The organism is Pseudoflavonifractor phocaeensis, from assembly GCF_021531815.1.
Classification (GTDB): domain Bacteria; phylum Bacillota; class Clostridia; order Oscillospirales; family Oscillospiraceae; genus Lawsonibacter; species Lawsonibacter phocaeensis_A.
The window spans coordinates 171,620-217,190 of sequence record NZ_JADYUM010000002.1 but is presented as its reverse complement, the minus strand read 5'-3'; the positions used below and the strand labels follow the sequence as shown (position 1 = coordinate 217,190).

The following is a 45,571-nucleotide window of genomic DNA, read 5'->3' as shown; positions in this document are numbered from 1 at the left end:
CCGAGGCCGGCCTGGCCGTCCCCCGGCCATCTTTTGGTGACTTTTGGATGGCTCCAAAAGTCACTCGCCGCCGTAGCGGCGAAATCTCCTACCCCTATAAACTAAAATTTACCGCAATAAAACTAATTCGAGGTAATGCTTTATGTACCGCATCAAAACCATGAACAAAATCTCCTCTGCCGGTCTGGCCCATCTGGACCCGACCCGTTTTCAGGTGGGGAGCGAGGTAGAGAACGAGGACGGCATCCTGGTCCGTTCCGCCCCCATGCACGACTATGAGTTCCCCGACGGTCTGCGGGCCATCGCCCGGGCCGGTGCCGGCACCAATAACATCCCCATTGACCGCTGTTCCGAGCACGGCATCGTGGTCTTCAACACCCCCGGCGCCAACGCCAACGCGGTGAAGGAGCTGGTCATCGCCGCCATGCTCATCGCCTCCCGTGACATTCTGGGCGGGGCCGACTGGGTCCAGGAGCAGGCCCACACCCCCAACGTAGACGTGGCCTCCGCCGTGGAGAAGGGCAAGTCCGCCTTCGTGGGACCCGAACTGTTCCACAAGACCCTGGGCGTCATCGGCCTGGGGGCCATCGGCGCCCTGGTGGCCAACGTGGCCCTGGACCTGGGGATGGATGTGTACGGCTACGACCCCTTCCTGTCCGTGGACGCCGCCCTCCGGCTGGACCGCCACGTCCATGTGGTGAAGAGCCTGGATGAGTTGTACAAGGTCTCCGACTATATCACCATCCATGTCCCCTACAGCAGCGCCACCAAAGACACCATCAACGCCGAGGCCATCTCCAAGATGAAGGGCCAGGTCCGCATCCTGAACCTGGCCCGGGGCGGACTGGTCAACGACGATGACATGATCGCCGCCCTGGAGTCCGGCCGGGTGGCCAAGTATGTCACCGACTTCCCCGATGACAAGATCGCCACGGTCAAAAACGTCATCGCTCTGCCCCACCTGGGCGCTTCCACGCCGGAGGGCGAGGAAAACTGCGCCGTTATGGCGGTGCGCCAGCTCCAGGACTACCTGCTCAACGGCAACATCACCAACTCCGTGAACCTGCCCAACGTGTCCCAGGATTGGAGCGGCATCGCCCGCATCTGCCTGATCCACAAAAACGTGCCCGCCATGCTGACCCAGATCATGTCTGTTCTGTCCGGCGACGGCATCAACGTGGAGAACATGACCAACAAGTCCAAGAAGGACTACGCCTACACCATGGTGGACGTGAACACCCGCATTAGTGCGGAAGCCGCCGACGAACTGCGAGCCATTCCCGGCGTCATCCGGGTCCGGGTACTCAACCACTGATGCGCCTGCGGGTACAGTACAACTCCCCGGTCGTCCTCACCTTTGCCCTTCTGTCCCTGGGGGCGCTGGTATTAGGGGCTCTCACCGGCGGCTGGACCACCTCGCTGCTGTTCTGTGTCTACCGCGCTCCCCTGTCCGACCCACTGACCTATGTGCGCATGGTATGCCATGTGCTGGGGCATGAGGGATACGCCCACTATATGGGCAACATGACCCTCCTGTTGGTGGTGGGACCGCCTTTAGAGGAGAAGTACGGCTCCAAAAAGCTGCTGTTCTGCATTTTTGTCACCGCCCTGGTTTCCGGGCTGGTGCAGTTCTGCTTCTTCCCCGGTACCGCCCTGCTGGGGGCCAGCGGCATCGTTTTCATGATGATCGTCCTGTCCTCCCTGGCCGGAATGAAGGAGGGGACCATCCCCCTGACCCTGATTCTGGTGGCGGTGATCTACCTGGGCGGAGAAGTGGTGGACGCCTTCACCGCCCAGGACAACGTGTCTCAGCTGACCCACATCATCGGGGGGATCTGCGGCGCGGCGCTGGGATTTAAAATGAATAAACGTTAAAAAGAGAAGGACTGCGGTGCAGTCCTTCTCTTTTTGTATGGAATCTGATCAGCGGCCAAATCCGCCCCCGCGGCTCCCGCCGAAGCCGCCGCCCCGGCCTCCGCCGGAGAAGCCGCCGCTGCTGAAGCCGCCGCCCCGGAACCCGCCGCTGCTGGGTCTGGAGGAGGAGCCGCCCGGCCGGGAAGAGGAACCGCCCGGCCGTGGTCCGCTGCAGAAGCCGCCAAATCCGCCGTCAAAACCGCCCGGACCGCCAGGGCCCTTAGATCCGCCGGGCGGGGGCTGCCGCCAGCGTCGCCGGTACCAGCTGGAGCCAGGGCCGTGCCAGAACAGGATCGGGCGGAACACCACCGGAGGATTGAGAACGCCGTAATACCGCTGCCGGTAGGTAGCGTAGCGCAGATTATCCACAATGGTGGCAATGACCAGGAGGATGACCAACAGCATCACCCATCCCATGATGCTGGAACCCACGCCGGACTGGGGCCGCGCCACAGTGGCGGAACCGTCGCCGTAATTGTCCAGGTAATACTGGTTCAGGGCGGAGAACAGGGTCAGCACACCCTTGCCGTACTCCCCGGAGGCCACACTGTCATAGAGATACTGGCTGAGGTAGACTCCCACCTGGCTGTCTGACAGGGGATAATCCATCCCCACAGCGAAATAAGCGTCACCGTTTTGCGGGTTGATGGTCAAGTAACCATCATAGGCCCCCAATTCAAATTCCTCAGCCCGGTTGTAGGTGTACTCCTCCAGGCTGACATTGGGCGTATCGGCCAGGGTCTCCACCACGATGATGCTGCCGTACCGCTGGTCCCAGTTGGCGTTGTACAGGCAGATCTGTTTCTCCTGCTCGTCGGTAAGCACGCCGGCGAAGTCCCCGATCCACTGCTCATAGGCTCCCGTGGACAGGGAGGTGTCCAGCCCGGAGGGAGCGGGGGCAGAGCTGCCGCTCCCCTTGCTCAGTCCGATCCCCACGGCACAGGCGATCATGGCGGCGGTAACGAGCCAGGCCACCCAGGTTTTTTGGAAAACTTTCATAGCATACCTCAATACTCATTGGAAAAATACACGGACTATTTGCAGGCAGGAGCGGCCCGATGAGGGCATCGGGCCCTACTGTTTTCTAAGTGACCGAAGGCCGCTCCGGTCTTATCTCCCCTGCTCGGGAATCCGGCGCTTCTGGTCAGCCACGCAGTTCCAACAGCTTTTGTTTCAGCTCGCCCTCGATCCGTCCCAGTTCCGCTTCCGCTTCCTTCCGCTTCTGGGCGCCCTCGGTCTGGATCTTCATGACCTCGTCCAGGGTGGAAATGAGCTGCTGGTTGGTGTGCTGGAGAGTCTCGATGGAGACCACGCTGCGCTCGGCCTCCTTGGCCGTCTCGATGGTGCCCATCTTCAGCATATCGGCGTTCTTTTTCAGCAGGTCGTTGGTCATGTCGGTGACGGCGGCCTGGGCGGCGGTGGCCTGACGACCATGCTCCAGTCCCAGGGCCAGCACCATCTGGCTCTTCCACAGGGGGATGGTGTTCACCAGGGAGGACTGGATCTTCTCCAGCATCTGGGTGTCGTTGTTCTGGAGCAGACGGGTCTGGGGACCCATCTGGATGGAGATCATCCTCGTCAGCTCCAAGTCGTGGAGCTTCTTCTCGAAGCGGGTGCACAGGTTGGCAAAGTCGTTGTAGGCCTGGGCGTCCTCCTGGGCGCCGGTGGTTTCCGCCTTCTTCCGCAGGTCCTCCAGATCGTGGGTGCGCAGATACTCCAGCCGCTTCTTACCGGCGATGATATACATGGTCAGCTCTTTATAGTACTTGGTGTTCAGATCATACATCTGGTCGAACATGGCGATGTCCTTCATCAGGACCACCTGATGGTTCTCCAGCACTTTGACGATCTTGTCCACGTTGGTTTCCGCCTTGGAGTAGCTGGCCTTCATGGCCTCCAACTCGTTTTTCTTTTTCTGGAACAGCCCTGCGATCCCCTTTTTCTCCGGCTGGCCGAAGTTTTTCAGCTCCACCACCAGGGAGGACAGGGCTTCGCCCACCTCACCCAGATCCTTGGTCTTCACGTTGTTCAAGGCGTTCTCAGAGAAGGCCGCCACGTTCTTCTGGGCGGCGGCGCCGTACTGGAGCACCAGATTGGAGTCGGTGATGTCGATCTTCTGGGAGAACTCGTCCACCATCTTCCGCTCCGCCTCGGTGAGCATGGACTCGTCCACCTTGACGGCGTTGGCCTCCCGCTCCTTTTGAGCGGCCTCAGCGGCGGCCTGGGCGCTGCTGCCGGCGGCATCCAGGGTCAGGGAGGGGGCCGCGGGGGCCTGGGCAGTAGCGGTCTCAGGGCTCAGGGTCAGCTCCGGGGTCAGGTTCAACTCATCGCTCATATTTGTTTCCTCCTAATATATATCGTCAGATTGATTGTTTTTCTTATTACACACAAGACAGCGGTACCGGCAGTCAGGAGCGGTGCCCAAATGAACCGCCAACAACCGTCGCCAAAAATGTCCAGCGGTGCAGGGCTCGCGTTCCCGTTTCATACCGGTCTTCTCTGCCTCCGGTCACTCCTTCTTGTTCTCTTCGTCCTTCTTTCCGGCCAAAGCGCCACGGAGGCTCAGCACTCCCAAGGCCAGCCAGAACAGGGCCATCAAGCCCTGGCCCAGCAGGGAACCGTGGTCCGGCTGGGCCAATTTCACCGCCAGCTGTCCCCCGTTGATGAGCACCATCAGGGCGCACAGCAGGGGCAGCAGCCACTTTTTCCAGGTCATGGTCCCACCTCACAGTTCCAGCTTGATGCCGTCGCCGCCGGACTCCTTGGTGTCCTTGGCGCTGTTGTTGATGTTCATGCTGCCGAAGCCCTCCCGGGCCAGCAGGTTCTCCATCACAGTGATGTCGGTGGAGATGTCCAGCGCCTCCTCCCCGAATAGAGCGTCCAGCTGCTTGTCATAGGCCTGGGTGATGGTGTCCATCATGGACTCCACCTTGGCCTTGGTGGCGTCGATGTTCTCCCCGGAGATGCCGGTGGAGCCCATCCGGTCATAGACGTTCAGAATTTTCAGGGTGGTGGGCAGGTAGTAGTCCATAAAGCGGCGGATCTGGGGCAGCTTCTTGGGGTTGGCCGCCACGTGGTCTATGATTTTCCGGGTGACCTCCTCCAGATGGTCGATCTGGGCGGAGATCTTTTCATCCGGGATGTTCTCATTGAGCCGGCGCATCTCAGACAGGGCCCGGTCCCGCTCCTTGATCAGGGCGTCGATCTCCGGGTTCCCGGTGGACTTGGGTTCTGCCTTCTTTTCTTCCTTGGGCGCGGCCTTCTTCTCCGGTTCACCGGGAATCTCATAGGCCTTGTCCGGGAAAACGGCCTTGGCCACCACAAACACCACCAGGGACACCACAGCGCAGGTAATGAACTGCACCGCCGTATGCAGAGAGAACAGCAGGGCATAGACCAGCCAGGTCACGCCGATAAGATAGATGGGGATGACAGAACGTTTTACATGCTTGGCCATATTTTTTCCTCCGTTGCCCTCCGGGCCGCTGAACACAAAGTGATTTTATTTATTGTACCTCCGGAGCATCAGGAGTGTCAAGAAATTTGGCCCTGTGCGGGTCCTTTGCATTGACTTCTGGGAAAAGATTGAGTATGATTTTGTCAGAACTTTTTTCAACTAAAGGAGTGCCCCAATGATGCTGACCCTTGAACAATTCAAAAACGCCCGGAGCGTGCTCCAGGGTGTCCTGCGGCCCACACCGCTGATCCACTCTCCCTATCTCTCTAAAAGTTGCGGCAACAACGTCTATCTGAAGCCGGAAAACATGCAGGTCACCGGAGCCTATAAGATCCGGGGCGCCTATTTCAAGATCAGTACCCTCACCGAGGAGGAAAAAGCCCGTGGGCTGGTCACCGCCTCCGCCGGCAACCACGCCCAGGGCGTGGCTTACGCCGCCCAGGCCGCCGGAGTGGCCGCCACCATCGTCATGCCCACTACCACCCCCCTGGTGAAGGTGAACAACACCAAGGACTACGGGGCCAACGTGGTCCTCCACGGCGAGGTCTTTGACGACGCCGCCGAGCTGGCCGCAAAGCTGTCCGAAGAGCAGGGCCTGACCTATGTACATCCCTTCAACGACCTGACCCTGGCCACCGGACAGGGCACCATCGCCTACGAGATCTTCCAGGACCTGCCCGACGTGGACATCATTCTGGTGCCCATCGGCGGCGGCGGCCTGGCCGCCGGCGTGTCCACCCTGGCCAAGCTCCTCAACCCCAACGTGGAGGTCATCGGCGTGGAGCCCACCGGGGCCGCCTCTATGACCGCCAGTCTGAAGGCCGGCCATGTGGTCACCCTGCCCACCGCCACCACCATCGCCGACGGCGTCGCCGTCAAGACCCCCGGCGACAAGGTCTTCCCCTATGTACAGAAGAACGTGGACCGGATGCTGACCCTGGAGGACGGGGAGCTGGTGGAGGCCTTCCTGGACGTGATGGAGCGGCACAAGATGGTGGTGGAGAACGCCGGCCTGCTCACCGTGGCCGCCCTGCGCCATCTGGAATGCCAGGGGAAAAACGTGGTATCCGTCCTCTCCGGCGGCAATATGGACGTGATCACCATGGCCTCCCTGGTCCAGCACGGCCTGATCTGCCGGGGCCGGATCTTCACCTTTGCCGTCCAGCTGCCTGACCGCCCCGGCGAGCTGCTGCGGGTGGCCGAAGTGCTGGCCCGGAACAGCGGCAACATCATCAAGCTGGAGCACAACCAGTTCGTCAACATCAACCGCCAGTCCGGCGTGGAGCTCCGGGTCACCCTGGAGGCCTTCGGCCACGACCACAAGGAGCAGATCCTGGCCGCCATGCGGGACGCGGGCTACCAGGTATCCGAAACGGACACCGGCGATTTCTACACCTGAGCCCAGCCGTCTCACTGCCGTCCGCCGGCAGGGGACCCGCCGGCGGACGGCTATCGGAAAGCGGCGGACCGTCCGGGCTGCCGGGACAGGGTTCGGCCGTGGGCTGGGCCTGGAGCAGGTCCCGGTCCCGAGGCACCCGGGGAGCGGCATGCGCTCCCCTTCTCCGCCCTGTATCCTATGCGCGGCCGGAGCAAATTGTCCCCGGCCTGTCGCCGCCACATTCTTTGGAAAGTGAGGGACCTGTTATGGTCAAGATCGCCCCCTCGATCCTCTCCGCCGACTTCGTCAATCTGGAGCGGGATATTAAAAAGGTATCCACCGCCGACTACCTCCATGTGGATGTGATGGACGGCGCCTTTGTGCCCAACATCACCATCGGTATCCCGGTGGTCAAGTCCATCCGCAAGTGCACCGACATGTTTCTGGACGTCCACCTGATGGTGGACAAGCCGGTGCGGTATATCGAAGATTTCGCCAAGGCAGGGGCCGACCTGCTGTCCGTCCACCTGGAGGCCGACCACCCCACCCGCATCGCCCAGGCTCTGAAGATCATGGGGGAGTGCGGTGTGAAGAAGGCGGTGGCCCTGCGGCCCATCACCTCCGCCAACGCCATCCTGCCTTACATTGAGGAGCTGGACATGGTGCTGGTGATGACGGTGGAGCCCGGCTTCGGCGGTCAGGCCTTCATGGAGTCCCAGCTGGACACTATCCGTCAGGTCCGGGCCATCATTGAGAAGTACAACCCCGCCTGCGAGCTGGAGGTGGACGGTGGCATCGCCCCCAAGACCGCCCCCCTGGTGGTGGAGGCGGGTGCCAACGTACTGGTGGCCGGCTCCGCTGTCTACGGCGCGGCCGATATCCCCGCCGCCATCCAGGCCCTGCGTGTTTAAATCCGTTTGGTAGGGCGGGGGCTCGCCCCCGCCGCTCATAATATCCGCGCTGCCACGAACAGCGGGGTCAGGCCCCGCCCTGCGTGTCAGTGCATCCTTTGGAGGTCACCCCATGCAGTATTTCCCCCCCGCTCTGGAAAACCTGGTGGAGCATTTTGCCAAGCTGCCCGGCATCGGTCTGAAATCGGCCCAGCGGCTGGCCTTTTACGTCCTGTCCCTGTCCGAGGAGGAGGCCAACGCCTTTGCCCAGGCCATCGTGGACGCCAAGACCGCCATTCACTGCTGCCCCGTCTGCCAGAACCTCACCGAAGGAGACGGTCCCTGCGCCATCTGCTCCAGTCCCAAGCGGGACCACTCCCTGATCTGCGTGGTGGCCGACCCCAAAGACGTGGTAGCCATGGAGCGCTCCCGGGAGTACGGCGGACTGTACCATGTGCTCCACGGGGTCATCTCCCCCATGAACCACGTGGGGCCCGACGACCTGCACATCAAATCCCTGGTGGAGCGGGTGGCCGCCGGGGGCGTGGCCGAGGTCATCATGGCCACCAACCCGGACACCGAGGGGGAGGCCACCGCCATGTACCTGTCCCGGCTGCTCAAACCCTTCGCTGTCAAGGTGACCCGGCTGGCCTACGGCATCCCCGTGGGCAGCCACCTGGAGTACGCCGACGACGCCACCCTCATGCGTGCCCTGGAGGGCCGCCGGGAGATGTAACCGTCCGAACCTCCCATAGCTTAGAAAGGAGGCGTTTTTTTGTCTCCGCCCACTCCCATGGCCCGGCGCTACCTGCGGGATTTCGCCTTCCGGTTGGCCGTTTTTCTGCTGGTGGCCTGGGCTTATTGTTTCCGCACCCAATGGCTGGACTTCACCGCCGGAGGCCCCGGCGGCTGGCTGCGGGCGCTGCTGTGGCTGGGGGTCATCTCCTCCATGCTGGTCCAGCTCAATCCCAACAGTGGACTCACCACCGGCTGCCTCAAGCAGTATCCCTCCGGCTTTGACCCCCTACCGAACTATGACGCCGTCAAGCTGCGCGCGGCCCTGCGGCAGCAGGACCGGGGTGCGATCAAGGTGGCCGTGGTCTGGCTGGCGCTCAACCTGACCTTCGGACTGCTGTACCGCCGCGGTGTTTTGGACATCCCTGACCTTGCCCTGCTGTGCGCCCTGGCCTTTTTGTGCGACCTGGTGTGCGTGCTGTTCTTCTGCCCCTTCCAGACCTTTCTGATGAAGAACCGCTGCTGCGTCAACTGCCGCATTTTCGCCTGGGGCTCCTGGATGATGGCCGCCCCCCTCATGTGCGTCCCCCACTGGTACGCCCAGTCCCTGTTCTGGACGGGAGTCCTGGTGCTGGCTGTGTGGGAAGTCCGCCTCCGCCGCCACCCGGAGCGGTTTTGGTTCGGCTCCAACCGCCGCCTCCAGTGCGGCCAATGCACAGAGCAGCTGTGCCGCTACAAATTCCCCCGTTCCCCCCGTTTCCGGTAAACCAAAGGCCGCCTTCCGGCGGCCTTTTAAACTGCCAAGAAGCCCCGCCGCATACACGGCGGGGCCTCTTGACTAGAGAAAGAGGAAAGGAACGGACAACGACGTTAATCGTCGTCCTGGAGGGCATCGTAATCCATTTCACCGGTACGGACCTTGACCACGTTCTCCACATTGTAGAGGAAGATCTTGCCGTCGCCCTGGTCGCCGGTGCGCAGTACCTTCTCGGCCGCGGCTACCACCAGAGCCGGGTCCACCTTGGTGACCACAATATCGACCTGGATCTTGGGCCGGAGGTTGACGCTCATCTTGACGCCGCGGTACTGGCCGACCTTGCCCAGCTTGGTGCCGCAGCCCATCACGTTGGAGACAGTCATACCGGTGATGCCGATGGCAGCCATGGTATCCTTCAGGGCGGAGAAGCGCTCCTCCTTGCAGATAATGGTCACCTTGGTCATCTTGGTGCCCTCGGCCGCCAGAGCGGTGTTGGGCTTCAGAGGCACAGGGGCCAGATCGCTGATGTCCACGGGCTCGTAGCTGCCCTCGCCGCCGATGGCGCCGGGCGCGGAGGGGATGAAGTCGGCATAGGCGGAAGCCAGGTTGTGCTCGGTGATGTCCAGACCCATGATCTCCTCCTCGGCGGAGACCCGGAGGCCGATGGTGGCGTCAATGATCTTGAAGACGATAAACATAGCCACACAGGTATAGACCGCAATGGCGGCCACGCCCATGCACTGGACGCCCAGGTGATAGAAACCGCCGCCGTAGAACAGGCCGTCGGTGGTGTTGAACAGGCCGTCGGAGATGGTGCCCCAGATGCCGTTGGCACAGTGGACCGCCACAGCGCCCACAGGGTCATCGATGTGGAGCTTGAAGTCCATCACTTCCACTACGATCACCACCAGGATGCCGGCCACCGCGCCGATCACAATAGAGCCAAAGGCATCTACCGTGGCGCAGGGAGCGGTGATGGCCACCAGGCCAGCCAGGGAGGCGTTCAGACACATGGACACGTCAGGCTTTCCGCTCTTGAACCAGGTAAAGAGCATGCAGGCCACGGTGGCCACGGCAGGGGCGATGGTGGTGGTGCCCAGGATCTGGGCCATCTGGTCGGGGTCAGAGGCTGCGGCGCCGTTGAAGCCGTACCAGCAGAACCACAGGATGAAGCAGCCCAGAGCGCCCAGGGTCAGGGAGTGGCCGGGGATGGCGTTGACCTCCAGGGAACCGTCCTTCTTTTTGGTGTATTTGCCGATCCGGGGGCCCAGCATCCAGGCGCCGATGAGCGCGGACAGGCCGCCCACCATATGGATGACGGAGGAACCGGCGAAGTCCACATAGCCGAAGCTCACCAGCCAGCCCTGTCCGTTCCAGACCCAGCCGGCCTCAATGGGATAGACAATGGCGCTGATCACGCCGGAGTACACACAGTAGGCCGCAAACTTGGTCCGCTCCGCCATGGCGCCGGACACGATGGTAGCGGCGGTGGCACAGAAGACCAACTGGAAGAAGAAATTGGACCAATCAAATGCGTAGAAGTCAGTGAAAAGCTGATATTCGGGCATGCCGATCAGACCGAACAAGTAATTTTCTCCGTTCATGATCCCGTAGCCCAGGAACGTGAAGACCACTGTGCCGATACAGAAGTCCATCAGGTTCTTCATGATGATGTTGCCCGCGTTTTTCGCCCGGGTGAAGCCGGTCTCCACCATGGCGAAACCACACTGCATGAAGAACACCAAAACCGCGCCCACCAGGAACCATACTGACATATCCATACGCTCACTCTCCCTAAAAAAATTAGACGCGGGCCCCGCACACACTTCGGGGCACGCGTCTTTGCGTGAAAGAAACTCCCTCACTTTACCGGAAAGAAAGGAGGCGCTGCGGTCAACCTTGACCACAGCGCCCTTGCTTGTGCCGTAGTTTACGCCGCCAAGCCCCCCCTGTCAAGGGGGCAACGGCAACTTTGGAACATCCCATGAAATGCTCCCGGTACCCTCTCTGTCTCTTTTGTACATTTTTGCAGGAAATTTTTGTGTAAAATGCAAATACCAGCGGTGGCTCACCGCTTCCGTAGTTTCAGGATACCTCCGTGGATACAGTCAAAAACTGACAGCATCCTCCTGCTGCGGACCGTTTTCTCCATCACGCCGCTTCTCCCCCGTCCCTCCGGGGACATTTCGTTTTCAACCGATCCGTAAGGAGAAGCGCACAGCTTCTTCGCCCGCCTCAGAGCCTCACGGGGACGGGACTTTTTACCCGCAGGCTGTCCGGCGTCACATGGCACTCCAGGGCCAGCACCTCTACCCCGGCCGCCGCCGCCCGGCGCAGGGCGGCGCCGAACTCCAGATGGGTGGCGTCGTTGGGCTCCAGCCAGCGCATCCCCTCCATCTGGATGATGAAGCACACCGCCGCCTCGTAGCCCGCCGCCTTGGCCGCCGCCAGCTCTTCCAGGTGCTTGACGCCCCGCTGGGTGGGGGCGTCGGGAAAGCGGACCACTCCGTTCTCCTCCAAGGTGACCCCCTTCACCTCCACAAAGCCCCGCCGTTCCGGGGCCTCCCAGTAATAGTCAAACCGAGAATTCCCATAGGACGTCTCCGGACGCAGCAGCGTAAGCCCCGGGCGGAACTGTCCGGACGCGGCCCACTCCCCGAACACTTTGTTGGGTGCCTGGGAGTCCATGTTGATCAGCAGCGTCCCCGCCGGGACCTCCTTCTCCACCGCCACCAGGTCATACCGGGTCTTGCGGGCCGGATTCCCGCTCTCCACCAGATACACCCGGCAGCCGGGCACCAGCAGCTCCCGGCAGCGCCCGGTATTCTTCACATGGCACACCTCCGTCCTTCCCTCCACCTCCACATGGGCGATGAAGCGGTTGGGCCGGGCCAGGAACGTGCCGGAGCAAATATTTGGATAATACATCTTGTTTTTCCCTCTCGGTTTCTGGTATGATATAGGTCGTTGTATTGGTTCAGTATATTCGATTTCTGAAAATGAGGCAAGACGAATGGAGAAAAAAGCCTATCTGAAGATCATTCTCGCCGCCTCCCTGTGGGGCGGCATCGGTGTGTTTGTCAAAATTCTTTCCTCCCTGGGATTGACCTCCATGCAGGGCGTGGCCGCCCGGAATCTGGTGGCCTCCGCGGTCTTTTTCCTTTACCTGTTGTTTACGGACCGGCCCGCTTTGAAGATCGATCCCAGGCACTGGTACTATTTCTTCGGCTCCGGCGTGTGCGGCCTGCTGTTCTTCAACTGGTGCTATTTCAGCACCATCTCCGCCAGCTCCATGTCGGTGGCGGCGGTGCTGCTGTACACCTCCCCGGTGTTCGTGATGATCATGTCCGCCTTCCTTTTCAAAGAGCCTATCACCCCGGTGAAGGTGGCCGCTCTGGCCGTCACCTTTGTGGGCTGCATGCTGTCCACCGGGCTGCTCCCCCTGGGACAGACCGCCATCGCCCCCCTGACCCTGCTCAGCGGCCTGGGCGCCGGCTTCGGCTATGCCCTGTACTCCATTTTGAGCAAGGCCGCCCTCTCCAAATATCCCGCCTCCACCGTCTCCTTCTATACCATCCTGTTCTGCGCAGTCCTGGCCCTGCCCATCTCCGGGCTGTACCGCCGGACAGACCTGCTCGCCAACGGGACCTTCTGGATGGGCTCTCTGGGCATCGGCCTGCTCTGCTGCGCGGTCCCCTCCCTCCTGTACACCCAGGGCCTGCTCCACGCGGAGGCGGGCAAGGCCTCCATCATGGCCACCGCGGAGCTCCTGGTGGCCACCCTGCTGGGGATCCTCATCTATCATGAGGAGATCACCCCCTACAAGCTGCTGGGCATGGCCGCCATTTTCGGGGCCATCCTCCTGCTGAACCGGCCTGTCCGAACCAAAAATACCTGACCGATACTCATCCGCCCCGGGAGATCCCGCGGCGGATTTTTTGTGGAAATTTTATGCTTAACAAATTCGGACCCCGACGGTATAATGTCGCCAAAGTTGATAGGGAAAACCAATGAGGAAGAGTAGTAGTATCAGGCTCGGGACCTCACAGAGAGCCGCAGGCGGTGGGATTGCGGCAGGGAACGGCGGTATGAATGGACTTCCGAGGGCATAGCGAACGAGTCGGCGGCTTTAGTAGCGAGACGGGGACTCCACCCGTTATCAGGGGAGCATGTGCTGTTGGGCACGTGAAAGTGAGCGGGCGTATCGTATCAGCATACGTCAATCCGGGTGGCACCGCAGAGGCTGTATTCAGTCCTTTGTCCCAGAAATAAAATTTCGGGGACGAGGGGCTTTTTTGTTTGCCCTTCTCCCCAAAAGAAAAGGAGAAATCATGATGAGCAGCAACAAGAAGATCCCTCACCGCCTGTATTTGACCGAGGACCAGATGCCCAAACAGTGGTTCAACCTCCGTTCCGCCATGCCGGAACAGCCCGATCCCCTGATCCATCCCGGCACTCTCCAGCCCCTGAACGTGCCCGACCTGGCCCCCATCTTCTGCGAGGAGCTGGCCAAGCAGGAGCTGGACGGCACCACCCCCTATATCGACATTCCCGAGGAGGTGCTGGAGGTCTACAAGATGTACCGCCCTTCCCCCATCATCCGGGCCTATGAGCTGGAAAAAGCCCTGGGCACGCCGGACAAGATCTACTACAAGTTCGAGGGTAACAACACCTCCGGCTCCCACAAGCTCAACTCCGCCGTGGCCCAGGCCTACTACGCCAAGAAGCAGGGGCTGACCGGCGTCACCACCGAGACGGGCGCCGGACAGTGGGGCACCGCCCTGTCCGAGGCCTGCTCCTACTTCGGCCTGGACTGCGACGTCTACATGGTCAAGTGCTCCTATGAGCAAAAGCCCTTCCGTAAGGCGGTCATGGGCGTGTTCGACGCCTCCGCGACCCCCTCCCCCTCCAACACCACCGAGGCCGGCCGGAAGATTCTGGCCGAGACCCCTGACACCACCGGCAGCCTGGGCTGTGCCATCTCCGAGGCCGTGGAGGCCGCGGTGAAGAGCGGCGGCTCCAAGCGGTATGTGCTGGGCTCCGTGCTCAACCAGGTACTGCTTCACCAGTCCATCATCGGTCTGGAGAGCAAGATCGCCCTGGAGGAACTGGGTGAGTACCCCGACGTGGTGGTGGGCTGTGCCGGCGGCGGCTCCAACCTGGGCGGCCTCATCGCCCCCTTCATGGCTGACAAGCTGGCGGGCAAGAAGGATCTCCGCATCGTGGCGGTGGAGCCCGCCTCCTGCCCCTCCTTCATCCGGGGCAAGTACGCCTATGACTTCTGCGACACCGGCAAGGTGACCCCCCTGGCCCGGATGTACACCCTGGGCTCCGGCTTCATCCCCTCGGCCAACCACGCCGGTGGCCTGCGTTACCACGGCATGAGCTCCATTTTGTCCAAGCTGTGCCACGACGGCTACATGGAGGCCGTCAGCTACAAGCAGACCGACGTGTTCGAGGCAGCCGTTCTCTTCGCCAAGCGGGAGACCATCCTCCCCGCCCCCGAATCCGCCCACGCCATCAAGGGCGTCATTGACGAGGCTCTGAAATGCAAGGAGACCGGCGAGGAAAAGACCATCCTCTTCGGCCTGACCGGCACCGGCTACTTCGACATGACCGCCTACGAGGCCTACCTGTCCGGCGCCATGACCGACTATATCCCCACCGACGAGGACCTGCAAAAGGGCTTTGACTCCCTGCCCGATATTCCTCAGAACAAGGGCATTTAACCGTGATCCCTCAAAGGACGCGCCGTTTTGAAACGGCGCGTCCTTTTTTCTCCTCTCAACGGTCCGTTTGTTGTCCCAGCTTCCTTCTTCGTCTATGATGATGGTGACCCCTATTTCCACACCGAAAGGAGACGCATCCATGAACTTTACTCCCATCGACCTTGCGGCCTGGCCCCGGCGGGAGGTCTTTTATTACTTCTCCCGCATGGCCCCCACCGGCTACTCCCTCACCACGGAGCTGGATGTCACCGCCCTGCGCCGGACCTTGAAAGAGACCAATTTGAAATTCTTCCCCGCCTACCTGTGGCTGGTCACCCGGCGGCTCAACCAGCAGGAGGAATTCAAGCTGGCGGAGCAGGAGGGCGTCCTTGGTACTTACGATGTCCTCACGCCCCTGTACGCCGCCTTTCACTCTGATACCAAGACCTTCTCCCTGATGTGGACTCCTTTTCAGGAGGACTTTTCCGGCTTTTACCAGGCTTATCTGGAAAACCAGGCCGCATATGGGGACAACCACGGCATCCTGGCCCAGCCGCAAACGCCGCCGCCCCCCAACGCCTACACCGTCTCCTGCGTCCCCTGGGTCACCTTCTCCCATTTCGCCGTCCACAGCTATGAAAACAAGCCCTATTACTTCCCCTCAGTGGAGGCGGGGAAGATCTTCTCCCGGGACGGCGCGCAGCTTCTCCCCCTGTCCATCACCTGCCACCACGCCGCCACAGACGGCTACCACATCCACCGCTTTCTGGAGGGGCTCCAGGAAGATATGGATGGGTTCTCCCAGTTCCTGTAAACGAAAACGGCGGCCGCCTGTTGGGCGGCCGCCGTTTTTTAGAAACGCTTACAGCTTGACGAATTTGTCCTTGTTGGCGCGGCAGATGGGGCACTGGTACCCGTCAGGCAGCTCCGCCTTGTCGGCCACATAGCCGCAGATGGTGCACCGCCAGCCCTCGTTGCCCTCCAGAGTGCGGTAGACCGTAGCGGTGGCGGGGGTGGAGCCGCCGCCGTTCTTGTAGTCATCCACTGTCAGGGCGGGACCCTCGCCCAACACCTCAGCCTCAACGGCCTCGGCGATGTAGAGCATATAGCTGCCCAGGTCCAGCCGCTCCGTCACCTTGCAGGCGAAGCGGGCCAGGGCGTGGTCCTTGACAAAGGGATCGCCGTTGCCGTCCTGTTCCACATTGAGGCCCTCAAACTTGTTCACCACCCGGCCGGACTTGTAACCGAACAGGTCCACCAGGTCCTTGGGGGCGTCCTTGGCCAGGACAGTGGCGGCGAAGGTGCCCTTGGCCTCAATGGCCTTGAAGGTCTCGTTGCTCTTGTTCACCGTCAGGGAGAACTTGTAGGGGCGGCCGGAGGTCACCTGGTGCAGGGAGTTGACGATACAGCCCTGGGGCTGGCCCTCTCCGCCCACACCGACGATAAACAGGCCATAGTTGATACGGTTGAATGCTTTACGGTTCATAAAATACCCTCCTCATTTATTATTAATAGTAACAATTCTTATTTATGTTTTTACTATACTCCTGTACTCAAGAAAAGTCAAGAGAAATCTGGAGGTTTCCGCCGTAAAATTTCACCGCTGTGGCCCAAGTGCGAAGGGCTTCCGGCCGCGCTTTTCCCGCAGGTCCCCAAGAGGCGGCGAAGCGCCTGGAGACCGGCCGAGCCGGTTTCCAGACGCTTTGTCTGCTCTGTCTGTATTGATTGGCACACTCATTCCACCACGAGCTGCCCGTTCCGGCAGTCCACAGTGAGGACCGCGCCGGACTCCACCTGGTCGGCGATGATCTTCCGGCCGATGAGGGTCTCCACCGTGTGCTGGAGGTAACGGCGCAGGGGCCGGGCGCCATAGATGGGGTCGTAGGCCGCGTCGATGATCTCCTGCTTGGCGGCAGGGGTCAGCTCCACGGTGAGCTGCTTGTCTTCCAGCCGTTTGTTCAGGTCGGCCACCAGCAGGTCGATGATGTGGGTGACATTCTCCTTGGTCAGCGGCTTGTAGAACACGATCTCGTCCAGACGGTTCAGGAACTCGGGGCGGAAGGACCGCTTGAGCAGCTCGTTCACCTTGTCCCGCGCCTCCTGGCTGATCTCGCCGTTGTCCTGGATCCCGTCTAGCAGGAACTGGGAGCCCAGGTTGGAGGTCAGAATGATGATGGTGTTCTTAAAGTCCACCGTCCGGCCCTGGCTGTCGGTGATCCGGCCGTCATCCAGTACCTGGAGCAGCACGTTGAACACGTCGGGATGGGCTTTCTCCACCTCATCGAAGAGGATGACGGAGTAGGGCTTGCGCCGGACAGCCTCCGTGAGCTGGCCGCCCTCCTCATAGCCCACATATCCCGGAGGCGCTCCGATGAGCCGGGAGACGGAGAACTTCTCCATATATTCGGACATGTCGATCCGGACCATGTTCTTCTCGCTGTCGAACAGGGCCTCGGCCAGGGTCTTAGCCAGCTCCGTCTTGCCCACGCCGGTAGGACCCAGGAACAGGAAGGAGCCGATGGGCTTCCTGGGGTCGGCAATACCGGCCCGGCTTCTCAGGATGGCCTCGGAAACCAGCCGGACGGCCTCGTCCTGGCCCACCACCCGCTTGTGGAGGATGTCCTCCAGGTGGAGCAGCTTCTCCCGCTCCCCTTCCATGAGGCGGGCGACCGGGATACCGGTCCACCGCTCGATGATCCGGGCGATCTCCTCCTCGGTGACCTTATCCCGGAGGAGAGAGCGGGCCTTGCTGTCATTGGCGATCTGCTCCTCCGCCTCCAGGGCCTTTTTCAGCTCGGGGATCCGTCCATACTGGAGCTCCGCGGCCTTCTCCAGGTCGTACTCCCGCTGGGCACGCTCCAGGGCCGCGTTGGCCTCCTCCAGGTCGGCGCGAAGCTGCTGGACCTTGCCGATAGCCCCCTTCTCGTTGTCCCACTGGGCCTTCTTGGCCTTGAACTCCTCCCGCATGTCGGACAGTTCCTTCTGGATTTCGGCCAGGTGCTCCTGGGACAGCTTATCCGTCTCCTTCTTCAGGGCGGCCTCCTCGATCTCATGCTGGATGATCTTCCGCTGGATCACGTCCAGCTCCGTGGGCATGGAGTCCATCTCCGTGCGGATCATGGCGCAGGCCTCATCCACCAGGTCGATGGCCTTGTCGGGCAGGAAGCGGTCGGTGATATAGCGGTTGGACAGGGTGGCGGCGGCGATGATGGCGCCGTCGGTGATCTTGACGCCGTGGTAGACCTCATACCGCTCCTTCAGACCGCGAAGGATGGCAATGGCGTCCTCCACCGTGGGCTCGTTCACCATGACGGGCTGGAACCGCCGCTCCAGGGCGGCGTCCTTCTCGATATACTGGCGGTACTCGTTGAGGGTGGTGGCGCCGATGCAGTGGAGCTCCCCCCTTGCGAGCATGGGCTTGAGCAGGTTACCCGCGTCCATGGAGCCCTCAGTCTTGCCCGCGCCCACGATGGTGTGCAGCTCGTCGATAAACAGGATGATCTTGCCCTCGGACTTCTTCACCTCATTGAGGACGGCCTTCAGCCGCTCCTCAAACTCGCCCCGGTACTTGGCGCCCGCCACCAGGCTGCCCATGTCTAGGGAGAAGATGGTCTTGTCTTTCAGGGAGCCGGGCACATCCCCCTTGACGATCCGCTGGGCCAGACCCTCGGCGATGGCGGTCTTGCCCACGCCGGGCTCGCCGATGAGGACGGGGTTGTTTTTGGACTTTCGGGACAGGATGCGGATGACGTTGCGGATCTCATCGTCCCGGCCGATGACCGGGTCCAGCTTATTGGCCCGGGCACGCTCCACCAGGTCGGTACCGTACTTTTTCAGGGCATCATAGGTCTCCTCCGGGTTGTCGCTGGTGACCCGCTGGTTGCCCCGGACGGAGGCCAGAGCCTGCATCACTTTTTCCCGGGAAAGGTTATAGGCGCGGAACAGCTCCTTCAGGGCGCTGTTGGCGCTGTCCAGCAGGCCCAGGAAAATATGCTCCACCGAGATATATTCATCCTTCATGGACTGGGCGGTGGATTCGGCGGTTTTCAGCGCCCGGTCCACATCCTGGGCCACATAGATCTTGTCCGCCTCCCGGCCGGAGCCGGACACCTTGGGCAGCTTGTTGACCTCCGCCTTCACTGCCGCCTCAAAGCTGGGGACAGTCATGCCCATGGCGGTGAGCAGCTGGGGAATGAATCCCTCAGGGTCGGACACCAGGGCAAGGAGCAGATGCTGCTGCTCGATCTGCTGCTGGCCATACTCCTGGGCCAGGCTCTGGGCGCCCTGGATGGCGGCCAGGGATTTTTGCGTAAACTGATTCATATTCATAATGGATCAAACCCTCCTTTATGTGGGTTTTGTCTTCTTTTTTAGCACTCATTTAATTTAAGTGCTAAACTAAATATATACCATATCCATTCATTTTGCAAGGGGAAAACCGATTTTTTCTCCGCTCAAAAGAAAAGGACAGGCCTGACGGTCTGCCCTTCGGAAGTTCCCAAATCACTGAATGGCGATCTTGTGGCTCTGGGGGAGTATCTCCTGTTTCTTGGGCAGGTTCAGTTCCAGAACGCCATTGTTATAGGCGGCGGTGATGTTCTCCTCCTGGATCCCTTCCAGATTGAAGGAACGGGCAAAGCTGCCATAACGGCGCTCCTTGCAGACGTAGTTGCCGTTATTGTGGTCGTTTGTCTCCTGATGCTTGGCGGAAATGGTCAAAACCCCATCCTTCAGGTCCAGGTCGATGTCTTCCTTCTGGAAGCCGGGCAGTTCGGCCTGAAGCAGGTAGTGGTCGCCTTCGTCCTTGATGTCGGTGCTGAAAACGGGGGTGCGGCGGCCGTTCTCGCCGAACACGCTGCGCTCAAATTCATCAAACAGGTCCATCAGGCTGGCATTGCTGCGGTTTGTGTAGGGAATCATATACATAAGTCAAATCTCCTTTCGGACCCTTTGGGATACGGTCCTTTACTGTTCCCCGGGTCCTTCTTAACTTTGGCTTTAGTATAATCCCCAATTATGAACATTTCTTGCAAAGAGTGTGTCCAAATTGTAAATATTAGCACTCTTATATCTAGAGTGCTAATATTGCTCTGAGAACTTTTTGGTGACTTCCCCGTCCGTCCATGCTATAATGGTCACGAAATGAACCGTAAAGCGGTCTATCCGCACGGTAAGCGCGTTTACCTTCAGAAAAGGAGCATGTTCTATGAAAATTCTTGTATTTGGTCCTCAAGACCGCTACGCGGTGTACAAGCCCGATTTCGTGGCAGAGCTGCCCGTGGAGCTGGTGTTCCGCCGTCCCGACCAGACCTATATGGAGGCGGCCCGGGAAAACGCCGACGCCCGCGTCCTCTTTGTGGACGCCATTACCCCGGTGGGCGGCGACGTGATGGACCAACTGCCTCAACTGAAAATGATCCATTCGGAGGGCGTGGGTTACAACTGCATTGACTGTGACGCCGCCCGGGAGCGCGGCATCTATGTCTGCAACAACAAGGGCTGCAACGCCGCCTCGGTGGCGGAACACACCATTATGCTCACCCTCATGGCCCTGCGCTACGGCATCCCCGGCCACAACGCCGTCCTCCAGGACCGGCAGATCCAGATGAAACAGGAGGCCATCGCCGCCCGGAAGCCGGGCCTGTTCCAGTGTTCTTTCGGCCTGGTGGGTTTCGGCGACACTGCCCAGGCCACCGCCCGCCGCCTGGCACCCTTCGGCTGCAAGCTCTACTACTACACCGCCCACCGCCGTCCTCCCGAGGTGGAGGCCGACTTCGGCGTCACCTACCTCCCCCTGGAGGAGCTGGCCCGGACCTGCGACATTATCTCCCTCCACTGTGCCGTCACCGACGAGACCCGCGAAATGGTCAACGCCCAGTTTATCTCCAACATGAAGCCCGGCGCCATTCTGGTCAACTGCGCCCGGGGCGCCCTGGTGGATAACCAGGCCCTGCGCGCCGCCCTCATTGAAGGGCGCATCGCCGGAGCCGCCCTGGACACCATCGAGCCTGAACCCACCCCCGCCTCCCATCCCCTGGTGGACCTGCCTCCGGAAGCCCGGGACCGTGTGGTGTACAGCTCTCACCTGGGGGGCAGTTCTGGCGGCTCCTTCGCCGCCGCCCACCGCATCATGTGGGAAAATGCCCGGCGCGTGCTGGAGGACAGCCGTCCCGTCAACGTGGTAAACGGACTGTGAGCGCCTCCCTTACCTCATTTCTCTTTCCGGATCAGGAGTCAATTGATATGCTGTATGTTTAGAGGGAGGGCTGGAACCATGTTCCAGCCCTCCCTTGGCTGTTACACTGCCGAAAACGCGCCGAAAGGGGAACCCTTACTTCAGGCCGTTCTCGTAGGACTCGATCATCTTCTTGAACGTGTGTCCCGTACGACTTCTGAGATTGGTGAGGTATTTCTCGGTGGTTTCCCCGGTAAAGATCTTGATTTGGAGCCGCAGAGAGCCGTCCTCCTCCGGCGTGACAAAGATCCTGTCGATATACTTGTCCACAAATTCCTTACTGATGACGCCCTCCGCTGCGTCCCGCTCCGCCTCCCAGAGAACCCGGCGGATGGTGTCGATGTGCTTTTTGTAATCGGAAGCGGAGTCCCGCTGTTGGGTCAGCTCTATCAACTCTTTTTGCGCCACTTCGATCTCCTGGGCGCACTGCTTGTTCATGGAGAGGAAATCCTTGTCGGACAATTCTCCCAGGGCGTTGAAGGTCAGCAGCTTCTGCTTTTTCTTTTCCGCCGTTTCAATTGCCTGCTCCAGCGCGGCGATCCGCTTTGCCAGGTCTCCGCTCTGATCCAGGGATTTGTACATCTCCACGTATTCTTCAATCAGCGCTTCGGCGTCGGCTTCCGTCTCCCGGAATACTTCAAACAGGAGGGGTTTCAGCTCCTCCTCGTAAATGGCAAAGGAGGGGCAGGAGTCGGCGCCGTTTTTAATCTTTCCGGAGCACACCCATTTGCTGTTCTTTTTCCCGGTTTTGTCCACCGAGTCCCGGCGGTAGTAGGCCGCGCCGCAATGGGTGCAGCAGAGCTTTCCGGTCAGCAGGTTGGCATGGTTGCAGATGCCCTGGCGTCCTTTCACATCCTCGCTGCGCTTCTTCAGCACGGCGTTGGCCCGGTCCCACAGTTCTTCGCTGACGATGGCCGGGACGATCTCCCCCGTCTCGTCCTTGAACATCACCCATTCCTCCGGCGGGAGGAATTTTTGCTTTTTGGTGAACAGGTCAATGACCTTCACCTTGTTGCCCACATAGTAACCTTTGTACTTGGGGTTAGAGATCATCCCAGACATGGTGGTGTGGGCGATTTTTTTGCCGTTGTGGTTCCGGTAGCCCTTATTCCAGAACAGGGACTCAATCTGCTTCATGGAATACTCCCCGGTGGCGTACAGCTCGAACAGCTCCCGCACCATGGGGGCTTCGTTCTCGTCGATGACCAGCCGCCCGTCGTTCTTTCGGTAGCCGAAGATACGGCTGTTGCCCAGCACCACGCTGTTTTTAATGGCCTGCTGGTGGCCGAACTTCACACGGCTGCTGAGCTTGCGCAGCTCGTCCTGGGCGATGCCGGACATGATGGTCAGGCGCAGCTCCGAGTCCTCGTCCAGGGTGTTGATGTTGTCATTCTGGAAGAACACCCCCACTCCGGCGCCCAGCAATTCCCGGGTGTACTGGATGGAGTCCAGGGTATTACGGGCAAACCGGGTGATCTCCTTGGTGATGATGAGATCGAACAGTCCCGCCTTGCCGTCCTCCACCATGCGGTGGAAGTTCTCGCGTTTTTTGGTGGTGGCGGCGGACAGGCCCTCGTCGATGTAGCCGTCCACATAGGTCCAGTTGGCATTTCTGCGGATCAGGTCCCCATAGTACTGGATCTGGTTGCCCAGGGAGTTGAGCTGCTCATCGCTCTCACTGGACACACGGGCATAGAACGTCACCCGGAGCGGGAGGTCATAAATCGTCTTGGTCTTCAGCTGCTGTCGTACGGTATGGATGTCCATGGCGGTCCCTCAAAGTTTCGTTTTATCATGACCATTATAATCAAAAACCAAGCATATGACAACAACATTTTCTCCCAATGACGCAAGTGTCTCAGGCAGTGTTGTAAAATACCAAATTCAATGATAAAGTAATGATGTTCCCGTGTTCTATCCATGTTCCACATCGTTCTGAGCACATCAATTTGTCGCTGTACGGCTTATCCGAAAAGGAGATGTATCACATGATGACAACAAAAGCCCAAAAAGAGGGCAAGATCAAACTGTACTATTGGGTGTATGATGACCACTCACAGGGCTATGCCATCTGTGACACTTCAAAGTCCGGCAAGGACAGATGGATCGAGCAGGATATCCTTCCGGACAAGAAAACCAGAAAGAACACCTTATCGGAATTGCAAAAGCAGTATCAGGAGAAAGGGCGTCAGGTTACTCTTAAGAAATTGCCCATTCCTTCAGGCCTCTCCACCCTGACCAAAAAAGACGCTCCAAAACGCGACGCAAACGCCGGGGCAGACGGGGTGGATGAGCTGAAAAAGCTGATCTCATCATGTGGAGAGGACATAGATTCCAAAAAAGAACTGTTAACTTTGACCGCCACAATTCTTGCCGGCTACTGCGCCAGAGTATGTCTCCCAACATACTCCGACTATATTGCGGTTCCGGATTCGCGAGCCCCTGTTATTACAGTCAGCTATGCTGATAATGCCTATCATGTGCTGGAGTACATAGCCCGCTCCCTCTGCGTTTCTACGATCACCTCCGGAAAACTGAAAGTAAACTACCAACCCATCTTTCCATCCAAGCAAAAGAGTCGAAATCTCATTGACGAAGCCTACCTGAAGCTCCCCAACTCGTCCACCCGATTACCCCCTCAATACCGTGACACTGCTTTTCTGGTACACAGCCGGTTCTTTTCCTCCTCAGATCTGAAAGACCTCCAGCATAAAAATCCGTGGGTCTGTCCAATTCTATTTGATTGTTCCGCAAAAAAGGTGCTTTCCACACCAGTTTCCATTAAAGGGCAAAAGCTGATAAATTCGGATTGCCTGTGGGATTGCCAGCAGATATCCTTTGTTGTCGCCCGATATATTTACTATGTTGCCAGACATTCCGAAAACAAAAAGAAATGGAGAGAAAAAATGTCCCGCTACTTTGAAGATGCGGAAGAACTGATCGCAGCTTACAATCAGCAGCCGGATGTCAAGCCGGTGAAACGTCCCCAAAAGTTCCATTTGGAACTGCAAATGCTGGCATTACGGCTTTTCGTCAAATCCTGCAAGGAGGACGATTCCCTTTCCTCCGAAGAAGGCAACGCTCTTCTGTCGGAGTGGTACAACATTCTGCTCCCCGGCAGCTGCAGCATTGCACAGGACTCTGATTACGAGGAGGAAGATGACAGTTCCACTTCTATCCAGACGAGATTTGAACACACCCTGTGCCGAATACTGGAAGAAGGATATCCTCAGCACTTTTTATATGTCCCGCCGAAAGGCACCTTTTCACTGGCCGATTCAAACGATCCCAACATTCATTATTGGGGATATCTCAGAAACTATAGCCCCAAGAAGAAAAAAGGTTCCCCAAAAGAAGCGCCTTTTGCCTCTCTACAGTTTCGTAGGGATCGTCTGGAATCTTTGCTATCAAACTATAGTGACAACTATGATGGAGCTGACCTATATAGCGACTTTTGTGAGTTGGACACAGACTACCGATACGATACAAAGAAGGCGCGTTTGCCCGTCGCTGAAAAGGATAGCAAAACAGTGGACGCAATGATCCTGAACATTCGAAAGATGACGTTTCTTCCGCAAGACATTCGAGATCAACTGCTGAACCAATTCCCAGAATCAGAGGAAACTCTGCTTTAACTGTCAAAAAAGCATGTTCCGATGTTCCAATGTTTTTTGTTCCCAGCCATGATTTAAAACTTTTCCGAAAACCAGACCATCAGCGGTCACAGTTGTATTCTACCAATCCGACTTACTATTTTTGACGGACACCGTTCGGCAAGTTCCACTGACTTTTTCAACCGACGTTCCGTCTCCACAAAAGAGACGCCCAGGAAAGATGCTTTCCCTGGGTGTCTCTTATTATATCTGGATTTCTTGCCCAGTTCATAACACTGTTTTTACCGGGAACCCTCAAGACAGGCACGAAAACGGAAATTTTCAGGTCTAAAAATGTGAAAGTTTTTGCTATGGCCAGACAGCACTTTTGAAAATTGATGCGCCGTCGAACACATTCATAATTCTGATGAAAAGGAGTCAAAATTATGAAAACGTCGATTCGTCTGACCAGCGAAGGCTATGGCTACCACACCCTTGAACTGGGATATCATCCCTCTCACGAACAGTTTCGGAAACATTGCAGGGATCTGAACAGCAGATCAAGCAGCAAGGAATACTACCCTCTGAAGAAATTTGAAGATACCAGCTGCCACTTCTGCGGTCTGCTCTGCAAAAACGGAACTCGGATCTATCTGACGGAATCAGAGTGCAAGTATAATGTGTGCAATGTCAAGTTGATTGTAAATCCACGGCGCCTCATAAATCCGGAGGCATCTTATCTTGGGATCATGCCGTCTGACCCGGATGACCGCGATCAATTTGAGCAGTCGTTTACCGACTGTATGCGCAAAGTGGACCTACCCGAGTTTATAGACGAATGGGCTTTGAAACGGCTGGATCTGTGTGTCAATATCCTGTGGGACAAGAAAAAAGGGCCTCATAAATTGCTCAAGCTCTTACACAAAGAGCCCGTACCGAAAGGATACGAAAAAAACCTCTTTGAGCAAAGCGACGCAGGGAAACGACGCAAGGGTATCAAAAATAAGCACATTATTAAATTCAGCAACGACTCGGTAGCTTTTGTTGTATATGACAAAGGTTACCAACTCAAAAAAGAAAACTTAGCATTGCCGGAGGAATTCATCACCAAGGGAATCCTTCGGGTTGAATTGCAGCTTAAGAAGCCGTGGCTCGAAAAATACGCAGATAAACGACATATTACAGACACCGGTGATCTGATTGCCACGCTGGCAAGCGAAAGCCGGATGTGGATTTGTCAGTACGCGGAAAAGCTGTTCAACGGTGGGACTCACTGTAAATTGGAAAAAATGGAGCAGGAACTCCGTAATACAGAAAACATCCGAGGGACGGTCCGAAAAAGAATGCTGAAAATCGCAGAACATCTGCGAGATTCCTCTGATATTCAGTGCATTATGGAGGAACTGGAGCTGTCCGAGAAGCAAGTCCGCACCTGCTTCCAGCACTTCAAGCAGTTAAACCTTCACCCAGTGGCCTTACCGGACGATTTTCCCATTGACCGCCTTCCGTCTTTGGTGGATATTCTGCAGGACTTGGAGGATGACGAAACGGAACTTCGGTTGGACGGTAAGCGAAAGAAGTAGTACGCAGAGATGTAAATGTATCTTTTGAAACATCTCCGGACAAGATAATAAGAAAGCGGAACTGTTATATTTCCCCTTCAAAAATCCGTTTTCAGACGTTTTTCAGCTACATATTATAACTAGAAGATATAGGAGTGCTGATCATGTCTGCTTCTTGTACGAAAGAATTCGCATTTCAACAAGGGATGCTGTACTACTTCAATCGGGTCTTGCTGGAACAAGGGATCATTACCGAGCGGGAATATCGGGCCATGAAACAGAAGATACAATCAAGAGAAAAACATGGAAGGTAAGTGCTTATTCATTACCCGCGCATAAAACGGGGGCCTCGTCAGAGAGGCCCCCCCAAATAGAAGATGGAGTTTTGTGATGGAGAGAACTACAATTCCTAAATATCACCACATCTTTAAGTTCTCGGGACAATAGTTTGCTTGTTTGACAAGATTAAATTCCTCGTGACCGTCACGACCGAACTCTGCACTCGACTTACCAAAAAAATCATAGCATATCCGGCCGTTATAAGCAGTATCATCCCAGCAAACATCGAAATTATACCATTGACCGTCAATTTTTGCCTGATTCCAAGCATGACCATATTTTGTCCCATATCCCCAAATTATGTTACATTCGATTCCAGCTGCGTTGAGCAAAATTTTGTAAGCGGATGCATATCCATCACATACGCCATGTCCATCAAATATCAGATTTGATGCAAAATGAGGAGTCATGAATGCACCACCCTCATATCCCATGTCATAGACAGTTGTTCGACATATATAATCATGCAATGCTTTTGCTTTTTCTCTCTCGGTCATGCCTTCTGTAATTGTATCTTGCAATATCTGATCAACTTTTGTGACCCACGCATGGAGATCATAGATACCGACATCAAACTCGTCTTGATCATACCACAGGTCTTGTCGATACATCTTATAATTTTTTTCGTATCTTTGGGGATTAGCATAGTAGCATTCCAGTAATGTGACCGTATCAACAGTAATATGAGGATAAATGTAATTATTCCATCCAGAGACGCTGTCACCGTAATATATCTTATTATAGAATAGCGGATCTGCTAAAACGATATTGTATACTTTAAGCAATTGTTCGTAGGTATACCCCGGGGCATTAATTCCAATTCCCAGTTGCCCGTTGCGTACAGATAAAAGTATTAGATCATATAAATCATCCAAATTATAAACCGTGACACCGTTACTAATGATGTCTGGCATATCTGCGGCAAGCATTAAACTACCATCATGTGTATTGTCAAGTTGATCGGTTGTAAATACATCATCCCAGAGCATTTTATGAACGAGAGTTTCCCCATTTACTTTATCCGTTGCTTCTAATGCTGCTCGGGAAATAAGTGCAATATCTCCCCGCAAAAAAGGCGTGCTGCTGTTTTGATATTTTCCATCTGTGATGCCAAGTTGATCTGACAACTTCCATGCCTGATCCCATTGGAAATCGGTGCCTATTTGATAGCCCAACGCCTTCAGGACAAAAGTAAGATACTGTGTGGCAGTGACAGGGTCATTTCCTCCGTAGGTTGTTGAAGAAGTGCCCGATGTCAGGCCATTGGCGTAGGCATACCCAACATAGGGCTTGGCCCAGTCTGCCACATCTGTGAACGGCATTGCCCAGTTTCCAGTCTTGGCCTCTGCTGCTTTCCCGAGCAGGCAAACGAGCATGGTAATAGCTTCATTCCGTGTGGGTGTGCGGTCAAGGTCATAAATCGGCGTTCCGTCCGCATTCGTACCTGTACCCTCAAACAATCCCAATGAATGGAGATCCTCCGCAGCATCGACAGCCTCCGATGAGGCTGCAAATGCTGTTACAGTCATAGATACAGCGAGTGCCACTGCCATTATGGCAACAATGAATCGTTTCATATCTCATGCCTCCTAAAATAGATTATTTTATTATAGATTATAGCATATTACTTTTCCAAAAGTCTAATGTATTTGTAAACAGTCGTTCTCCTTATGTAAAACCTCCGATATGGTGCTTTTATTCTACTCCACATCGGAGGTTTACACAAAATTTGGGATGGTCTCTTTGGTGTCGCACAGGCGGCTTTCATTGCTGCACTCCACGAAAGGAAAGCATTCCTGTTTTCCCCGCTGGCGCTTTCTCCAAAGTAGTCTTCTTCCTATCATTCTTCTCAAGCATCATCACAACAGGCATCAACATTATGAGTGTCCTACATAGCCACACCTCATACTTCCAAATCCAGTTCAAAAATCTCATCTTCAATATCCGAAATTTGCTCCTCAAGTTGCTCTTTTCTGGATTCCCATCGGTCATATCGATTGGAAAAGATATCATCCGGTTCACGGCTTTCGAGGTCTGCCAGCTGGTCTTCCAACTCTTCCAGCTCCTCCTGCAGGGATTCAAGCCGATCATTCTTTTCTTCTATGTCATCTTCATCTGAATCATCTTCGAAGGCCCTCTGCTTCTCTTCTTCCTCGGCAATCGCAAAAATGAAACTTAGTCCAATGGCTTCTTCGAATCCATCAGTTTTCCCATCATTGTCAAAGTCGAACAGGTTACCAAACAAACCCATGCAGATACTCCTTTCAAAAGTTCTGTCCAGAGATTATCATAATATCTGTCCAATAATCCGGACATTTCTCTGTGACGCTCCCTGTCAAGTGGACAGAAATTTAGGACACCAGCTACGCTACTGCGTTGGCATTGACCTGGTCAATGATTTTTCGGATCCCCATCCAAACAGACAAGTCTGTAAAAATTTCCACCACACTTCCTTTATCTGTGAAAGGAGATTCCTGCAGCACAGACAGGTCTTTCATCAGGCCGTTGTGGACAATATATTCTACGATCTGATTCACAAAACAGATTTGGCGGCTGTCCAAGCGGGCATCGCTTAAATATTCCGAGAAGGCTTCTTTCGCAGCCTTCATATCCAGCCCGACGATCTCACGGACAAACTCCCCTAAAGGCTTGGAGCCGATCTCCGCCTCGTAATCTTCTTTCGTGCCAACCTCGCTCCAAAGGACCTTTTCCAGTGCGAGGACATCATCGCGCGTCAAAGGCACATTGCTCTTGAGCTTCGCAATAACAGCCTCGTCCTGGTGCTGCCGCACATAGAACTCAGCCTTCGCCTTGTAGTTCCTGAGATCATCGTTTTCCAGTTCGGATTCGTGCCAGTCCATCGACAGGATCTCGTCATCGAAGTTGGTCGTATACCGGATCTTGGTAACGGGGATGTACTTGATGAGGTCTCTCAGGTTTTCACGAATATGTTCAAACTCATTGATACCCGCATTGTCCAGATAATCCGTGTGCAGAATTTGATTAATCAATTCAGATTTTGCCTTGATTTCAGGAATGTTGGCGACTCCGGCAATACCCTTGACCTTCTTGAACAAGTCACTTCTGGCGCGGGTGTACTTCTTGCCGACCAGATAGGCCAGTTCAATACCATACATCAACGCGTCGAACCGCATGGCGGCGGGGTCATCCTCGTCAGGCGTAATCAGCGGAGCCAATTCCTCTTTGATAATGAGCGTATCCTCGTAGCTGAGAGCAGCATAGTTGTCGGGGTTGGCGTATAGTTCCACATATTTCAGATGCTGCCGGACGGCAAAGTTCTCCTTGTTCAGTTCCCGGATCTTCCGCACCATGTCCGCGACCAGTTCCTTACGGAATGCAATCAGGTCATCCGTCTGAAATTGAAGGTCCTGCAGCTTATATGCCATCTGTGCCTTCAGATTGAAGATTGCTCCCTGCAGCGCCATCTGGTTGGCAGTCGGCCTGCCCGTATTCATGCGGAAAAACTCAAAGTTGCCGCAGAAATCGAAGATGTAGAACTTGCTCTTATCTTCTCCGTCGATCAATCCGGGGCACAGGCGGGTGCCGCGACCGATCATCTGCCAGAACTTCGCCTTGCTCATGACCTTCTTGAAAAACACCAGATTCAAAACCTCAGGCACATCAATGCCGGTATCCAGCATATCAACGGAAATGGCAATCTGAGGCAGCTTCTTCGGGTCAGAGAACTCGTCAATGGCGCTCTGGGCATAGGTCATATAGTTGTCGATAACCTTTGCGTAGCCGTTCAGATGGGGATACTCCCGGTTGAAAATCTCAAAGATTTTTTCCGCGTGGGTGTGGTTTTTCGCAAAAATGATGGTCTTTCCCAGCTTCTCGCCGTAGTCGATTCGAAGACCGTTGGTCATGAGAATATGCAGGACTTCCTTGATGGTGTCCTCGTTGAATACCCACTCATTCAGGGCGGAGGAACTAATCCGCTCCGGCAGCTCACCATTCTCATCTTCAAAAGTGTCCTCATAGGCGGCTTTATCCTCATCGGACAATTCGTCATACGTGATGCCCTGCTCGATGAATTTCAGCTTGGTCTCCACGCTCATGAAGTCCACCAGAAAACCGTCCTTGACGGCCTGGGCCAGTTCGTAGCCATAAGTAGGTACGCCGCTCTCCAGTTCAAAGACCTCGTAGGTGTTCTTGTCGATCTCGTCCTTGGGGGTGGCAGTCAGACCCACCAGCGGGGCGTCAAAATAGTTGAAAATATCCCGGTACTTGTTGTAGATAGAGCGGTGGGCCTCGTCGCAGATAACCAGATCAAAGTGGCCGCAGGTGAATAGCTTCCCCTGTTCATCCTTCACTGCGTCAATGCAGTTCATCATGGTCTGGTAGGTGGAGAACACGCAGTGGGCGGTGTAGTTGTCTTTTTCCTCGCACAGGTTGGTGACAGACAGGTCGGGCAGCAGGTTCACAAAGCTGCGTTTGGCCTGGGTCACCAGAGAATTGCGGTCCGCCAGGAACAGAATATTCTTTACCCAGCCGTGATTCAGCAGCACATAGCACAGGGCGATGACCGTCCGGGTCTTGCCGGAGCCGGTGGCCATGACCAGCAGTGCCTTGCGGCGGTTGCGCCGGTCGAAACTGTCGCAGACGGCCTTGATGGCGCTTTCCTGATAATAGCGGCCCGCGATTTGCTTGTCCACCATCACGTTTTTCAGGCTTGTCCGCATGGTGCGCAGATTGAACAGCTTTTCCAGATCCCGCTTGGAGTAGATGGTCGCTACCTTGCGCTCCGGGTAGGCGCCATCATCAATCCGGGTCTCAAAGCCGTTGGTCAGGAAGATCACCGGACGGCGACCATGCTTCTGCTCCAGGATGTCGGCGTAGAGCTTCGCCTGCTGGCGGCCCTTGGACACATCCAAGCAGGTACGCTTGGCCTCAATCACAGCCAGGGGCTTGTGGGTGTCATCGTAGAGCACATAGTCGGCATAGCCCACCTCGCTCTTGTTAGGCATACCGGGCAGCTCCACTTCATTGAGCCAGTCCCGCCCCTCTGTCCAGCCGGCGTCCAGCAGCATGGCGTCGATGTAGATCTTGCGGGTCTTGTACTCGCTGAGATCCAGCGGCTTCGGTACATAGGTCTGCTGCTGCTCAGCCCGGCGGGCGGTCAGTTCCTCCCGCAGAGCGGCGTTCTCCGCCATGAGCTGCTCCAGCTTAACTTCGGCTTCCGTGTCAACGAGCGGCGGAGCGGCAGGCGCGTCCTTTAAGAGCGCAGGGTCAAAGGTCCGCTCGGTGTAGTCCGTGCCGTAGCAGTAGGCCACAAAATCCAGAAAGACAAAGAGGTTTTCCAGACACAGCGCCGCCTGCTCCTCGCTGATCTTCTTCCCTGTGTGGGCGGCGTTGTTGCCCAGGGTGCGGATCAGCTTCATCCTGCGCCAGATGTCCTGACCAACGATGTCCCGGAAATCCTCGTTATCCATCAGAGAAACCAGCCGGTCATCATAGGGAAGCACCAAGGAGCCGTCCACGGAATACATCCACTTGACGGCAAACTCCATGGCCCGCCGGCAGTTCAGCACACATGCGGCGGGGTCGATATGTAAGATGCGCTCGGCGGAGACAGCAACAGAGGCGAAGGTATTGAATTGTGGGTCGGAGATCAGAAAGTCGAAGTTGGTCATACGGATTCACCTGCTATCTCTAATTGATTACACGTGAGCAGTATAGTTTCATGATTCAAAATCTGGAAGCTCCTTTGGGGGTCTAACGCAAAGAAACTGCGGTGAGTATTGTGTCTGCAGATACCCTGTACTGCCACTTTGTGAACCAGCAATCATCTTGGAGAGATATAGCAGTAAAATGTGCATAGCTGCCACTGCATAAACTGCATTCATATAGGTTGCCTCAGAAAAGCAATTTCCCCTATCGTGCTTCACCTTTTGATAGGCATCCCACCATGCTAGTTTTCCGCTACTCCATGCACCAAAGGGCCTTATAGTTGCGCCTAGTCGGCTTACGCTCACCGTTGCATCCACAATTCGCGGATATTTACCTAAAATAATGCCTTTATAACTTGCCATATCTGCTGATACAGAGCTGTCTGTTATTTCGCTGCACAACATTTTAAATAATGATTCCACTTCAGTACAAGCTAAAATCAATATTTTTGCAAATTCAAGTGAGTACACATTTTCCTGTCCACGAGGTTCAACATACTGAGAAGTGTTTGCTAAATCTTTTTCTACAACAGAATAATAGTGCCATGAGTTATTCAAAATTTCAGCATTCATTGAGCAACCCCTTATCCGAAGTATTTCTGCATCAGGGCTTTTTTCAGTAGTTCCAGTTTAACAAGGCTTTGTTGTACGGCCAATTTTGATTTGTCGGTCTGTTCAACGAAATCTGCGAATTGATTTTGTAATTCAATCGGTGGTAACATGACCACCAACTTCTTAGTCATAGATATAGATATGCTTGACAACCGCCACCATTGTTCACCCTTTCTATCGATCGCTGGCCAGAAGTCCGGCCACCATAATAAATTCGTCGATATAAGGAATCGGATCCGTGACAAAGAAATTGATCACAAGTGCCGCAGCCTTCAAGTATTTTGGACAATTCCAGTAGATCAACAGAAGGATATGATCCTGAAGGAATCCATCGAGGAAAAGCGCGCCGAGGATGCCAGAGCCATAAGAACCTTCGGTTCTGAGGGCGAGACTCCGAGACAGGTGTAAGGGCGACTGTACCGCACTTTTACCGTTTCTGGACTCTTTGGGACTAAAATGAAAACTTGAGAAAAGACGGTACTGCATGGGATCGCTCCCGGCAGTGCCGTTTTTTCGGCGGGATATTCAATTCATGTTGTATTGTAGAAGAATTGTGGTAAAATGAAGCCATCCAACAATAGAGGCGGAAGGTAAGGGGCTTTAGGGCTCCCAGGGTCCATGCAGAAGGCTAGACCGGAGAGAAAAATCGGAAAAAAGATAGGGGAGACGCAGATATGAAGAAAAAACTCATCTCACTGGCGCTGACAGCGGCTATGATGGTTGGGATCATGGCTTCTTCAGCATTTGCCGCAGACGTTCGGACCTTTTCCGACGTGCCAACAGACCACTGGGCTTGTTCGGCCATTGAGGAGATGGCATCAAGAGGAATTGTGTCTGGTGTGGGCGAGGGGAAGTTCGCACCCAACGGTGAAGTGACCACGGCACAGTTTGCCACTATGATGGTGAGAGCATTTTTTCCTGATGAACTGGCTGCCAACACAAAGGAATACGATACCTGGTATGGCTCATTTCTGCATATCGCGCTGGAAAATGAGCTTTTGACCAGACAGCCGGCCATTTATACATATGAAATGGTCAATGGCCGGGAGCAGTGGGATTCCAAATATGTAAACAACGGTATGTCCAGAAAAAACATGGCGATGATGCTGGCAAACTACCTGATGTATCATTTGGATCTGAATGACGTATATGAGCATATGGTAATCGATGATATCCCTGATTATGACGTGATTGACAACTATGGCTGGCAATACAATTCCGCCATAAGCATGGTATATAAGCTTGGCTGTATGAGCGGCATTGACAGTGCGGGAACCTTTGATGGAGAAGGAAAAGTGACCCGGGCACAGGCCTGTGTGGTTTTAAGGAAGGCCATGGAGCTGGTGAGCCAGGAGGCGGGCAAGCCTGTGAACAACACGGATGTGTGGTGGTATATGACATTTCACACTCCTGACTATTGGCTGAACGCGGGAGATAAAGACGCCATGGAAGGGTTGACTCCGGATGTGAGACTGAAGAACGGTAAGACCATCACGCCCGAGCATATTCAAGAGGTGATGTACTCTCTGAAATCCAAATATCCCGAGGGTATGCTCAGCGGAGATGACAACTACTTTTACTATGACGAATATGGGATTGCGGGTGCTTCGGGCTGTGCGGCGTTTGGGAGCTATGTGGTAGAGGACATCTTTGGCGTGGACCAGAGCTCCAGACTTTCTTATCACGCCTATAGTACCTCTGAAGAAGATGTCAAGAATGCCGTGTTTGACTGGATCAGACCGGGGGATTATGTCAGAATCAATGAGTCTCACTCTGTCGTGGTACTGGAAAAGAACGAGAACAGTATTGTTGTAGTAGAGGGCAACTATCGCGGCAAGGTTCACTGGGGCAGAGAAATTACCAAAGCGGCCCTGGAGAAGGGAGACTATTGGGTGAGCTCCGGCTATCCGTATCTGCCGGAGTGATAAAATCAGTACTGTTTTCCCTTAAAAAGCAGACACTTTTTCTGGGAAAGGTGTCGCTCAAAGGAGCCGCTTTTATGGAATTCAGCCATTGTTACAATGCGTATTTCCACTGGAGCGCTGCGTTGTTCCAGTACGCATTATGTTAGCCTGTGGTATGTAAGAGGAACTCTTTCCGGACAAATGAACGCGTCCTGTTGCGGGTCGTAGGAGAAGCCGTATTTCTCGGGTGGATTGGAGAATTGGATTGCAGGGATATATCCGGTAATGCCAAGAAGTTCCAGTCCCCGGTGGACAGCACCAGTCTCATACCCGCGGAGACCATCCCAAAATTTGTGTAAACCTCCGATGTGGTGTAGAATAAGAGCACCACATTGGAGGTTTTTATAATGGCCAGAAAGAATCGTAATATGGTGCCAGAAGATTATAGATGAAGTCATAAGACACCATCCGGTCGACTTTCCGCAGAAGGTGGTTTTCTGGAATCAGTGACTCTATATCTACGAAAATCATTGACATTTGTCTGCTTTGGCGTCCCATCATGCCACATCCCTCCCTATGGTTATTTTACCATATTGCGATGATACATTGGATGTACCTGCCTCTCGGTTACCAAGGGATTCAGGCCAAAATCCGCTCTGCTTCCCAGCGCCATTCTTGACTTTTGTCGAAAAACGCTTACACAAAATTTTACGCCCGGCCCAAGTAAGCATGGAGACTTAATCGATAACGACCCCGAAAGTCTACTCGACGAAGTCATGAGTAAATCTTGCTTTTTATTGGACACGCCTCAACCCCTGATGAGATATACCCATGTATTCTTAGTGCCATCCGTCAGCACATTGTCGATTACGGTGTTACTCGTTTTTACGTTGGCCATTATGGTCGGTTTGACAGCATAGTTACAAGTGCCTTGCTTTGATGTATGTGATTGTTGAGAGCGTAGTTCTGTTTATAAAAGATTTCCGCAAAGGTCTTTTGGGCAATTGGAGAAGATTCCTACCGCAGCCATCAACCAAATCGTTACTGGCTTGGGCCTTAGGTTATGTTTCGGTAAGCACCCTGAATGTATGTCTTAGACCATTCTTTTCAATTAGGAACCATCGAATCAAATTATCAAGATCTTTTTGACAATTCTGTCTGCAAAGCGCTGGCTACTGCATCATGTTTAGAGAGCTCTCCGCTCTGCTCAGATTGTGTATTTTCGCCGTTTTGTGGTACATGCCCCGTTCTAAATTATTATGAGAACAATAACCTTTTCGCATTGAATCCTAGCGACTATAAATGTCAGATATATAAAGGCATGCTAAAAACGCTATTTTCACTCCTAAATTCCGGAGACGAGGAGATTGTTGGGATACTAAAGAAATGGTGTAATTGCAACTATTGAGCCTTGTTGAAAAGCATTGGTGTAGTTTGCTATGTAGGAACAATAAAGGGGCTGTCTCAAAATGCCACGTGCAGATTGAGGCAGTCCCTTTGTAAGCGTCAAAGCAAAAGGCGACTTGCGGTAAATTGAATAGGATAATGTAAGATAAGGGACCTGTTGACAAAAGCAAAAATTCTGCCGAAACCCACAGGTTTTTCGGCAGAACATTGGAATTGGAGATAGAAAAAGATAGCATTTACCATTCTTTTAAGGTTTAGGGCCATGGCAGCAAGGAGGCATTCTTCCGTGGCTGCAAGAATGCCCCTTTTTCGAATCTTTGAAATACAGTGTTCCCGTTTTAAAACGGAGAAGCTGCCCTCGGCCCAGATTTTACGAAGCCGCATCATAGATAGGTAATCCGGAGTTCCCACCCGCTGATGTCCTCTGAAAAATGCTGGATAGCAGCTGCTGGCCAGCACCCTGCGCCGAATTCCAGCCTTGTCAAAACAACTCTGTCGTTTTGAACAGCGCATACAAGCGTCGCCCTCGACTTGGTAGCAACGCAGATATTTTCCGGTCGATTTGTTGCAATTTAGCCTGTGGTATGTAAGAGGAACTCCTTCCGGACAAATGAACGCGTCCTGTTGCGGGTCGTAGGAGAACCCATATTTCTCGGGTGGATTGGAGAACTGGATTGCAGGGATATATCCGGTAATACCCAGAAGTTCCAGTCCCCGGTGGACAGCACCAGTTTCATATCCGCGATCCAGAGCAAGTCGTTTCATTGGGATACCAAGATTGATTTGCCGTTCCAAATGCCGCAAGACCAGGATACTTTCTTTCTCATTGGCAGGATATACATCAACGCCTGTTAAAATGCCGCGTTTACTGCCGTGATTAATATAGCCGCTGTCTGGATCCGTATGGCTGGTAGTGCGACGTTTCCGTGCTATTCTCGTTGGCGGCTTTTTGAACCCCGGCTGGTTGGAAAGTTCTTCATCCAAGGAGTCAAGATAGCTTTGCATACTTTGCTCAACTTCTATTTCTACATCAATCCAGCTTTCTCTTGATACGTTGGCTGGAATGTAGCTTCCGTCCGCAGCCATGGCTTTTCCATCTATAAGGCCGCCAGCTATACACTGTTTCACGATTTCATAAAAGGCTTTCTGAAAAAGGTTGCTCTGCTGCCATTTGCGTGTCCTGGTTTTGCTGAATGTGGAGTGATCCGGGATGGCGTCATCCAGTTCGAATCCACAGAACCATCGGTAGGCGATGTTGAGCTGAACTTCCTCTACCAGCCGCCGCTCTGATTTGATGCCATACAGATATCCAATCAAGAGCATTTTGAACATACTGACAGGGTCGACAGATGGACGGCCAGTCGCCGGATAATACGGTGCCAGAAGATCATAGATAAAATTAAAGGATACTGTCCGGTCAATCTTCCGCAGCAGATGGTTCTCTGGAATCAATGACTCCATATCCACGAAAATTATTGCCATTTGTCTGCTTTGGCGCCCCATCATGCCACATCCCTCCCTATGGTTATTATACCATAGAAAGGGTTTATACGCCACTTTGTCAACAGGTCCAACTCTTGACAGTACCGAATTGACGATTACCATTCTGGTTTCCTTCCAGACAGAGATATATATTATAACCATGAAGGTCCTCGGGGTAATTCCCCGGGGACCAAATCAATTTCAGGAGGAAAACAGCATGAAAGAAACCTTTGTATGTAGCATTTGCGGAGCCGAGTACCCGACAGATCGGAGAACACAAGTGGATGGACGGGAGCTGTGTCCCAGCTGCTTGGCGGAACACACCACGCTTTGCCGGGTGTGCGGGGAACGAATCCTGTGGGAGAACAATGCAGGGACCGAAATGCATCCCTTGTGCCAAGACTGTTTTGACGAGCACTACACCACCTGCACCCGTTGTGGTATGCTTCTCAGACGGTCCGAGGCCTTCTACCAGGACTCCGACGAGGATGAGGAGTATCCCTACTGCAACGTCTGCTACTACGCCTCACCCAAGGGGATTAACGACTACTATTATAAGCCGGAGCCCATTTTCTATGGAGAAGGTCCCCGCTACATGGGCGTCGAGCTGGAGATCGACGGAGCGGGGGAACTTGACAGCAAGGCGTCACAGATTCTGGACGTGGCAAATAGAGGCGGTTCGGAGCTGCTGTACTGCAAACATGACGGCTCTCTGGACGATGGCTTTGAACTGGTGAGCCATCCCATGTCCCTGGCCTTTCACCAGAAAGAGATGCCCTGGGTGGACATCCTGAGGGAAACGGTCCGGCTGGGCTACCAGTCCCATCAGGCCTCTACCTGCGGCCTCCACATCCACGTCAGCCGGGCAGCTTTTGGGCCGACCGAAGCGGAGCAGGACGCCGTGATCGCTCGAATCCTCTACTTCTTTGAGAAGCACTGGGACGAGTTGTTGAAGTTCAGCCGTCGTACCCAGCGCCAGCTGGAGCGCTGGGCAGCCCGGTACGGCTACAAGGAGCAGCCCCGTGACATCCTGGACCACGCCAAGAAAGGGTATGGGGCTGGGAGATACACCTGCGTCAACCTGACCAACACGGATACCATTGAGTTCCGCATCTTCCGTGGGACCTTAAAACTCAATACTTTGATCGCCACATTGCAGCTCATTGACAGGGTCTGCGATGTGGCCCTTTTCTTGTCTGACGAGGAAGTGAAAAACATGTCCTGGACCACCTTCGTCGCCGGATGTACCCAGCCGGAGCTGGTCCAATACCTGAAAGAGCGGCGACTGTACGTCAATGAGCCGGTAGAGAGCGAGGTGGAGATCTGATGTGCTGTCTGTTTGGAATCCTTGACCCAAGAGACCAGTTTTCCGAGAAGCAAAAGTCACGAATGCTCCATTTCCTGGCCGCAGCCAGCGAAGCCAGAGGCACTGATGCCACCGGGATTGCCTATAACGCCCGGGGGAAGCTGCGGGTGTACAAACGCCCTGTCCCCGGCCACAAGCTCCGTTTCCATATCCCGGCGGGGACGAAAGTGGTCATGGGGCATGCCCGAATGACTACTCAGGGGGACGCGCGGCGTAACAACAATAATCATCCTTTCCAGGCCAGAGCGGGCAGCAATACCTTTGCCCTGGCCCATAACGGAGTTCTGTACAATGATGTTCTGTTGCGCAAGGAGAAAAAGTTGCCCCAGACAAATATCGAGACGGACAGCTTTATAGCCGTTCAGCTGCTCCAGCAACAGGGAGCCCTCACCTTTGCCAGCCTGAAATACATGGCGGAACAGGTGGAGGGCTCCTTCTCCTTTACCGTATTGGATGACCGGGATGATCTCTACTTCGTTAAAGGGGATAATCCCCTGTGTATCTACCACTATCTCGACAGCGGCCTGTACCTCTACGCCTCTACCGAGGAGATTCTCATAAATGCTATCGTTCACATGCCCTATCGATTGGATAAGCCGTCCCAGGTCAAGCTGGAGTGCGGTGAGATTCTGAAAATCGACGCAAACGGACTTCAGACCCGTGGTTCCTTTGACACCCGGAATCTGTATTCCCGCTGGTATGCCCCATATTCCTTTCTGCTGGAGCCTCCAGCCAGAAGCCGGTATGTCCCGCTCCAAACTGCAGCTGAGCAGGAGTATATCCGGGAATTGAAATCGGTGGCGTCTTTCTATGGCTTCTCATCCGGGTATGTGGATGCCCTGCTTGCGGACGGATTTACCACCGACGATGTTGAGGAGATGTTGTACTGTGGAACCATATGAAGCAAGAACTGCTGTGCTGCGCGTTCTGATCGTGGAACCCGGAAAGGCCCCTTATGAAAAAGAAATCCCTTCCGGTCTCGCCGCGATGCAAAAAATCGTAGGTGGTTTGATCCAGGCGCTGTATCCCTTTGAGGAACCAGTGGCTCTGATCTGCAACGATGAGGGAAAACTGATGGGGCTGCCTATGAACCGGGCGCTGCGGGAACCTCATACCGGGAAAGCCTACGATGTTGTCTGTGGAACATTCCTCCTCTGCGGCGCCCCGCCGGATGAGGAAAACTTTACTTCTCTGACCGATGAACAGGTACAGCACTATAAGACGGTGTTTGCCAAGCCGGAACTGTTTCTGAACATTGGCAGTCAAATCATCATCATGCCCTGATAAACATGTGCCAATAGGGTTTACCCCAATGGCATAGGAAAAAACTGTCCCAATAGGGTTGGTTTTGGCATTTTGGCATGTGCCAATTTGGAAACTGACCCTATTGGGAAAATGGAGATGTAACTATGAAAGTTGGATATGTACGGGTCAGCACCCAGGAACAGAACACAGCCAGACAGGAAGTGCTGATGCAGGAGCTTGGCGTGGAACAGCTATACATTGACAAGGCCAGTGGCAAAAATACGGACAGGCCGGAACTGAAGAAGATGCTGGCCTATGTGCGCCAGGGTGATACGGTGATCGTGGAATCCATCAGCCGTTTTGCACGGAACACACGGGATCTGCTGGAGCTGGTGGAGCAGTTGACGAAAAAAGATGTGGAGTTTGTCTCCCGCAAGGAGGCCATCGATACCACCACCCCCACCGGAAAGTTTATGCTGACTATCTTCGGTGCCGTGGCCGAGCTGGAGCGGGAGTATATTTTGCAGCGACAGCGCGAGGGAATCGCCATTGCGAAGAAGGCTGGGAAATACACCGGACGAAAACCTATTACGCCGCCGCATTTCCAAGAGGTCACCGATATGTGGAGGCGCGGTGAAATTACAGCAGCGGAGGCCATGCGGCGTCTGAATATGAAGCCCAGTACATTTTACCGCAAGGTTCGGAATACAGTGCCCTGACGTTCAATATGGTTTATTTTATAGCTCAGCCCCTCAATTTGATCATTAATCTAAAAATGAGTAAATTGATTGACTTGGGAGTATAATAGCCATATAATAAATTGAGAACAATTCTGAATGTACAATGTTGAGGTATCTTTTATGCACAACTACCAGCTCACCGCTGAGTGGCAAAAGCTGCTCACTGCCGATATTGTGGCGCTTCTGACTCAAATACATGAATTTAAAGGCGAACAAAACCTTTTCATCGAGGCCAAGCATGATACACTAACGCAGTTGGTTGAAATTGCAAAAATTCAGAGCACAGAGGCCTCTAATAAAATTGAGGGCATTTATACATCCGATGACCGCTTGAAAAAAATCGTTCTGGATAAAACCACTCCCCGTACCAGAAATGAGCAGGAGATTGCTGGTTACCGAGATGTGCTCACAACGATTCACGAAAACTATGAATATATCCCCCTGCGCCCGACCATGATCCTACAGCTTCATCGTGACCTGTATAAGTTCAGCGGCATATCCATTGGCGGCAACTATAAAAATTCCGACAATGTTATTGCGGAGACTGACAGTGAGGGCAATAGACGTATCCGCTTCCAGCCTGTCCCCGCCTGGGAAACGCCGGAAGCCATTGACCTCGCCTGCAAAGCTTACGACGATGCGGTGCAGTCTGGTGCTGATCCCCTTCTGATCATTCCTATGTTCATTCTGGACTTTCTCTGTATCCACCCGTTCAACGACGGAAATGGCCGAATGAGCCGCTTGCTGACGCTATTGCTTCTCTATCGCTCCGGATATATTGTCGGTAAATATATCAGCATAGAAAAAATGATCGAGCAGAGCAAAGAGACCTATTACGAAGCCCTGCAGCAAAGCTCCGCCGGGTGGCACGAGAACGCCAACGACTATGGGCCATTTGTGCGCTACATGCTGGGCGTGATTGTCGCTGCCTATCGAGATTTTTCTTCCCGTGTGCAGTTTCTGACAACAAAGGGCCTGTCCAAGCCAGACCGGATCCGCGAACTGATCAAAGACACCCTCGGCAAGATCACCAAGGTGGAGATCATGGAGAAATGCCCGGACATCAGCCAGGCCACCGTGCAGCGGACACTAAGCGAATTACAGAAAAGCGGCGAGATCATCAAACTCAGCGGCGGACGCTATACCGCCTACATTTGGAACAGGGAGAACGACTGATTATGATCACTGGTGAACTGAAAAATAAGATCGACAGTTTGTGGACCGTATTCTGGACCGGCGGCATAACCAACCCGCTGGACGTCGTGGAGCAGATGACCTATCTGATGTTTATCCGCGATCTGGACGATACCGACAATCTGCGGGCAAAAGAGAGCGCCATGCTGGGCCTGCCTCACAAGAGTATCTTTGCTGACGAGGTAAAGATCGGCGACCGCACCATTCCCGGCAATCAGTTGAAGTGGTCGGTATTTCACGATTTCCCTGCGGGAAAAATGTACGCTACTGTGCAGGAGTGGGTGTTCCCGTTCATCAAAACGCTTCATGGGGATAAGTCCAGTGCCTACGCCAAGTATATGGACGACGCCATTTTCAAAATCCCCACGCCGCTGATGCTGGATAAGATCGTCACCGCTCTGGACGGCATTTATGAGCAGATGGCGCAGATGCAGGACAGCGACACCCGCGGCGACATTTATGAATACCTCCTCAGTAAAATTGCCACCGCCGGCGTCAACGGCCAGTTCCGCACTCCCCGCCATATCATCCGCATGATGGTGGAGCTGATGCAGCCCCGGCCGGACGACGTGATCTGTGATCCGGCCTGCGGCACCTCCGGTTTTCTGGTGTCCGCCGGTGAGTATCTGAAAGAGAACTATAAGGAAGAGATCTTCTTCAACAAGCAGAAGAAGGACCACTACATGAACCACATGTTCCATGGCTACGACATGGACCGCACCATGCTGCGCATCGGCGCCATGAACATGATGACTCACGGCATCGACAACCCCTTCATTGAGTACCGGGACAGCCTCAGCGACCAGAACACGGACAAAGAGAAGTACTCCCTTATTCTGGCCAACCCGCCTTTCAAGGGCAGCCTGGACGCGGACATCGTCTCCGCTGATCTGCTGAAGATCTGCAAGACGAAAAAGACGGAGCTGTTGTTCCTGGCCCTGTTCCTGCGGATGCTGAAGGTGGGCGGCCGGGGAGCGGTCATTGTGCCCGATGGCGTGCTGTTTGGTTCCTCTACCGCCCACAAGGCCATCCGCAAGGAGCTTGTAGACAGCAACCGGCTGGAAGCGGTCATTTCCATGCCATCCGGCGTGTTCAAGCCCTACGCAGGCGTGTCCACCGGTATTCTGGTGTTCACAAAGACAGGCCATGGCGGCACGGACAAGGTGTGGTTTTATGATATGCAGGCCGATGGGTTCAGCCTGGACGATAAGCGCACCGAAGTTAAGGAAAACGACATCCCCGACATCGTCGCCCGGTTTCACAATTTGCAGAATGAGGAGAACCGCCAGCGTACGGAGCAGTCCTTCTTTGTCCCCAAGGCCGAGATCGTGGAAAACGGCTACGACCTGTCCATCAACAAGTATAAAAAGACGGAGTACAAGCCCGTGGAGTACCCCTCCACCCAGGAGATCATGGCAGATCTGCATGAGTTGGAGATGCAGATCACCCAGGGCCTGATGGAACTGGAGGAGATGCTGTGATGGCGAGATTAGGAGATATATGCACAGTCGTGTCTGGCTCCACCCCAAAAACAAACATCCCGGAGTATTGGGATGGAGATGTTAAATGGATAACACCCGCTGAACTGAATGAAGATAGCTGTTATCTTTTTGATTCCCAGAGACATATCTCAGAACTCGGCAAAGAAAAAACAGGGTTATCCTATATGCCGGCGGGTACAGTCATTTTGTCATCTCGTGCGCCTATTGGTAAAACTGCAATCGCGGGATGTGAATTGTGCTGTAATCAGGGATTTAAGAATCTAATTTGTTCTGATGTAATTTTTAATGAGTATCTCTATTTTTTCCTCAAGAGTAAAACAGACTATTTAAATTCGCTTGGACGAGGAGCAACATTTAAGGAAATATCTAAAAGCATCGTTGAAAATATTGAGATTAGGCTTCCGAGTTTGGAAGAACAGAAAAAAGCCGCAAAACAGCTTGGACATATTTATCATCTGATTTCCCTACGCAAGCAGCAACTTGCCAAGCTGGACGAGTTGGTCAAAGCTCGATTTGTCGAACTGTTTGGCGACCCAGAATATAACAATAAGGGTTGGAAAACTGAATCTCTTGGAGAACTTTGTGAAGTAGGTTCAAGCAAACGAATATATCAAAACGAACAGAGTACAGAAGGGGTTCCTTTCTTAAGGATTTCTGACTTGGTTAACAAAATGGATACAGGAATAAATGATTGTGATTTGTATATTCCAGAGTCAAGATTTTCAGAATTACTTGAACTGGGGCTTGTTCCTAAGAGTGGAGATATTCTTGTTACAGCACGGGGTACATTAGGACGATGCTATATCATTAAACCAGAGGATAAGTTTTACTTTCAAGATGGAATGATTACTTGGCTATCACAGTTCTCTAATTCTGTTACAGCTCTGTACATTTCCCATCTATTCACAATGCCGGGGTTTAGGAAACAGATTGACGGATTGCAGGCGGGTTCAACGGTTGCTTATTTATGGAGTTCCAGTGCACTTGGTGCGGAAAGAGAGTAATCAAAATTGATGGGAAGGGACGCCCTGAACCGGGAAAGTGTCCTCGTAAAACAGGAGATAAGCCCCACACCTGGAAGGTATCCAGAAAATATTGAGAGGAGAGCAGACGATGGGATTTTTTGATACATTAAAAAAAGCAGGAAGCAGTGCTTATGACGCTCTGCAACAAAACGCTGCGGAGATTCAGGAACTCAAGGATCGACTGGATTGTTACAGCGATGATCAGTTGTTCCGGAACCTTCACTATGGCAGTTATCAGCAGAGGGCTGCCTGCTCCCTGCTGCTGCAGGAGCGAGGATATTCCAAGGAAGAGGTCGCCGAAGCAATAAAGCACAGAAGATAACAAAATATCTCCATTTGCACATTTTTTGATCCTGTACCTTAATAATAAATAATGAATGGCCTCAGGGGAACATTTCCTGAGGCCATTCATTATTTTGTGAGGAATCAATAACACCTTTGTCTGCGAAATCTGGGAAGCCATACATCCGATGTCTGACTGCACCTCATTCTCTAATTTTGGAATAATCTAAAAATAATGGACGCTGGCATGATTTTCCAATAACTAGCACACTCGATTTTATAAAGCTTCCTCCGTAAACTCCGCCAGACTGGCCAGCGAGATCCTATACTCTCGGCCAATTATCATACCTTTCAGCTGACCGGAGCGGATCAGTCTTCTTACCTGGGTACGGCTGACCTTCAGAAATGCCGCCACCTCTTTGACCGTCAAAAGCTCTGTCATCCCCATGGGTCACTCCGCTTCCTATCACGGTATCCTGTACCCTGCCCTGTGGCCTTCTGCTCCTGATAGATGTGGTTGTGCAGCCTACGGACCAGAACCTTCCGGAAGCCCC

Annotated in this window: 39 protein-coding genes (1 of these 39 only partly in view); 21 read left to right on the top strand and 18 right to left on the bottom strand. The window is 54.4% G+C overall.

The window, feature by feature from the left end; all coding sequences use genetic code 11:
* Positions 1-142: 142 nt before the first annotated feature.
* The gene (locus tag I6E42_RS02275) at positions 143-1,315 is read left to right on the top strand and encodes a phosphoglycerate dehydrogenase (protein ID WP_235370212.1); all 1,173 of its coding nucleotides are present in this window, start codon (positions 143-145) and stop codon (positions 1,313-1,315) included.
* Positions 1,315-1,875, top strand: coding sequence for a rhomboid family intramembrane serine protease (locus I6E42_RS02270; protein WP_235370211.1), 561 nt, complete (start codon positions 1,315-1,317; stop codon positions 1,873-1,875). The genes I6E42_RS02275 and I6E42_RS02270 overlap by 1 nt, the downstream gene beginning before the upstream one ends.
* A 48-nt stretch (positions 1,876-1,923) precedes the next feature.
* Here the strand turns inward: I6E42_RS02270 and I6E42_RS12680 are convergent, their stop codons facing one another.
* From I6E42_RS12680 to I6E42_RS02245, 4 genes are all read right to left on the bottom strand, one after another.
* On the bottom strand, positions 1,924-2,913 hold the full coding sequence (locus I6E42_RS12680) for a TPM domain-containing protein (protein WP_268841843.1): 990 nt from the start codon (positions 2,911-2,913) through the stop codon (positions 1,924-1,926).
* A gap of 145 nt (positions 2,914-3,058) precedes the next feature.
* Positions 3,059-4,249 (bottom strand): toxic anion resistance protein, encoded by a 1,191-nt coding sequence (locus I6E42_RS02255; protein ID WP_235370210.1) that lies wholly within the window; start codon positions 4,247-4,249, stop codon positions 3,059-3,061.
* A 174-nt stretch (positions 4,250-4,423) separates the two neighbouring features.
* Complete coding sequence (locus I6E42_RS02250; RefSeq protein ID WP_235370209.1) at positions 4,424-4,630, bottom strand: hypothetical protein; 207 nt, start codon at positions 4,628-4,630, stop codon at positions 4,424-4,426.
* Between the two features lie 9 nt (positions 4,631-4,639).
* Positions 4,640-5,371 (bottom strand): 5-bromo-4-chloroindolyl phosphate hydrolysis family protein, encoded by a 732-nt coding sequence (locus I6E42_RS02245; protein ID WP_235370208.1) that lies wholly within the window; start codon positions 5,369-5,371, stop codon positions 4,640-4,642.
* A 178-nt stretch (positions 5,372-5,549) separates the two neighbouring features.
* Here I6E42_RS02245 and ilvA point away from each other — a divergent pair, with 178 nt between their 5' ends.
* The 4 genes from ilvA to I6E42_RS02225 all read left to right on the top strand — a co-directional run bounded on the left by ilvA (position 5,550) and on the right by I6E42_RS02225 (position 9,140).
* Complete coding sequence (gene ilvA / locus I6E42_RS02240) at positions 5,550-6,770, top strand: threonine ammonia-lyase (RefSeq protein WP_235370220.1); 1,221 nt, start codon at positions 5,550-5,552, stop codon at positions 6,768-6,770.
* A 245-nt stretch (positions 6,771-7,015) separates the two neighbouring features.
* Positions 7,016-7,660 carry a ribulose-phosphate 3-epimerase gene (gene rpe, locus I6E42_RS02235; RefSeq protein ID WP_235370207.1) on the top strand — a complete coding sequence of 215 codons (645 nt, stop codon included), beginning with the start codon at positions 7,016-7,018 and terminating at the stop codon, positions 7,658-7,660.
* Between the two features lie 112 nt (positions 7,661-7,772).
* On the top strand, positions 7,773-8,375 hold the full coding sequence (gene recR, locus I6E42_RS02230; protein WP_235370206.1) for a recombination mediator RecR: 603 nt from the start codon (positions 7,773-7,775) through the stop codon (positions 8,373-8,375).
* A gap of 39 nt (positions 8,376-8,414) precedes the next feature.
* The gene (locus I6E42_RS02225) at positions 8,415-9,140 is read left to right on the top strand and encodes a hypothetical protein (RefSeq protein ID WP_235370205.1); all 726 of its coding nucleotides are present in this window, start codon (positions 8,415-8,417) and stop codon (positions 9,138-9,140) included.
* Between the two features lie 104 nt (positions 9,141-9,244).
* Here the strand turns inward: I6E42_RS02225 and I6E42_RS02220 are convergent, their stop codons facing one another.
* Positions 9,245-10,912, bottom strand: a complete 1,668-nt coding sequence (locus I6E42_RS02220; RefSeq protein WP_235370204.1) for an ammonium transporter — start codon at positions 10,910-10,912, stop codon at positions 9,245-9,247.
* Between the two features lie 454 nt (positions 10,913-11,366).
* Entirely contained in the window at positions 11,367-12,059 is a 693-nt protein-coding gene (sfsA, locus tag I6E42_RS02215; protein WP_235370203.1) for a DNA/RNA nuclease SfsA, read from the bottom strand.
* Between the two features lie 85 nt (positions 12,060-12,144).
* Here sfsA and I6E42_RS02210 point away from each other — a divergent pair, with 85 nt between their 5' ends.
* From I6E42_RS02210 to I6E42_RS02200, 3 genes are all read left to right on the top strand, one after another.
* The gene (locus tag I6E42_RS02210; RefSeq protein ID WP_235370202.1) at positions 12,145-13,029 is read left to right on the top strand and encodes a DMT family transporter; all 885 of its coding nucleotides are present in this window, start codon (positions 12,145-12,147) and stop codon (positions 13,027-13,029) included.
* Between the two features lie 436 nt (positions 13,030-13,465).
* The gene (locus I6E42_RS02205; protein ID WP_235370219.1) at positions 13,466-14,860 is read left to right on the top strand and encodes a TrpB-like pyridoxal phosphate-dependent enzyme; all 1,395 of its coding nucleotides are present in this window, start codon (positions 13,466-13,468) and stop codon (positions 14,858-14,860) included.
* Between the two features lie 139 nt (positions 14,861-14,999).
* On the top strand, positions 15,000-15,653 hold the full coding sequence (locus I6E42_RS02200; protein WP_235370201.1) for a CatA-like O-acetyltransferase: 654 nt from the start codon (positions 15,000-15,002) through the stop codon (positions 15,651-15,653).
* Between the two features lie 48 nt (positions 15,654-15,701).
* Here I6E42_RS02200 and I6E42_RS02195 read toward each other — a convergent pair whose 3' ends face one another.
* The 3 genes from I6E42_RS02195 to I6E42_RS02185 all read right to left on the bottom strand — a co-directional run bounded on the left by I6E42_RS02195 (position 15,702) and on the right by I6E42_RS02185 (position 19,765).
* Positions 15,702-16,325, bottom strand: coding sequence for a flavin reductase (locus tag I6E42_RS02195; RefSeq protein ID WP_235370200.1), 624 nt, complete (start codon positions 16,323-16,325; stop codon positions 15,702-15,704).
* 248 nt (positions 16,326-16,573) lie between these two features.
* On the bottom strand, positions 16,574-19,168 hold the full coding sequence (gene clpB / locus I6E42_RS02190; RefSeq protein ID WP_235370199.1) for an ATP-dependent chaperone ClpB: 2,595 nt from the start codon (positions 19,166-19,168) through the stop codon (positions 16,574-16,576).
* 174 nt (positions 19,169-19,342) lie between these two features.
* The gene (locus I6E42_RS02185; protein ID WP_235370198.1) at positions 19,343-19,765 is read right to left on the bottom strand and encodes an Hsp20/alpha crystallin family protein; all 423 of its coding nucleotides are present in this window, start codon (positions 19,763-19,765) and stop codon (positions 19,343-19,345) included.
* A gap of 280 nt (positions 19,766-20,045) precedes the next feature.
* Here I6E42_RS02185 and I6E42_RS02180 point away from each other — a divergent pair, with 280 nt between their 5' ends.
* Entirely contained in the window at positions 20,046-21,035 is a 990-nt protein-coding gene (locus I6E42_RS02180; RefSeq protein WP_235370197.1) for a 2-hydroxyacid dehydrogenase, read from the top strand.
* 135 nt (positions 21,036-21,170) lie between these two features.
* Here I6E42_RS02180 and I6E42_RS02175 read toward each other — a convergent pair whose 3' ends face one another.
* Positions 21,171-22,841: a recombinase family protein gene (locus I6E42_RS02175; protein ID WP_235370196.1), complete on the bottom strand. Its 1,671-nt coding sequence runs from the start codon at positions 22,839-22,841 to the stop codon at positions 21,171-21,173.
* A gap of 221 nt (positions 22,842-23,062) precedes the next feature.
* Here I6E42_RS02175 and I6E42_RS02170 point away from each other — a divergent pair, with 221 nt between their 5' ends.
* Both I6E42_RS02170 and I6E42_RS02165 read left to right on the top strand, forming a co-directional pair.
* A complete protein-coding gene (locus I6E42_RS02170; protein WP_235370195.1) occupies positions 23,063-24,709 on the top strand; it encodes a hypothetical protein in 1,647 nt (548 codons plus the stop codon).
* 404 nt (positions 24,710-25,113) lie between these two features.
* The gene (locus I6E42_RS02165) at positions 25,114-26,250 is read left to right on the top strand and encodes an SMP domain-containing protein (RefSeq protein WP_235370194.1); all 1,137 of its coding nucleotides are present in this window, start codon (positions 25,114-25,116) and stop codon (positions 26,248-26,250) included.
* 395 nt (positions 26,251-26,645) lie between these two features.
* Here I6E42_RS02165 and I6E42_RS02160 read toward each other — a convergent pair whose 3' ends face one another.
* The 5 genes from I6E42_RS02160 to I6E42_RS02140 form a co-directional block, all read right to left on the bottom strand.
* The gene (locus tag I6E42_RS02160) at positions 26,646-28,145 is read right to left on the bottom strand and encodes a transglutaminase domain-containing protein (protein WP_235370193.1); all 1,500 of its coding nucleotides are present in this window, start codon (positions 28,143-28,145) and stop codon (positions 26,646-26,648) included.
* Between the two features lie 326 nt (positions 28,146-28,471).
* A complete protein-coding gene (locus tag I6E42_RS02155) occupies positions 28,472-28,819 on the bottom strand; it encodes a hypothetical protein (RefSeq protein WP_235370192.1) in 348 nt (115 codons plus the stop codon).
* Between the two features lie 112 nt (positions 28,820-28,931).
* A complete protein-coding gene (locus I6E42_RS02150) occupies positions 28,932-32,222 on the bottom strand; it encodes a DEAD/DEAH box helicase family protein (RefSeq protein ID WP_235370191.1) in 3,291 nt (1,096 codons plus the stop codon).
* 48 nt (positions 32,223-32,270) lie between these two features.
* Positions 32,271-32,831, bottom strand: a complete 561-nt coding sequence (locus tag I6E42_RS02145; RefSeq protein ID WP_235370190.1) for a hypothetical protein — start codon at positions 32,829-32,831, stop codon at positions 32,271-32,273.
* Positions 32,832-33,044: 213 nt separating this feature from the next.
* Complete coding sequence (locus I6E42_RS02140; protein WP_235370189.1) at positions 33,045-33,356, bottom strand: hypothetical protein; 312 nt, start codon at positions 33,354-33,356, stop codon at positions 33,045-33,047.
* Positions 33,357-33,544: 188 nt separating this feature from the next.
* Between I6E42_RS02140 and I6E42_RS02135 the strand changes: the two genes are divergently transcribed.
* Positions 33,545-34,795, top strand: a complete 1,251-nt coding sequence (locus I6E42_RS02135; protein WP_235370188.1) for an S-layer homology domain-containing protein — start codon at positions 33,545-33,547, stop codon at positions 34,793-34,795.
* Positions 34,796-36,280: 1,485 nt separating this feature from the next.
* Here I6E42_RS02135 and I6E42_RS02130 read toward each other — a convergent pair.
* Positions 36,281-37,687 carry a transposase gene (locus I6E42_RS02130; protein WP_235370187.1) on the bottom strand — a complete coding sequence of 469 codons (1,407 nt, stop codon included), beginning with the start codon at positions 37,685-37,687 and terminating at the stop codon, positions 36,281-36,283.
* Between the two features lie 193 nt (positions 37,688-37,880).
* On the opposite strand from I6E42_RS02130, the gene I6E42_RS02125 reads away from it, so the two are divergent.
* From I6E42_RS02125 to I6E42_RS02090, 8 genes are all read left to right on the top strand, one after another.
* Positions 37,881-38,990: an amidoligase family protein gene (locus I6E42_RS02125; protein WP_235370186.1), complete on the top strand. Its 1,110-nt coding sequence runs from the start codon at positions 37,881-37,883 to the stop codon at positions 38,988-38,990.
* Positions 38,991-39,052: 62 nt separating this feature from the next.
* A complete protein-coding gene (locus I6E42_RS02120; protein ID WP_235370185.1) occupies positions 39,053-39,931 on the top strand; it encodes a class II glutamine amidotransferase in 879 nt (292 codons plus the stop codon).
* Entirely contained in the window at positions 39,918-40,313 is a 396-nt protein-coding gene (locus tag I6E42_RS02115) for a DUF3846 domain-containing protein (RefSeq protein WP_235370184.1), read from the top strand. Before I6E42_RS02120 ends, I6E42_RS02115 begins: the two co-directional genes overlap by 14 nt.
* A 125-nt stretch (positions 40,314-40,438) precedes the next feature.
* Complete coding sequence (locus I6E42_RS02110; protein WP_235370183.1) at positions 40,439-40,993, top strand: recombinase family protein; 555 nt, start codon at positions 40,439-40,441, stop codon at positions 40,991-40,993.
* Between the two features lie 141 nt (positions 40,994-41,134).
* Complete coding sequence (locus I6E42_RS02105) at positions 41,135-42,190, top strand: Fic family protein (protein ID WP_235370182.1); 1,056 nt, start codon at positions 41,135-41,137, stop codon at positions 42,188-42,190.
* Between the two features lie 2 nt (positions 42,191-42,192).
* Positions 42,193-43,689, top strand: a complete 1,497-nt coding sequence (locus I6E42_RS02100; protein ID WP_235370181.1) for a class I SAM-dependent DNA methyltransferase — start codon at positions 42,193-42,195, stop codon at positions 43,687-43,689.
* Complete coding sequence (locus tag I6E42_RS02095; protein WP_235370180.1) at positions 43,689-44,714, top strand: restriction endonuclease subunit S; 1,026 nt, start codon at positions 43,689-43,691, stop codon at positions 44,712-44,714. The genes I6E42_RS02100 and I6E42_RS02095 overlap by 1 nt, the downstream gene beginning before the upstream one ends.
* A gap of 109 nt (positions 44,715-44,823) precedes the next feature.
* Positions 44,824-45,057 carry a hypothetical protein gene (locus I6E42_RS02090; RefSeq protein ID WP_235370179.1) on the top strand — a complete coding sequence of 78 codons (234 nt, stop codon included), beginning with the start codon at positions 44,824-44,826 and terminating at the stop codon, positions 45,055-45,057.
* Between the two features lie 237 nt (positions 45,058-45,294).
* On the opposite strand, the gene I6E42_RS02085 is transcribed toward I6E42_RS02090, so the two are convergent.
* Entirely contained in the window at positions 45,295-45,465 is a 171-nt protein-coding gene (locus tag I6E42_RS02085; protein WP_235370178.1) for a helix-turn-helix domain-containing protein, read from the bottom strand.
* On the bottom strand, positions 45,456-45,571 hold the 3' end of the coding sequence (locus tag I6E42_RS02080) for a MerR family transcriptional regulator (RefSeq protein ID WP_235370177.1). Its footprint extends 142 nt past the window's final position; only the last 116 of its 258 coding nucleotides appear in the window; its start codon lies beyond the right edge, outside the window — the gene reads right to left on this strand; its stop codon occupies positions 45,456-45,458. Before I6E42_RS02080 ends, I6E42_RS02085 begins: the two co-directional genes overlap by 10 nt.

Bases quoted from the DNA above. Each gene is read 5' to 3' on its own strand.
- I6E42_RS02110 (WP_235370183.1), top strand. From the start codon at position 40,439: ATGAAAGTTGGATATGTACGGGTCAGCACCCAGGAACAGAACACAGCC.
- I6E42_RS02155 (WP_235370192.1), bottom strand. From the start codon at position 28,819: ATGGGTTTGTTTGGTAACCTGTTCGACTTTGACAATGATGGGAAAACT.
- I6E42_RS02130 (WP_235370187.1), bottom strand. From the start codon at position 37,687: ATGATGGGGCGCCAAAGCAGACAAATGGCAATAATTTTCGTGGATATG.
- I6E42_RS02135 (WP_235370188.1), top strand. From the start codon at position 33,545: ATGAAGAAAAAACTCATCTCACTGGCGCTGACAGCGGCTATGATGGTT.
- I6E42_RS02170 (WP_235370195.1), top strand. From the start codon at position 23,063: ATGATGACAACAAAAGCCCAAAAAGAGGGCAAGATCAAACTGTACTAT.
- sfsA (WP_235370203.1), bottom strand. From the start codon at position 12,059: ATGTATTATCCAAATATTTGCTCCGGCACGTTCCTGGCCCGGCCCAAC.
- I6E42_RS02245 (WP_235370208.1), bottom strand. From the start codon at position 5,371: ATGGCCAAGCATGTAAAACGTTCTGTCATCCCCATCTATCTTATCGGC.
- I6E42_RS02200 (WP_235370201.1), top strand. From the start codon at position 15,000: ATGAACTTTACTCCCATCGACCTTGCGGCCTGGCCCCGGCGGGAGGTC.
- I6E42_RS02195 (WP_235370200.1), bottom strand. From the start codon at position 16,325: ATGAACCGTAAAGCATTCAACCGTATCAACTATGGCCTGTTTATCGTC.
- ilvA (WP_235370220.1), top strand. From the start codon at position 5,550: ATGCTGACCCTTGAACAATTCAAAAACGCCCGGAGCGTGCTCCAGGGT.
- I6E42_RS02175 (WP_235370196.1), bottom strand. From the start codon at position 22,841: ATGGACATCCATACCGTACGACAGCAGCTGAAGACCAAGACGATTTAT.
- I6E42_RS02180 (WP_235370197.1), top strand. From the start codon at position 20,046: ATGAAAATTCTTGTATTTGGTCCTCAAGACCGCTACGCGGTGTACAAG.
- I6E42_RS02250 (WP_235370209.1), bottom strand. From the start codon at position 4,630: ATGACCTGGAAAAAGTGGCTGCTGCCCCTGCTGTGCGCCCTGATGGTG.
- I6E42_RS02165 (WP_235370194.1), top strand. From the start codon at position 25,114: ATGAAAACGTCGATTCGTCTGACCAGCGAAGGCTATGGCTACCACACC.
- I6E42_RS02145 (WP_235370190.1), bottom strand. From the start codon at position 32,831: ATGAATGCTGAAATTTTGAATAACTCATGGCACTATTATTCTGTTGTA.
- I6E42_RS02210 (WP_235370202.1), top strand. From the start codon at position 12,145: ATGGAGAAAAAAGCCTATCTGAAGATCATTCTCGCCGCCTCCCTGTGG.
- I6E42_RS02100 (WP_235370181.1), top strand. From the start codon at position 42,193: ATGATCACTGGTGAACTGAAAAATAAGATCGACAGTTTGTGGACCGTA.
- I6E42_RS02275 (WP_235370212.1), top strand. From the start codon at position 143: ATGTACCGCATCAAAACCATGAACAAAATCTCCTCTGCCGGTCTGGCC.
- I6E42_RS02255 (WP_235370210.1), bottom strand. From the start codon at position 4,249: ATGAGCGATGAGTTGAACCTGACCCCGGAGCTGACCCTGAGCCCTGAG.
- I6E42_RS02095 (WP_235370180.1), top strand. From the start codon at position 43,689: ATGGCGAGATTAGGAGATATATGCACAGTCGTGTCTGGCTCCACCCCA.
- clpB (WP_235370199.1), bottom strand. From the start codon at position 19,168: ATGAATATGAATCAGTTTACGCAAAAATCCCTGGCCGCCATCCAGGGC.
- rpe (WP_235370207.1), top strand. From the start codon at position 7,016: ATGGTCAAGATCGCCCCCTCGATCCTCTCCGCCGACTTCGTCAATCTG.
- I6E42_RS02105 (WP_235370182.1), top strand. From the start codon at position 41,135: ATGCACAACTACCAGCTCACCGCTGAGTGGCAAAAGCTGCTCACTGCC.
- I6E42_RS02270 (WP_235370211.1), top strand. From the start codon at position 1,315: ATGCGCCTGCGGGTACAGTACAACTCCCCGGTCGTCCTCACCTTTGCC.
- I6E42_RS02160 (WP_235370193.1), bottom strand. From the start codon at position 28,145: ATGAAACGATTCATTGTTGCCATAATGGCAGTGGCACTCGCTGTATCT.
- I6E42_RS02090 (WP_235370179.1), top strand. From the start codon at position 44,824: ATGGGATTTTTTGATACATTAAAAAAAGCAGGAAGCAGTGCTTATGAC.
- I6E42_RS02220 (WP_235370204.1), bottom strand. From the start codon at position 10,912: ATGGATATGTCAGTATGGTTCCTGGTGGGCGCGGTTTTGGTGTTCTTC.
- I6E42_RS02085 (WP_235370178.1), bottom strand. From the start codon at position 45,465: ATGGGGATGACAGAGCTTTTGACGGTCAAAGAGGTGGCGGCATTTCTG.
- I6E42_RS02185 (WP_235370198.1), bottom strand. From the start codon at position 19,765: ATGTATATGATTCCCTACACAAACCGCAGCAATGCCAGCCTGATGGAC.
- I6E42_RS02150 (WP_235370191.1), bottom strand. From the start codon at position 32,222: ATGACCAACTTCGACTTTCTGATCTCCGACCCACAATTCAATACCTTC.
- recR (WP_235370206.1), top strand. From the start codon at position 7,773: ATGCAGTATTTCCCCCCCGCTCTGGAAAACCTGGTGGAGCATTTTGCC.
- I6E42_RS02125 (WP_235370186.1), top strand. From the start codon at position 37,881: ATGAAAGAAACCTTTGTATGTAGCATTTGCGGAGCCGAGTACCCGACA.
- I6E42_RS02205 (WP_235370219.1), top strand. From the start codon at position 13,466: ATGAGCAGCAACAAGAAGATCCCTCACCGCCTGTATTTGACCGAGGAC.
- I6E42_RS12680 (WP_268841843.1), bottom strand. From the start codon at position 2,913: ATGAAAGTTTTCCAAAAAACCTGGGTGGCCTGGCTCGTTACCGCCGCC.
- I6E42_RS02120 (WP_235370185.1), top strand. From the start codon at position 39,053: ATGCTCCATTTCCTGGCCGCAGCCAGCGAAGCCAGAGGCACTGATGCC.
- I6E42_RS02140 (WP_235370189.1), bottom strand. From the start codon at position 33,356: ATGCAGTACCGTCTTTTCTCAAGTTTTCATTTTAGTCCCAAAGAGTCC.